Origin of the sequence: Enterobacter sp. K16B (genome assembly GCF_020216105.1) — a bacterium.
GTDB lineage: Bacteria > Pseudomonadota > Gammaproteobacteria > Enterobacterales > Enterobacteriaceae > Enterobacter > Enterobacter sichuanensis.
Genome location: NZ_JAIWJZ010000095.1, coordinates 1 through 41,465, shown reverse-complemented (window position 1 = coordinate 41,465; position 41,465 = coordinate 1). Strand labels below are relative to the sequence as shown.

40 protein-coding genes and 1 other RNA gene are annotated in these 41,465 nt (G+C 56.0%); 19 read left to right on the top strand and 22 right to left on the bottom strand.

Features of this window, described 5'->3' with window-relative positions; genetic code table 11:
• From tdcA to garL, 4 genes are all read right to left on the bottom strand, one after another.
• A partial coding sequence (gene tdcA, locus LDK53_RS17310; protein WP_225287663.1) for a transcriptional regulator TdcA occupies nucleotides 1–594 on the bottom strand: 594 nt, incomplete at its 3' end.
• A 686-nt stretch (nucleotides 595–1,280) separates the two neighbouring features.
• An RNA gene (gene rnpB / locus LDK53_RS17305) (RNase P RNA component class A) lies at nucleotides 1,281–1,657 on the bottom strand.
• Nucleotides 1,658–1,716: 59 nt separating this feature from the next.
• The gene (garR, locus tag LDK53_RS17300) at nucleotides 1,717–2,607 is read right to left on the bottom strand and encodes a 2-hydroxy-3-oxopropionate reductase (RefSeq protein WP_225287662.1); all 891 of its coding nucleotides are present in this window, start codon (nucleotides 2,605–2,607) and stop codon (nucleotides 1,717–1,719) included.
• A 20-nt stretch (nucleotides 2,608–2,627) separates the two neighbouring features.
• Nucleotides 2,628–3,398, bottom strand: a complete 771-nt coding sequence (gene garL, locus LDK53_RS17295) for a 2-dehydro-3-deoxyglucarate aldolase (protein ID WP_045284775.1) — start codon at nucleotides 3,396–3,398, stop codon at nucleotides 2,628–2,630.
• Between the two features lie 374 nt (nucleotides 3,399–3,772).
• Between garL and garD the strand changes: the two genes are divergently transcribed.
• Nucleotides 3,773–5,344: a galactarate dehydratase gene (garD, locus tag LDK53_RS17290; RefSeq protein WP_225287661.1), complete on the top strand. Its 1,572-nt coding sequence runs from the start codon at nucleotides 3,773–3,775 to the stop codon at nucleotides 5,342–5,344.
• 46 nt (nucleotides 5,345–5,390) lie between these two features.
• Here the strand turns inward: garD and LDK53_RS17285 are convergent, their stop codons facing one another.
• Nucleotides 5,391–6,194 carry a DeoR family transcriptional regulator gene (locus tag LDK53_RS17285; RefSeq protein WP_059385424.1) on the bottom strand — a complete coding sequence of 268 codons (804 nt, stop codon included), beginning with the start codon at nucleotides 6,192–6,194 and terminating at the stop codon, nucleotides 5,391–5,393.
• Between the two features lie 239 nt (nucleotides 6,195–6,433).
• On the opposite strand from LDK53_RS17285, the gene kbaZ reads away from it, so the two are divergent.
• From kbaZ to LDK53_RS17240, 9 genes are all read left to right on the top strand, one after another.
• The gene (gene kbaZ, locus LDK53_RS17280) at nucleotides 6,434–7,741 is read left to right on the top strand and encodes a tagatose-bisphosphate aldolase subunit KbaZ (RefSeq protein WP_225287665.1); all 1,308 of its coding nucleotides are present in this window, start codon (nucleotides 6,434–6,436) and stop codon (nucleotides 7,739–7,741) included.
• 18 nt (nucleotides 7,742–7,759) lie between these two features.
• Entirely contained in the window at nucleotides 7,760–8,233 is a 474-nt protein-coding gene (agaV, locus tag LDK53_RS17275; protein ID WP_094918730.1) for a PTS N-acetylgalactosamine transporter subunit IIB, read from the top strand.
• A 10-nt stretch (nucleotides 8,234–8,243) separates the two neighbouring features.
• Entirely contained in the window at nucleotides 8,244–9,023 is a 780-nt protein-coding gene (agaW, locus tag LDK53_RS17270) for a PTS N-acetylgalactosamine transporter subunit IIC (protein WP_059385422.1), read from the top strand.
• Nucleotides 9,013–9,891, top strand: a complete 879-nt coding sequence (gene agaE, locus LDK53_RS17265) for a PTS N-acetylgalactosamine transporter subunit IID (RefSeq protein ID WP_095452517.1) — start codon at nucleotides 9,013–9,015, stop codon at nucleotides 9,889–9,891. The genes agaW and agaE overlap by 11 nt, the downstream gene beginning before the upstream one ends.
• Nucleotides 9,892–9,907: 16 nt before the next feature.
• Nucleotides 9,908–10,342, top strand: a complete 435-nt coding sequence (gene agaF, locus LDK53_RS17260) for a PTS galactosamine/N-acetylgalactosamine transporter subunit IIA (protein WP_225287660.1) — start codon at nucleotides 9,908–9,910, stop codon at nucleotides 10,340–10,342.
• Nucleotides 10,339–11,472, top strand: coding sequence for an N-acetylglucosamine-6-phosphate deacetylase (gene nagA, locus LDK53_RS17255; RefSeq protein WP_225287659.1), 1,134 nt, complete (start codon nucleotides 10,339–10,341; stop codon nucleotides 11,470–11,472). Before agaF ends, nagA begins: the two co-directional genes overlap by 4 nt.
• A gap of 246 nt (nucleotides 11,473–11,718) precedes the next feature.
• Nucleotides 11,719–12,864, top strand: a complete 1,146-nt coding sequence (locus tag LDK53_RS17250; protein ID WP_225287658.1) for an SIS domain-containing protein — start codon at nucleotides 11,719–11,721, stop codon at nucleotides 12,862–12,864.
• 12 nt (nucleotides 12,865–12,876) lie between these two features.
• A complete protein-coding gene (gene kbaY, locus LDK53_RS17245; RefSeq protein ID WP_225287657.1) occupies nucleotides 12,877–13,749 on the top strand; it encodes a tagatose-bisphosphate aldolase subunit KbaY in 873 nt (290 codons plus the stop codon).
• Between the two features lie 20 nt (nucleotides 13,750–13,769).
• Nucleotides 13,770–15,659: an enterotoxin gene (locus LDK53_RS17240; protein ID WP_225287656.1), complete on the top strand. Its 1,890-nt coding sequence runs from the start codon at nucleotides 13,770–13,772 to the stop codon at nucleotides 15,657–15,659.
• A 52-nt stretch (nucleotides 15,660–15,711) separates the two neighbouring features.
• Here LDK53_RS17240 and rsmI read toward each other — a convergent pair whose 3' ends face one another.
• Nucleotides 15,712–16,575 (bottom strand): 16S rRNA (cytidine(1402)-2'-O)-methyltransferase, encoded by an 864-nt coding sequence (gene rsmI / locus LDK53_RS17235; RefSeq protein WP_045284768.1) that lies wholly within the window; start codon nucleotides 16,573–16,575, stop codon nucleotides 15,712–15,714.
• Nucleotides 16,576–16,635: 60 nt separating this feature from the next.
• Here rsmI and LDK53_RS17230 point away from each other — a divergent pair, with 60 nt between their 5' ends.
• Genes LDK53_RS17230 through dolP form a run of 4 tightly spaced genes read left to right on the top strand, consistent with a single transcriptional unit; the run spans nucleotide 16,636 to nucleotide 20,345 of the window.
• Nucleotides 16,636–18,795: a penicillin-binding protein activator gene (locus LDK53_RS17230; protein WP_225287655.1), complete on the top strand. Its 2,160-nt coding sequence runs from the start codon at nucleotides 16,636–16,638 to the stop codon at nucleotides 18,793–18,795.
• Complete coding sequence (locus tag LDK53_RS17225) at nucleotides 18,753–19,148, top strand: YraN family protein (RefSeq protein WP_025756731.1); 396 nt, start codon at nucleotides 18,753–18,755, stop codon at nucleotides 19,146–19,148. The genes LDK53_RS17230 and LDK53_RS17225 overlap by 43 nt, the downstream gene beginning before the upstream one ends.
• Before the next feature lie 21 nt (nucleotides 19,149–19,169).
• Nucleotides 19,170–19,760, top strand: a complete 591-nt coding sequence (gene diaA, locus LDK53_RS17220) for a DnaA initiator-associating protein DiaA (protein WP_003861754.1) — start codon at nucleotides 19,170–19,172, stop codon at nucleotides 19,758–19,760.
• Nucleotides 19,761–19,769: 9 nt separating this feature from the next.
• Nucleotides 19,770–20,345, top strand: a complete 576-nt coding sequence (gene dolP / locus LDK53_RS17215; RefSeq protein WP_025756730.1) for a division/outer membrane stress-associated lipid-binding lipoprotein — start codon at nucleotides 19,770–19,772, stop codon at nucleotides 20,343–20,345.
• A 48-nt stretch (nucleotides 20,346–20,393) separates the two neighbouring features.
• On the opposite strand, the gene LDK53_RS17210 is transcribed toward dolP, so the two are convergent.
• On the bottom strand, nucleotides 20,394–21,431 hold the full coding sequence (locus LDK53_RS17210) for a permease (RefSeq protein ID WP_225287654.1): 1,038 nt from the start codon (nucleotides 21,429–21,431) through the stop codon (nucleotides 20,394–20,396).
• A 40-nt stretch (nucleotides 21,432–21,471) separates the two neighbouring features.
• Nucleotides 21,472–22,116 carry an NAD(P)H-binding protein gene (locus tag LDK53_RS17205; protein ID WP_045284765.1) on the bottom strand — a complete coding sequence of 215 codons (645 nt, stop codon included), beginning with the start codon at nucleotides 22,114–22,116 and terminating at the stop codon, nucleotides 21,472–21,474.
• A 128-nt stretch (nucleotides 22,117–22,244) separates the two neighbouring features.
• On the opposite strand from LDK53_RS17205, the gene LDK53_RS17200 reads away from it, so the two are divergent.
• Nucleotides 22,245–22,763, top strand: a complete 519-nt coding sequence (locus tag LDK53_RS17200; protein ID WP_025756727.1) for a type 1 glutamine amidotransferase domain-containing protein — start codon at nucleotides 22,245–22,247, stop codon at nucleotides 22,761–22,763.
• On the opposite strand, the gene LDK53_RS17195 is transcribed toward LDK53_RS17200, so the two are convergent.
• Nucleotides 22,743–23,177, bottom strand: a complete 435-nt coding sequence (locus tag LDK53_RS17195; RefSeq protein WP_025756726.1) for a YhbP family protein — start codon at nucleotides 23,175–23,177, stop codon at nucleotides 22,743–22,745. The genes LDK53_RS17200 and LDK53_RS17195 overlap by 21 nt on opposite strands.
• A 14-nt stretch (nucleotides 23,178–23,191) precedes the next feature.
• Between LDK53_RS17195 and LDK53_RS17190 the strand changes: the two genes are divergently transcribed.
• Nucleotides 23,192–23,521, top strand: coding sequence for a GIY-YIG nuclease family protein (locus LDK53_RS17190; protein ID WP_225287664.1), 330 nt, complete (start codon nucleotides 23,192–23,194; stop codon nucleotides 23,519–23,521).
• Here the strand turns inward: LDK53_RS17190 and LDK53_RS17185 are convergent.
• Nucleotides 23,508–24,011: a GNAT family N-acetyltransferase gene (locus tag LDK53_RS17185; RefSeq protein WP_225287653.1), complete on the bottom strand. Its 504-nt coding sequence runs from the start codon at nucleotides 24,009–24,011 to the stop codon at nucleotides 23,508–23,510. The two genes, LDK53_RS17190 and LDK53_RS17185, sit on opposite strands and share 14 nt — an antisense overlap.
• The gene (ubiT, locus tag LDK53_RS17180) at nucleotides 24,005–24,529 is read right to left on the bottom strand and encodes a ubiquinone anaerobic biosynthesis accessory factor UbiT (RefSeq protein ID WP_025756723.1); all 525 of its coding nucleotides are present in this window, start codon (nucleotides 24,527–24,529) and stop codon (nucleotides 24,005–24,007) included. The genes LDK53_RS17185 and ubiT overlap by 7 nt, the downstream gene beginning before the upstream one ends.
• A 211-nt stretch (nucleotides 24,530–24,740) precedes the next feature.
• On the opposite strand from ubiT, the gene ubiU reads away from it, so the two are divergent.
• The 3 genes from ubiU (at nucleotide 24,741) to LDK53_RS17165 (ending at nucleotide 27,708) form a co-directional block, all read left to right on the top strand.
• Complete coding sequence (gene ubiU / locus LDK53_RS17175) at nucleotides 24,741–25,736, top strand: ubiquinone anaerobic biosynthesis protein UbiU (RefSeq protein WP_059385413.1); 996 nt, start codon at nucleotides 24,741–24,743, stop codon at nucleotides 25,734–25,736.
• A gap of 7 nt (nucleotides 25,737–25,743) precedes the next feature.
• Nucleotides 25,744–26,622, top strand: a complete 879-nt coding sequence (locus LDK53_RS17170; RefSeq protein ID WP_225287652.1) for a U32 family peptidase — start codon at nucleotides 25,744–25,746, stop codon at nucleotides 26,620–26,622.
• A 78-nt stretch (nucleotides 26,623–26,700) separates the two neighbouring features.
• On the top strand, nucleotides 26,701–27,708 hold the full coding sequence (locus tag LDK53_RS17165) for a luciferase-like monooxygenase (protein ID WP_095442078.1): 1,008 nt from the start codon (nucleotides 26,701–26,703) through the stop codon (nucleotides 27,706–27,708).
• A gap of 85 nt (nucleotides 27,709–27,793) precedes the next feature.
• Here LDK53_RS17165 and mtr read toward each other — a convergent pair whose 3' ends face one another.
• From mtr to rimP, 11 genes are all read right to left on the bottom strand, one after another.
• Nucleotides 27,794–29,038, bottom strand: coding sequence for a tryptophan permease (mtr, locus tag LDK53_RS17160; protein ID WP_095450612.1), 1,245 nt, complete (start codon nucleotides 29,036–29,038; stop codon nucleotides 27,794–27,796).
• Nucleotides 29,039–29,180: 142 nt separating this feature from the next.
• Nucleotides 29,181–31,076: a DEAD/DEAH family ATP-dependent RNA helicase gene (locus tag LDK53_RS17155; RefSeq protein ID WP_025756718.1), complete on the bottom strand. Its 1,896-nt coding sequence runs from the start codon at nucleotides 31,074–31,076 to the stop codon at nucleotides 29,181–29,183.
• A complete protein-coding gene (yrbN, locus tag LDK53_RS23070) occupies nucleotides 31,069–31,149 on the bottom strand; it encodes a protein YrbN (RefSeq protein WP_100122156.1) in 81 nt (26 codons plus the stop codon). The genes LDK53_RS17155 and yrbN overlap by 8 nt, the downstream gene beginning before the upstream one ends.
• Nucleotides 31,150–31,256: 107 nt before the next feature.
• A complete protein-coding gene (gene nlpI, locus LDK53_RS17145; protein ID WP_225287651.1) occupies nucleotides 31,257–32,141 on the bottom strand; it encodes a lipoprotein NlpI in 885 nt (294 codons plus the stop codon).
• Nucleotides 32,142–32,249: 108 nt separating this feature from the next.
• Nucleotides 32,250–34,388, bottom strand: coding sequence for a polyribonucleotide nucleotidyltransferase (pnp, locus tag LDK53_RS17140; RefSeq protein ID WP_025756716.1), 2,139 nt, complete (start codon nucleotides 34,386–34,388; stop codon nucleotides 32,250–32,252).
• Between the two features lie 242 nt (nucleotides 34,389–34,630).
• Nucleotides 34,631–34,900 carry a 30S ribosomal protein S15 gene (rpsO, locus tag LDK53_RS17135; protein WP_003861789.1) on the bottom strand — a complete coding sequence of 90 codons (270 nt, stop codon included), beginning with the start codon at nucleotides 34,898–34,900 and terminating at the stop codon, nucleotides 34,631–34,633.
• A gap of 154 nt (nucleotides 34,901–35,054) precedes the next feature.
• On the bottom strand, nucleotides 35,055–36,005 hold the full coding sequence (gene truB, locus LDK53_RS17130; RefSeq protein WP_025756715.1) for a tRNA pseudouridine(55) synthase TruB: 951 nt from the start codon (nucleotides 36,003–36,005) through the stop codon (nucleotides 35,055–35,057).
• Nucleotides 36,005–36,409 carry a 30S ribosome-binding factor RbfA gene (rbfA, locus tag LDK53_RS17125; protein WP_003024988.1) on the bottom strand — a complete coding sequence of 135 codons (405 nt, stop codon included), beginning with the start codon at nucleotides 36,407–36,409 and terminating at the stop codon, nucleotides 36,005–36,007. Before rbfA ends, truB begins: the two co-directional genes overlap by 1 nt.
• A 102-nt stretch (nucleotides 36,410–36,511) precedes the next feature.
• Nucleotides 36,512–39,202 (bottom strand): translation initiation factor IF-2, encoded by a 2,691-nt coding sequence (gene infB, locus LDK53_RS17120; RefSeq protein WP_025756714.1) that lies wholly within the window; start codon nucleotides 39,200–39,202, stop codon nucleotides 36,512–36,514.
• Nucleotides 39,203–39,226: 24 nt separating this feature from the next.
• Entirely contained in the window at nucleotides 39,227–40,729 is a 1,503-nt protein-coding gene (gene nusA / locus LDK53_RS17115) for a transcription termination factor NusA (protein ID WP_003861798.1), read from the bottom strand.
• Between the two features lie 28 nt (nucleotides 40,730–40,757).
• Complete coding sequence (rimP, locus tag LDK53_RS17110; protein WP_014833432.1) at nucleotides 40,758–41,210, bottom strand: ribosome maturation factor RimP; 453 nt, start codon at nucleotides 41,208–41,210, stop codon at nucleotides 40,758–40,760.
• Between the last annotated feature and the right edge of the window lie 255 nt (nucleotides 41,211–41,465).

Below are 41,465 nucleotides of genomic sequence, written 5' to 3'. Positions count from 1 at the left end.
CACCCACTGCTCGTGGGTGAGTGATGCCAGTGTCGTCGGGCCGGTGCACGTTCGTGATTTGCTGGCTACCAGCACAAACTCAGATTCAAACAGCGGCTCGACGTGCAGATCCTGCAGCAGCATTTCATCGCTCAGCGTACCGATGGCAAAATCCAACCGACCGTCGCGAATGGCCGGCAGGAAAGATGACAACTGCGCTTCATACATGGAGACACGCGCTTTCGGGAACACTTCCTTGAATTTTTTGATCATTTCAGACAGGAAGGTAAAACCAATCAGCGACGGATAGCCAAAGGAGACGTCCATGACGGTGCTGAAACTCAGGCTGTTGATTTCGCTCACCATGTTTTTCATCTCACGGGTGATCGACTCTGAGTACGAGAGCAGAACCTGGCCCGCGGCAGTGAGTTTTACGCCGGTGTTTTTACGCACCATCACTTCGACGCCAAAGTAGGACTCAATATCGCTGATAATTTTACTGACGGCGGGTTGTGTCAGCCCCAGCTGTCTTGCTGCAGAACCTATGGAGCCACTTTTAATGACTTCCTGAAATACCACGAGGTGCTGTGTTTTCGGTAGAATAATAGTGTTCATAATATTCTGCGCTTATTTCCCTATGACGGGGTGGATTCTACTCAATAATGTTTCAGGGGGTATGTGCTGTTACTCACAATTTGCCTTTTCGCACCCAATCCAGACAGGACAAAAACCCATTAAAAGCCTTTACTATCAATACCATAAACCCATCGCGACACGCCATTACGCTGATATTGATCAATAAAAACCGGGGTAATAAATTTATTTTATGGCAATAACACGGAAAAATTTCCTGCATTAAAAAAATCAATAAAGACGATCTTTCAGGCAATTAAAGGACAATAAATAACCACCACTCTTTTGAAACATTCTTTTAATTTCTAAAAATTTTCAGGCGTGATTGGGCAGACTGGCACTAAAGAGTGGAATACGTCACACATTCATGGAGTGAATGTTTTTAATTTCAATATATTTATATCAAACAAGAAAAAAATCGAGATCATTAAGGTAACAATCATAACAAACTATCAATACAAAAAAAATGACCACTTTTTAGCGTGAAATTTTGTGATGACGATCGTCTACAGAGGCGGGATGAACACTGGCGGGGCAAAAACAGTGAAATGTGCTTAATGTCGCAAATATGAGAATTGATGTCGTTTGTACGGTTGCCGGGTGGCGCTGCGCTTACCCGGCCTACACCCCCTGAAAGCAAAAACCCCGCCGAAGCGGGGTTTTCTAAGAAGTGAAACTGACCGATAAGCCGGGTTCTGTCGTGGACAGTCATTCATCTAGGCCAGCAATCGCTCACTGGCTCAAGCAGCCTACCCGGGTTCAGTACGGGCCGTACCATGTGAACCCCTATTTGGCCTTGCTCCGGGTGGAGTTTACCGTGCCACGGACTGTTACCAGCCGCGCGGTGCGCTCTTACCGCACCCTTTCACCCTTACCTGATCCCGCTTGCGCGGGCCATCGGCGGTTTGCTCTCTGTTGCACTGGTCGTGGGTTTCCCCCCCAGGCGTTACCTGGCACCCTGCCCTATGGAGCCCGGACTTTCCTCCCCTCCGCCCGTCTCCCCCGAAGGGGACGACGACGAAGCGGCGACTGTCTGGTCAGCTTCGGCGCGCAGTATAGAGGGTTTGCGCGCCGCTGTCACCCTCAGGTGTGGGCAAGACGCGATTAACGGGCGACTTCCACCTTCGCCAGCTTTTCGTAATAGCACGCGAGCGCGCTGTGATCGGCCGTGCCCAGGCCATCCGCGCGCAGTGCCTGCATCATCTCCATGACCGCCGCCGTTAACGGCAACTGGGCTCCCACGCCGTGAGAAGTATCCAGCGCGTTGGCCAGGTCTTTAATGTGCAGATCGATACGGAAGCCAGGTTTGAAATTTCGGTCCATCACCATCGGCGCTTTGGCATCCAGCACGGTACTGCCCGCCAGCCCACCGCGAATAGCCTGATAGACCAGGTCCGGGTTGACGCCCGCTTTGGTTGCCAGCGTCAGCGCTTCCGACATGGCGGCAATGTTCAGCGCCACAATTACCTGGTTCGCCAGCTTGGTCACATTACCCGCCCCGATGTCCCCCGTATGCACCACGGAGCCCGCCATCGCTTTCATCAGATCGTAGTATTTGTCGAAAACGGCTTTCTCACCGCCGACCATGACCGACAGCGTGCCGTCGATCGCTTTTGGTTCACCGCCGCTGACCGGCGCGTCCAGCATATCAACGCCCTTTGCTTTTAACGCCTCGCTGATTTCACGGCTTGCCAGCGGCGCGATAGAGCTCATATCGATCAGCACCAGGCCCGGCTTCGCACCGTCGATAATTCCGTTCTCTCCCAGCGCGACCTCTTTGACATGCGGTGAGTTTGGCAGCATGGTGATGATGACATCGCACTGCTCAGCAATGGCTCTGGCGGTGGTGGCCGTTTCTGAGCCAGCCGCCATAAGCTCAGCCACGGCCTGCGGATTGTGATCGGATACCACCAGTGAGTAACCTGCTTTGATGAGGTTCTTACTCATTGGTTTACCCATGATCCCCAGGCCAATAAAACCCACTTTCAGCGTCATAGTCTTTTCCTCAATGATGGTTATTTTTTAAAAGCGTCCGCTAATTTCTGCGTGGCCGAGCGGAATACGCCGAGGTCGCTGCCGACGGCAACAAACGTGGCTCCCCACTCCAGATAGCGGCGGGCATCCGCCTCAACCGGTGCCAGAATGCCGCTCGGTTTGCCGTGCGCGCTGGCGCGGGCAAAGATGTGCTGTATGGCACGCTGTACGTCCGGATGACCGGCATTGCCCAGGTGTCCGAGCGCGGCCGCCAGATCGCTTGGGCCGACGAAGATACCGTCCACGCCGTGGGTGGCGGCAATCGCATCGACGTTATCAACACCCTGCTGGCTCTCGATCTGGACCAGGATGGTGATATTGCTGTTGGACTGCACGAAGTAGTCCGGGACGGTGCCAAACATGTTGGCGCGGTGCGAAACGGAGACGCCGCGGATCCCTTCCGGCGGATAGCGTGTGGAGGCCACGGCCAGCGCTGCCTGCTCTGCCGTTTCCACAAACGGGATCAGGAAATTGTAGAAACCAATATCCAGCAGACGCTTAACGATCACCGGCTCATTGGTGGGTACGCGCACGACGGGGGCACTCGGGCTGCCTTTCAGCGCCATCAGTTGCGGAATAAAGGTGCTGATATCATTCGGCGCATGTTCGCCGTCCAGCACCAGCCAGTCGAACCCGGCCAGTCCCAGCACTTCCGTGCTGATGGGGTTTGCCAGCGCGGACCAGCAGCCAATCTGAATCTGGTGCGCCGCGAGGGCCGCTTTAAACTTATTCGGGAAGATATCGTTATTCATCGCGTTTACCTTTTTAATTCCGCAGCCTTGTTCAATATCATTTTATTTATTCAGACGCAGCGACAGGATGATATTTATTATTCGAACCTGGTTTGGCGTAATAAAATCGTCATTCAGTATAAGACGCTATTCATGACCACACATTGTTTTAATGCTCAAGCATTACGTTGCATTTTGATAATATTTTGAGCATATGCACAAAGAACTGGGCGCTGATGCACAGAATCAGGCATTACTGGTTCGGGAGCGATCGGGATCACATTTTCATATGTCATCTGCTGACATGCTTTATTTCTGAAAGCCGCGTATTAATTTCTACCATTAGAAAACTGGCTGAATTTATTATCAGACACTTTGCCGGAGAATAGTGAACAATGGCCGACATTGAAATTCGACACGCATCGCCGACGGCGTTCTATATAAAAGTGCACGACACCGATAATGTGGCGATTATTGTCAACGACAATGGCTTAAAAGCAGGAACCCGCTTCCCGGACGGACTGGAACTGATTGAGCATATTCCGCAGGGGCATAAAGTCGCCCTGGTGGATATTCCTGCTAACAGCGAAATCGTGCGTTACGGTGAAGTCATCGGTTATGCCGTGCGCTTCATTGCCAGGGGTAGCTGGGTTGAGGAGTCGCTGGTTGAGCTACCGGAAGCCCCGCCGCTGAATACGCTGCCCCTGGCAACCCGCGTGCCGGAGCCGCTTCCCCCGCTGGAAGGCTATACCTTCGAAGGCTATCGCAATACGGACGGCAGCGTCGGCACCAAAAACCTGCTCGGCATTACCACCAGCGTACACTGCGTGGCGGGCGTAGTGGATTACGTGGTGAAAATTATCGAACGCGATCTGCTGCCGAAATACCCGAACGTGGACGGCGTGGTCGGCCTGAACCACCTTTACGGCTGCGGCGTGGCGATTAACGCCCCGGCAGCCGTCGTGCCCATCCGGACCATCCACAATATCGCCCTCAACCCGAACTTTGGCGGCGAGGTGATGGTGATCGGCCTGGGATGTGAAAAGCTCCAGCCCGAGCGCCTTCTGCAGGGCACGGAAGATGTCAAAGCCATCCCGGCCGATGAGGCCAGCATTGTGCGCCTGCAGGACGAACACCACGTCGGTTTCCGTTCAATGGTCGACGACATTCTGCAGGTCGCAGAGCGCCATCTGGACAAACTCAACCAACGCCAGCGCGAAACATGCCCGGCATCGGAACTGGTGGTGGGCACCCAGTGCGGCGGCAGCGATGCATTCTCCGGCGTGACGGCCAACCCGGCGGTGGGCTATGCGTCCGATCTGCTTGTTCGCTGCGGTGCCACGGTGATGTTCTCCGAGGTGACCGAAGTCCGTGACGCCATCCATCTGCTTACGCCGCGCGCCGTCAATGAAGAGGTGGGCAAACGCCTGCTTGAGGAGATGGCCTGGTACGATAACTATCTCGATATGGGCAAAACTGACCGCAGCGCTAACCCCTCTCCCGGCAACAAAAAAGGCGGTCTGGCAAATGTGGTGGAAAAAGCCCTTGGCTCGATCGCCAAATCCGGCCAGAGCGCGATTGCGGAAGTGCTTTCTCCCGGCCAGCGCCCGACGAAGCGCGGCCTGATCTACGCGGCAACGCCCGCCAGTGATTTCGTCTGTGGTACCCAGCAGGTTGCTTCCGGCATTACGGTGCAGGTCTTCACCACCGGGCGCGGTACGCCGTACGGCCTGATGGCGGTGCCGGTAATAAAAATGGCGACGCGCACCGAGCTGGCAAACCGCTGGTATGACTTAATGGATATCAACGCGGGCACCATCGCCACCGGGGAAGAAAGCATTGAAGAGGTGGGCTGGAAACTGTTCCACTTCATTCTGGACGTGGCGAGCGGGCGGAAGAAAACCTTCTCTGACCAATGGGGGCTGCATAACCAGCTGGCGGTGTTTAACCCGGCGCCGGTGACGTGATTTCCCCTCACCCTACCCTCTCCACATAGGGGAGAGGGTAAAAACCTTAAACCAGCACCACCTCAATCCCGCTTTTCCGTAATCCTTCCAGACTCTCCGGCGGAATACCTTCATCGACAATAATCATATCAATCCTTTGCGTATCAATGATTTTATGCAGACTTGAGCGGTTAAACTTGCTGGAGTCAGTGACAACGATAATACGCTCCGCCACCTCACACATTTTACGGTTCAGACGGGCTTCGTCTTCGTTGTGCGTACTTACGCCGCGGTCGAGATCGATAGCGTCAACGCCCAGGAACAGCAGATCAAAATGGTAATTCTGTAGCGACTGTTCTGCCTGGTCACCGTAGAAGGATTGCGACTGACGACGCAAATGCCCGCCGGTCATCAGCAGTTCAACCCCTTCCGCTTCCAACAGCGCATTTGCCACGTTCATGCCGTTAGTCATCGCAATCACGTCCGAGTGCTGACGCAGCATACGGGCGATTTCAAACGTCGTGGTGCCGGAGTCCAGAATAATACGGTGCCCGGGTTTGACCAGCGCGGCAGCGGCCTGCGCGATACTGCGCTTTACCGCCGTATTCAGCGAGCTTTTATCCTCTACGGAAGGCTCAGCGCCCGGCATGTTGCCTTCGCAAATCAATGCCCCACCGTAGGCGCGAACGGCAATGCCCTGCTTCTCAAGAAAGGCGAGGTCATTGCGGATCGTCACCGTCGATACGCCGTACAGATGAGACAGATCGTTAACCTGCACGCTTCCCTGCGCCCGCAACCGCTGAATGATCTGCTCTCGCCTTTCACTGGTGCCGGTGATGCGCTTTTCTGCGGATGAATCGGTGCTGCTCATACGAGCTCCTTAATCAATATTCTTTCGTTTCATTTCGTTTTGTCTATTAAGGCCTTTCCTTTACGGGAATGCAAGCCCTGCATGGTGACGATACGCAAGCTGGCATCGCGCTGAAACCTTTCATTATGTTTCTTTTGTGAAACAGATCGGAAAACCATTATCTTTCGTTTTATTTTTATATCACCGTGATGCAGGATTAAATGAAACAAAACGAAAGACAGGTATCATTACCATCCGACATGGAGAGGAAAGTGAAACATCTGACAGAAATGGTGGCGCAGCATAAACGGGGGAAGACAAACGGAATTTATGCCGTCTGCTCCGCACATCCGCTGGTACTGGAAGCTGCAATTCGTTACGCCCATTCACAGCAGACGCCGCTGCTGATTGAGGCTACCTCTAACCAGGTCGATCAGTTTGGCGGCTACACCGGCATGACGCCCGCTGATTTTCACGAATTTGTCTGCCAGCTGGCCGAGTCGCTCGGTTTCCCAACGTCACAGCTGATCCTCGGCGGCGATCACCTTGGCCCTAACCGCTGGCAACACCTGCCAGCGGTTAGGGCAATGGCAAATGCCGACGATCTGATCAAAAGCTATGTCTCTGCCGGGTTCAAAAAGATCCACCTCGACTGCAGCATGTCCTGTGAGGACGATCCGGTTCCCCTGACCGACACGATCGTCGCCGAACGCGCAGCGCGTCTGGCAAAAATTGCCGAAGCGACCTGCCGGGAACAGTTTGGTGAATCCGATCTGGTCTACGTTATCGGCACGGAGGTTCCGGTGCCGGGTGGCGCACACGACACGCTCACCGAGCTTGAGGTCACCACACCAGACGCGGCGCGCGCGACGCTGGAAGCGCATCGTCACGCGTTCGAAAAGGAAGGGTTAGGTGACATCTGGCCGCGCATTATTGGCCTGGTGGTACAGCCCGGTGTGGAGTTCGACCACGCACACGTCTGCGACTACCGGCCGGAAAAAGCCATTGCCCTGAGCGAAATGGTGGAAGCCTACGATACGCTGATTTTTGAAGCGCACTCCACTGACTACCAGACGCCGCAGGCACTGCGCCAGCTAGTAAATGATCATTTCGCCATCTTAAAAGTCGGTCCGGCACTGACCTTTGCCCTGCGCGAAGCCCTCTTCTCGTTGGCCGCCATCGAAGAGGAACTTCTGCCAGCGAAAGCCAGTTCTGGCCTGCGCCATGTGCTGGAAAACGTGATGCTCGAACGACCGGAGTACTGGCAAAGCCATTACCGCGGTGACGCTAACGCGCGTCGCCTGGCGCGCGGTTACAGCTACTCTGACCGCGTACGTTATTACTGGCCGGACAGCCAGATTGACGAAGCCTTCGCGCGGCTGGTACGTAACCTGGCAAACGAACCCATTCCATTGCCACTCATCAGCCAGTACCTGCCGCTGCAGTACAGCAAAGTTCGCGAGGGCGCTCTCAAGTCGACGCCTCGGGAACTCATCCTCGACCACATTCAGGACATACTCCAGCAATACCACGCCGCCTGCGAAGGCGTAACGACGCAAAACGCATAATAAAAAGAGGAAAGCACTATGCCAAACATTGTCTTATGCCGCATTGATGAACGCCTGATCCACGGTCAGGTGGGCGTGCAGTGGGTAGGGTTTGCGGGGGCAAACCTGGTTCTGGTCGCCAACGATGAGGTGGCTGAGGATCCTGTTCAACAGAACCTGATGGAAATGGTGCTCGCGGAAGGGATTGCCGTGCGTTTCTGGTCATTACAAAAAGTGATCGACAACATTCATCGCGCCGCTGACCGTCAGAAAATCCTGCTGGTCTGTAAATCTCCCGCCGATTTTCTGCAACTGGTCGAGGGCGGCGTGCCCATCACCCGTATCAACGTAGGAAACATGCACTACGCCAGTGGCAAACAACAAATTGCCAAAACGGTCTCCGTCGACGCGAACGATATCGCCGCATTCAACGGCCTGAAAACGGCCGGGGTGGAATGCTTTGTTCAGGGCGTTCCGACAGAAACTGCTTTGGATCTCTTTAAACTACTCTGAGGGATTCACAATGGAAATCAGTCTGTTGCAGGCATTCGCGCTGGGGCTTCTCGCCTTTATCGCGGGTCTGGATATGTTTAACGGGTTAACGCACATGCACCGCCCGGTCGTTCTCGGGCCGCTGGTTGGCCTGATTCTTGGCGATCTGCACACCGGGATTTTGACCGGCGGGACGTTAGAGCTGGTCTGGATGGGCCTGGCGCCGCTCGCGGGCGCACAGCCGCCTAACGTGATTATCGGCACTATTGTGGGTACCGCATTCGCCATCAGCACAGGTGTGAAGCCGGAAGTTGCCGTTGGCGTCGCCGTGCCGTTTGCTGTCGCGGTACAGATGGGGATTACGTTCCTCTTCTCGGTGATGTCCGGCGTGATGTCCCGCTGCGATCGCATGGCGGCCAATGCTGATACCAACGGCATTGAACGGGTTAACTACCTGGCCCTGCTGGCGCTCGGCATCTTCTATTTCTTGTGCGCGTTTCTGCCCATCTATTTCGGTGCAGAGCACGCGAAAACAGCCATTGATGTTCTGCCGGCGCGTCTGATTGACGGCCTCGGCGTCGCGGGCGGCATCATGCCAGCTATCGGCTTCGCCGTGCTGCTGAAGATCATGATGAAAAACGTCTACATCCCCTACTTCATTATCGGCTTTGTCGCCGCGGCCTGGCTCAAGCTTCCGGTCCTGGCGATTGCGGCCGCCGCGCTGGCCATGGCGCTGATCGACCTGATGCGTAAATCACCTGAACCGACGGCTCAAACGGCCCAGAAAGAGGAATTCGAAGATGGCATCTAATCAAACAACGTTACCGGGCGTGTCTGAAATTGAAGAGACCCTGCTGACCGGCATCAACGAAAATGTCTACGAAGACCAAAGCATCGGTGCCGAACTGACGAAAAAGGATATTAACCGCGTCGCCTGGCGTTCAATGCTGCTGCAGGCCTCGTTCAACTATGAACGTATGCAGGCCTCCGGCTGGCTGTACGGATTGCTGCCAGCGCTGAAAAAGATCCACACCAACAAGCGGGACCTGGCGAGGGCAATGAAAGGCCATATGGGCTTCTTTAATACCCACCCATTCCTCGTGACCTTTGTAATCGGCATTATTCTGGCGATGGAGCGCTCCAAACAGGATGTGAATAGCATCCAGAGCACCAAGATTGCCGTCGGTGCACCGCTCGGCGGCATCGGTGACGCCATGTTCTGGCTTACCCTTCTGCCCATCTGCGGCGGTATTGGTGCCAGCCTGGCGCTGCAGGGATCAATTCTGGGTGCGGTGGTCTTTATCGTGCTGTTTAACGTTGTGCACCTCGGCCTGCGTTTTGGTCTGGCGCACTACGCTTACCGGATGGGCGTTGCGGCCATTCCGCTGATCAAGGCCAACACCAAAAAGGTCGGCCATGCGGCCTCCATCGTCGGGATGACGGTGATCGGCGCGCTGGTAGCAACCTATGTCCGCCTCAACACCACGCTCGAAATCAAAGCCGGGGATGCGGTTGTCAAGCTGCAGGCCGACGTTATCGACAAGCTGATGCCCGCGTTTCTGCCGCTGGTCTACACCCTGACCATGTTCTGGCTGGTACGCCGGGGCTGGAGCCCGCTGCGGCTGATTGGTATCACCGTGGTATTGGGCGTTGTCGGTAAATTCTGTCACTTCCTGTAAAAGCAAAGAGGTTGCGATGTTAGGCATTATTTTGACGGGTCACGGCGGTTTTGCCAGCGGGCTTGAGCAGGCGATGAAGCAGATCCTCGGCGAGCAGCCACAGTTTATCGCCATCGATTTTCCTGAAACATCCACTACGGCGCGGCTGACCGCTCAGCTTGAGCAGGCGGTGAGCGAACTCGACCCCCGGCACGATATTGTGTTTCTTACTGATTTGCTGGGCGGCACGCCGTTTCGCGTGGCCTCAACGCTCGCGATGAAAAGACCAGGCAGCGAAGTCATCACTGGCACCAACCTGCAGCTCCTGCTGGAGATGGTGCTGGAGCGCGACGGATTAACCAGCGAAGCGTTTCGTCTGCAGGCGCTGGAGTGTGGACACCGCGGCCTGACGAGCCTGGTGGATGAGCTTGGCCGCTGCCGCGAGGAAGCGCCCGCAGAGGAAGGGATATGAGCCAGCTGCTGCGTGCGCGACGGGTGCTGACCGAAAAGGGCTGGCTGGATGACCACCAGCTTCGTCTCGAGAACGGCGTTATCGCGGCGATTGAGCCCATCCCCGCGGGCGTTACGCCGCGCGATGCGGAGCTGCTCTGCCCGGCGTATATCGATACCCACGTCCACGGCGGTGCGGGCGTGGACGTCATGGATGATGCGCCTGACGTGCTGGACACTCTGGCGATGCATAAAGCACGCGAAGGTGTGGGTGCATTTCTGCCCACCACCGTCACCGCGCCACTGGAGGCCATCCACGCCGCGCTGATGCGTATCGCCCGGCGTAGTCAGTCCGGAGGACCCGGCGCTCAGATCCTGGGCAGTTATCTGGAAGGTCCGTACTTTACGCCTCAGAACAAAGGGGCGCATCCGCCTGAACTGTTCAGGGAGTTGGATATCGCCGAGCTGAACAGGCTGATTGACGTTTCACTGAGCACGCTACGGGTGGTGGCGCTCGCGCCGGAGAAGCCCGGCGCGCTGCAGGCGATCCATCACCTTAAACAGCGCGGTATACGCGTGATGCTGGGCCACAGCGCTGCCTCGTACCGGCAAACTCTCGCCGCGTTTGATGCGGGTGCCGACGGGCTGGTGCACTGCTATAACGGTATGACGGGGCTGCATCACAGGGGGCCCGGCATGGTTGGCGCCGGGCTGACGGATAAACGGGCGTGGCTGGAGCTTATCGCCGACGGGCACCATGTTCATCCAGGAGCCCTGCGCTTATGCAGCTGCTGTGCAAAAGAGAGGGTGGTACTGATTACCGATGCCATGCAGGCGGCAGGTATGCCGGATGGGCGGTATACACTCTGCGGCGAAGAGGTCACGATGCAAAACGGCGTGGTTCGAACCGCCTCTGGCGGACTGGCGGGCAGCACGCTGTCGCTGGATGCGGCAGTCAGGAATATGGTGGAACACGCGGGCGTCACCGCTGAAGACGCTATTCATATGGCCTCGCTGCACCCTGCCCGCCTGCTGGGCATCGATCGTCAGCTCGGATCCTTAACGCCGGGAAAAAGCGCCAATATTATTGCTCTGGACGGTGGTTTACACCTTCAACAGATCTGGATTCAGGGCCAGGCTCTCCCCCTTTAGCCCTTTCATTGTGTCTCCTTTTGGCTTTACGGCCTGAAACCGTAAGGCCTTTCTTTTCCTTTCTTTAAATTTGCCCTTTCCTTTCACGATCACACTTTTCGTTTTATTTCTTTTCTTTCATTGAACTTTCATTTTCTTTTCTATAGATTTTATTTAACTGCTGAAGTGAACAAGTGAAACGAAACGAAAGATGGCCACACGTTTGCCAGCGTCTGATGTGGAATTCACACGACTAAGGACTGAGTTATGCCACAAATCACCCCCACCACCACCGGCACCTGGACCGAAGAAGAGATCCGCCAGCAGCCTGCCAGCTGGATCCGCTCGCTCAACAACATCGATAATCTGCGTTCCTCAATTGACGGTTTCCTGACGCCGCTGCTGCGCAAGCGCGATCTGCGGATCGTGCTGACCGGCGCGGGCACGTCCGCGTTTATTGGCGATATCATTGCGCCATGGCTTGCGAGCCATACCGGGAAAAACATCTCCGCCGTACCGACCACCGATCTGGTCACGAATCCGATGGATTACTTCAGCCCGGCACATCCGCTGCTGCTGGTTTCGTTTGCCCGTTCCGGTAACAGCCCGGAAAGCGTGGCTGCGGTAGAGTTGGCCAATCAGTTCGTGCCGGAGTGCTACCACCTGTCGATCACCTGTAACGAGGCGGGCAGCCTGTATCAGAACGCCGTCAACAGCGATAACGCCTATGCCCTGCTGATGCCTGCTGAAACGCACGATCGCGGCTTCGCGATGACCAGCAGTATCACCACCATGATGGCGAGCTGCCTGGCGGTATTCGCGCCAGAGACGATCAGCAGCCGCACCTTCCGCGACGTGGCCGATCGCTGTCAGGCGATCCTTACCTCACTCGGCGATTTCCGCCACGGGGTCTTTGGCAACGAACCGTGGAAAAGGATCGTCTATCTGGGAAGCGGTGGTCTGCAGGGCGCGGCCCGTGAATCGGCGCTGAAGGTGCTGGAGCTGACGGCAGGCAAGCTGGCGGCGTTCTACGAGTCCCCAACGGGCTTCCGTCACGGGCCTAAATCATTGGTGGATAGCGAAACACTGGTGGTGCTGTTTGTCTCCAGCCATCCGTATACGCGTCAGTACGATCTCGATCTGCTGGCTGAACTGCGCCGCGAAGGTCAGGCTCTGCGCGTCGTCGCCATCGCCGCAGAAAATGATCCGGTTATCGAATCGGGTCCGCACATCCTGCTGCCGCCTTCCCGCCCGTTTATCGATATGGAACAGGCGTTCTGCTTCCTGATGTACGCCCAGGTCTTTGCGCTGTCCCAATCCCTCAGCGTGGGCAATACGCCCGATACGCCATCTGCCAGCGGCACGGTCAACCGTGTGGTACAGGGCGTTGTTATTCATCCGTGGCAGGCTTAAGAGGATCGCACTATGAGTATTATCTCAACGAAATATCTTCTGCAGGACGCACAGGTAAAAGGCTACGCGGTACCAGCGTTCAACATTCACAACGCAGAGACGATCCAGGCGATCCTCGAAGTGTGTAGCGAAATGCGATCGCCGGTGATCCTTGCGGGCACACCGGGCACGTTTAAACACATTGCGCTAGAAGAGATCTACGCCCTTTGCAGCGCCTACTCGCTAACCTACGACATGCCGCTGGCGCTGCATCTCGATCATCACGAATCTCTCGACGATATTCGTCACAAGGTCAACGCTGGGGTACGTAGCGCGATGATCGACGGCAGCCACTATCCGTTCGAACAAAACGTGAAGCTAGTGAAATCGGTGGTCGATTTTTGCCACCTCAACGACTGTAGCGTCGAGGCCGAACTGGGCCGACTGGGCGGCGTGGAAGATGACATGAGCGTCGACGCCGAAAGCGCGTTTCTCACCGACCCGCAGGAAGCAAAACGCTTTGTCGAACTGACCGGTGTCGATAGCCTCGCCGTCGCCATCGGCACCGCACACGGCCTGTATACCAAACGCCCGAAAATAGACTTCCAGCGGCTGGCCGAGATCCGCGACGTGGTCACCGTGCCGCTGGTGCTGCACGGCGCGAGCGATGTGCCGGATGAGGATGTTCGCCGCACCATCGCGCTGGGCGTGTGCAAAGTCAACGTGGCTACCGAGCTGAAAATTGCCTTCTCTGACGCGGTGAAAGCCTGGTTTGCCGAAAACCCGCAGGGCAACGATCCACGCTTCTATATGCGGGTCGGTATGGACGCCATGAAAGAGGTGGTCAGAAGCAAGATCGCCGTTTGCGGCTCGGCAAATCGATTGCTGCTTCCGGCAGAAGTCTGATTAAAAAAGAGATTACGCTGATGAAAAAAATCCTCGCACTCTCAGTGCTGGCCCTGTGCGTTTCCCATAGCGCAGTGGCCGCGAACTACACGCTCAGTAACGACAATATTGCTCTGTCATTTGATGATGCAAACTCAACGGTAGTGGTTAAAGACAGTAAAGCTAACCATCCGCTCACGCCGCAGGAGCTGTTCTTTCTGACGCTGCCGGACGAGACTAAAATCCACACCGCGGATTTTAAAATCAAGCATGTCGAAAAGCAGGACAGCGGGATTGTCGTTGATTTCACCCATCCGGAATTTAACGTGACGGTGAAGCTGAACCTGGTGAAGGGCAAATACGCCAGCATCGACTACACCATCGCCGCCGTTGGTCAGCCCCGGGACGTGGCGAAAATCACCTTCTTCCCGACCAAAAAGCAGGCTCAGGCCCCTTACGTAGACGGGGCAATTAACAGCTCGCCGATCGTCGCAGACTCGTTCTTTATTCTGCCGGATAAACCCATCGTTAATACTTACGCCTATGAAGCGACGACCAACCTCAACGTGGAGCTGAAAACACCTATTCAGCCCGCAACGCCGGTCAGCTACACCACGTACTTTGGTACCTTCCCGGAGACCAGCCAGCTACGCCGTAGCGTTAACCAGTTTATCGATGCCGTCCGTCCGCGTCCGTATAAGCCTTATTTACACTACAACAGCTGGATGGATATCGGCTTCTTTACACCGTACTCCGAACAGGACGTGCTGGGGCGGATGGATGAATGGAATAAGGAATTTATCACCGGGCGCGGCGTGGCGCTGGATGCATTCCTGCTTGACGATGGCTGGGATGACCTGACCGGACGCTGGCTGTTTGGCCCGGCTTTCAGCAAGGGTTTTGGCAAGGTAAGGGAGAAAGCTGACAGCCTGCACAGCTCCGTCGGCCTGTGGCTCTCGCCGTGGGGTGGATATAACAAACCGCGCGATACGCGCGTCTCGCATGCAAAAGAGTACGGTTTCGAAACGGTAGACGGGAAGCTGGCGCTGTCAGGCCCGAACTACTTTAAAAACTTTAATGAGCAGATCGTTAAGCTTATCAAAAACGAGCATATTACCTCGTTCAAACTCGACGGGATGGGCAATGCCAATTCGCATATTAAGGGCAGCCCGTTCGCCTCGGATTTTGACGCCTCTATCGCTCTGCTGCATAACATGCGCAGCGCCAATCCGAATCTGTTTATTAACCTGACGACCGGTACCAACGCCAGCCCATCCTGGTTGTTCTACGCCGATTCCATCTGGCGCCAGGGGGATGATATCAACCTGTACGGCCCCGGCACGCCGGTGCAGCAGTGGATGACCTACCGCGATGCGGAAACATATCGCTCCATTGTGCGTAAAGGTCCGCTGTTCCCGCTGAACTCCCTGATGTACCACGGGATCGTCAGCGCGGAGAACGCGTATTACGGTCTGGAGAAGGTGCAAACGGACAGCGATTTTGCCGACCAGGTCTGGAGCTACTTCGCCACCGGAACCCAGTTGCAGGAGCTGTATATCACCCCATCCATGCTCAACAAGGCGAAATGGGATGTCCTGGCGCAGGCCGCGAAGTGGTCCCGGGATAATGCCAGCGTGATGGTGGATACCCACTGGATTGGCGGTGACCCGACGGCATTGCAGGTTTACGGCTGGGCATCCTGGAGCAAGGACAAAGCGATTATCGGCTTGCGTAACCCGTCGGATAAGCCACAAAGCTACTATCTGGAGCTGGCAAGAGACTTTGAGATCCCGACAGACGGCACGACGCACTTCAATTTGAAAGCAGTGTACGGCAGTAACGATAGCGTACCGGAGGAGTATAAAAACGCGGTGGTGATTACCCTGAAGCCGCTGGAAACGCTGGTGTTTGAGGCGATGCCTGTTAACTAACCGTAGGCCGCGTAAGGCGCAGCCGTCACCCGGCAAAAAAATTCGCAGGGGCTTACTCCCCCTGCTGCTCCAGCGCATACTTATAGAGCGCATTCTTTTTCACGCCGTGGATCTCCGCCGCCAGTGCAGCCGCTTTCTTCAGCGGCAGTTCTGCCTGCAGCAGCGCCAGCGTGCGCAGCGCGTCGGCAGGGAGCGCATCCTCCTGCGCTTTATGCCCTTCGACAATCAGCACCATCTCACCCTTGCGGCGGTTCTCGTCTTCCTTCACCCACGCCAGCAGTTCGCCCACCGGCGCGCCGTGAATGGTCTCCCAGGTTTTGGTCAGCTCGCGCGCCAGCACCACGTAGCGACCTTCGCCCCAGACGGTCACCATGTCTTCCAGGCTCTCCAGCAGGCGATGCGTGGATTCGTAAAAAATCAGGGTACGCGGTTCCGCTTCCAGATCCTTCAGCACGTCACGACGGCCTTTGGATTTGGCAGGCAGGAAGCCCTCATAGCAGAAACGGTCGGATGGCAGACCCGCGGCGCTCAGCGCCGCAATGGCAGCGCACGGCCCCGGCAGCGGCACAACGCGAATACCGGCTTCACGACAGGTACGCACCAGGTGGTAGCCTGGGTCGTTAATCAGCGGCGTACCGGCGTCGGAGACGAGGGCAATGTTCTGCCCCTCCTTCAGCTTCGCCACCAGCGTTTCGGCTTTTTGTTGCTCATTGTGATCGTGCAGGGCAAACAGACGGGCGTTAATCGCGAAATGTTGAAGCAGTAAACCGGTGTGTCGGGTATCTTCAGCGGCAATTAAATCAACAGTTTGCAATACGGTCAGCGCACGTTGGGTAATATCAGATAAATTCCCGATAGGAGTAGGTACAATATAAAGCTGGCCTTGAGAATTATCTGCCGTTTCGTGTTGTTTCATTGTTTCGTCCGTATTGCCGTTTTAATATTGAGCATTGCGTAAAAAATCACTGGATACAGTATGGTACCGTTAACGTTTCTTCGAAAAAAAGCCACGCGCAGCGTGCCGCTTCTGCTGGCAGCCCTGATCTTTGCAGGCTGTGGCACCCAGGCACCTGACCAGAGCACAGCCCATCTTCAGGGGTCTGCTCAGGCTGATTCTGGCTTTTATCTGCAACAAATGTCGCAGAGTTCAAATGATACCAGGATCAACTGGCAATTACTCGCCATTCGTGCACTGCTGAAAGAGGGGAAAACCCAGCAGGCCGCCGAGCTGTTCAACCAGTTGCCGAACGATCTTAACGACACCCAGCGCCGTGAGCAGAGCCTGCTCTCCGCCGAGCTGAAAGTCGCACTGAAAGATTACGCCGCCGCGAAGAAGGTCCTCGGCGACATCGACGTGAGCGCGCTGGATAAAAATCAGCAGGCCCGTTTCTGGCAGACGGGCATTACCGCTGAACAGGGACGCCCTTCCCTGACGCTGCTGCGTGCGCTGATTGCCCAGGAGCCTCTGCTTGGCGGTGCGGATAAGCAGAAAAATATCGATGCCACCTGGCAGGCGCTTGCCTCGATGACCCAGGAACAGGCGCAGGCGCTGGTCATCAACGCGGATGAAAACGTGCTGCAGGGCTGGCTGGATCTGCAGCAGATGTGGTTTAACAACCGCAGCGATCCAAAAATGCTGAAAGCCGGTATTACCGACTGGCAGACCCGCTACCCGCAGAACCCGGGCGCGAAAATGCTGCCCACTCAGCTGGTTAACGTGCAGAACTTTAAGCCTGCCTCCACCAGCAAAATCGCCCTGCTTCTGCCGTTAAACGGCCAGGCAGCGGTATTTGGCCGTACCATTCAGCAGGGCTTTGAAGCGGCGAAGAACGGTACCACGCCCGTGACCGGCAGCGCGGTGCCCGCCCAGGCGGCACAGGCGGCGAACGTGAGCGACGTTGTCAGCCCTTCCGCCGCAGAGACCAGCGACCTGACCACAGCGCAAACCCCGGCGCAGGGCACGATGCAAAACCCGGTAACGGCCCCGACGACGCCTCCAGCCGCGACGCCAGAGCCAGCCACGCCGGATCAGGCGCCGGCAGAGACACAAGCCGCGCCGACCACGGCGCCCGCGACAGCGGAACAGCCGCAGGCGCAGACCACTCAGCCCACCGTTCAACCTGCCGCTCAGCCGCAGGCCGTGGCAACCGCCAGCGCTAACCCTGGCGCTGAGCTGAAAATCTATGACACCAGCTCGCAACCGCTTGATCAGGTTCTGGCGCAGGTTCAACAGGACGGTGCCAGCATCGTTGTCGGCCCGCTGCTGAAAAACAACGTGGAAGAGCTGATGAAGAGCAACACCACGCTGAACGTGCTGGCGCTCAACCAGCCTGAGCAGGTGCAGAACCGGGCCAATATTTGCTACTTCGCGCTCTCACCGGAAGATGAAGCCCGCGACGCGGCGCGTCATATTCACGAGCAGGGCAAACAGGCTCCACTGCTGCTCATCCCACGCAGCACGCTGGGCGATCGCGTGGCCAATGCCTTTGCCGATGAGTGGCAGAAGCTGGGTGGCGGCGTGGTGCTGCAGCAGAAATTCGGTTCCGTCTCTGAACTGCGCGCGGGCGTAAACGGCGGAGCAGGCATTGCGCTTAACGGTAGCCCGGTCACCGCGAGCCTGCCGCAGCAGCAGGGGGTGACCATTGGCGGTCTGACGATCCCTGCCCCACCAACTGACGCGCAGATTAGCGGCGGCGGTAAAGTGGATGCAGCCTATATCGTTGCCACGCCACAGGAGATCGCCTTTATCAAACCGATGATCGCGATGCGTAACGGCAGCCAGAGTGGCGCAACGCTCTATGCCAGCTCCCGCAGCGCGCAGGGCACCGCAGGTCCGGATTTCCGCCTGGAGATGGACGGTCTGCAGTACAGCGAAATCCCGATGCTGGCTGGCAGCAACCCGGCGCTGATGCAGCAGGCGCTGGGCGCGGTGCGTAACGACTACTCGCTGGCGCGTCTGTATGCGATGGGTGTCGATGCCTGGGCGCTGGCGAACCACTTTACCCAGATGCGTCAGGTACCGGGTTTTGAGCTTAACGGCAACACCGGCGATCTAACCGCGACTCAGGACTGCGTGATCAACAGGAAGTTATCATGGCTCAAATACCAGCAGGGGCAAATCGTCCCGGCCAGTTAAGCCGTAAAGAGACCGGCGACGCATGGGAATTAAAGGCGCGTCGCTGGCTTGAAGGCAAAGGACTGCGCTTTATCGCCGCTAACGTTCGCGGACGTGGCGGCGAAATCGATCTGATCATGAAAGAGGGTCAGGTGATTGTGTTTGTCGAAGTCCGCTTTCGACAGTCCTCCCGTTTTGGCGGTGCTGCCGCCAGCGTGACGCTCGCCAAACAACATAAATTATTACAGACTGCCCACTTGTGGCTTGCCCGCCATAATGGGAGTTTTGATACTGTGGATTGCCGGTTCGATGTGATAGCCTTCACCGGAAATGAGATCGAATGGCTTAAAAACGCTTTTGGCGAAGACGCATAATTAAGATTTAAAAGGGATAACGTGCTCGAAAGAATTAAAGTGTGCTTCACAGAAAGCATCCAGACTCAGATTGCCGCGGCGGAAGCCCTTCCGGATGCTATCTCTCGTGCCGCGATGACGCTGGTGCAATCCCTGCTTAACGGCAACAAAATCCTCTGTTGTGGCAATGGGACTTCCGCCGCCAACGCACAGCATTTTGCTGCCAGCATGATCAATCGTTTTGAAACAGAACGCCCCAGTTTACCTGCCATTGCACTTAATACCGATAATGTGGTCTTAACAGCGATTGCTAACGATCGTCTGCATGACGAAATTTACGCAAAGCAGGTGCGCGCTCTGGGTCATGCCGGAGATGTGCTGCTGGCCATTTCCACGCGCGGCAATAGCCGGGATATTGTTAAAGCCGTTGAAGCCGCCGTCACCCGCGACATGACCATTGTGGCCTTAACCGGCTATGACGGGGGTGAGCTGGCGGGTCTGCTGGGGCCGCAGGATGTGGAAATCCGCATTCCGTCTCACCGGAGCGCACGCATTCAGGAGATGCATATGCTCACGGTGAACTGCTTATGTGATTTGATCGATAACACGCTTTTCCCTCACCAGGATGATTAAGGAGTTCTTATGAAGGCTTTATCGACCCTCGCAGTCCTTATGTCTGCATTACTGCTTCAGGGATGTATCGCTGCGGCCGTTGTGGGTACCGCCGCAGTCGGCACCAAAGCGGCAACCGATCCACGTACGGTGGGTACGCAGGTGGATGACGGTACGCTGGAGCTGCGCGTTAACAGTGCGCTGTCGAAAGATGAACAAATCAAGAAAGAAGCGCGTATCAACGTGACGGCTTATCAGGGCAAAGTGCTGCTGGCAGGCCAGGCGCCGAATATGGAGCTCGCCTCTCGCGCCAAACAAATTGCGATGGGTGTTGAAGGAACCACTGAAGTCTTTAACGAAGTGCGCCAGGGCAAACCCATTGGTCTGGGTGAGGCCTCGTCCGATACCTGGATCACCACCAAAGTGCGTTCCCAGTTGTTGGGCTCGGATCAGGTCAAATCTTCCAACGTGAAAGTGACGACGGAAAACGGTGAAGTGTTCCTGCTGGGTCTGGTGACCGACCGTGAAGGGAAAGCGGCGGCCGATATCGCCAGCCGGGTGAGCGGCGTGAAACACGTCACCACCGCGTTTACTTACATTAAGTAATCCACACCCGACTCCACGCCCGGTAAGCGCTAGCGCCACCGGGCTTTTTTACATCAGCGCCAGACTCCCCACTATCACCCCACTCAACGCCACCAGCCCCGCAGTGAGCCACAGCGCTTTCGCCGGGAATGACTTACGCAGCATGATGAGCGACGGCAGGCTGATGGCAGGCAGGGTAATGAGCAGCGCCAGTGCTGGCGCGGTGCCCATGCCAGCCAGCATCATGGTCTGTACAATAGGAATTTCTGCGGCCGTCGGGATAACGAACAGGCAGCCTGCAACGGCCATCGCAATCACCCACATCAGCGTGTTGTCGATAGCGCCATCCGCGTGCGGGAACAGCCAGACGCGCGCCGCCCCGAGAACCAGTACCGCCAGGATATAGACCGGGATAGTGCTCCAGAAAAGCTGCCATAGCGCCTTGCCCCAGCGTGCGAAAAAACTACCCTGCGGCTCGCTGACGTCCAGCTCAACGGACGCAGGCTCGACGGCAGTATCCTTCACCCATTTTTGCACCAGCGTCGCCACCACCAGCACGGTCAGCAACCCGGCCACCAGACGGATGAACGCGAAATGCCAGCCCAGCACAAAGCCCATAAACACCAGCGTTGCCGGGTTGAGCAGCGGGTTGCCCATCCAGAACGCCAGCGCACCGCCCATCGACACGCGCTGGCGACGCATCCCTGCGGCCACCGGTGCGGCACAGCAGGAGCACATCATGCCCGGCAAGGAGAAAACCGTCCCCAGCAGCGTGCCCTGAAAGCGCGGCTGGCCCAGGGTTTTGATCAACCAGTGACGCGGGATCAGCACCTGTATCAGCGAGCCCAGAATGACGCCTAAAACGGCCGCTTTCCAGACGGCAAGGAAGTAGACCATGGCGTAATCCCACGCCGCCCGCAGCGGGCTGGCATCAGCCTGCGCGAGAATAGATTTTCCGATGCTGTGCGTTTCGGCGGCGGTGAAGGCTTTACCGTAGTACGGCTGCCATTTCACATACCAGAGGCCAACAAGGACCACGAGAAAGAAGAGTGCGGGCTTCCACCATTGAACAGGTGTTGCCGCCTGAGATGAAGACTGACCAGTCATAGCATTCCCCGGAGAGTATTAGGTAATTAGCCGGGGGAGTTTACGCCTCGCCCTGTGCGATTTCACGCAGTTTTGCCGACGGGATAATGTTCACCCCTTCTTTCGAAGGAGATAACGCCTCTTTCAGCATCGCGCGCGCCACATCCCGCGCTTCAATTGATTTCCAGTTTCCGGGAAGAATGCGGAACAGCGGTGCGAAGATTGACTCATTAAAACGCCGTTCGTCCCGGTGTCCCAGCAGCATGGAGGGACGAACAATCGTCAGGTACTCCCATTTCTGGGCAATCAGCGCCTCTTCCATTTTGCCCTTCACCTTGTTGTAGAAAAAGGGCGATCCGGCGCTGGCCCCCAGCGAGCTGACCACCAGGAAATGTTTGGCCCCCAGCCTTTTGGCGGTGAGCGCCGTATCAATCACCAGCGTATAGTCCGCATGCACAAACGCCTCCTTACTGCCCGCCTCGCGCCGGGTCGTGCCAAGACAACAAAAGGCGATCTCAATCGGATCCTGCACCTGCGCCAGCGCGTCAGTCAGCTGCGGGTCGTGGGGGTTAAAGACGCCGGAGACGTCGGCGAGCGGTCGTCGCGTCGGGGCGGCGATGTAATTCACGCGACGATCCTGAATCAGCAGGCGCAGCAAATGTCCGCCCACCAGCCCGGTTGCGCCTGTTATCAGTACCTGGCTCATCTTCTCCCCTTTACAGAATTGTCCGTTTGCGAACTCGGCGTGGTCGACCACACTTAGAAGTCTGTTACAGGTAAGTATTTACCACAAGCGGAGAAAAATCAGTCTGAAGCCAAAACAACGGAGGAAGCATGGGCAAGAAAATCGCAGTCTTGATTACCGACGAGTTTGAAGATTCAGAATTTACCTCTCCTGCAGAGGCGTTCCGCAAGGCGGGACATGAAGTGATCACCATTGAGAAAGAAGCGGGCAAAACGGTGAAAGGCCATAAGGGCGAGGCCAGCGTGACCATCGACGAGACTATCGATAACGTCAGCCCCTCTGATTTTGACGCCCTGCTGTTACCCGGCGGCCACTCGCCGGACACCCTGCGCGGGGACGAGCGCTTCGTGACCTTTACGCGGGACTTTGTCTCTACCGGCAAACCGGTCTTTGCCATCTGTCACGGCCCGCAGCTACTGATCAGCGCGGAGGTGGTACGCGGTCGTAAGCTCACGGCGGTGAAACCGATCGTTATCGATCTGAAAAACGCGGGGGCCGAGTTTTACGATCAGGAAGTGGTCAACGACAAAGACCAGCTGATCACCAGCCGGACCCCGGACGATCTCCCGGCGTTTAACCGCGAAGCACTACGCCTGCTCGGCGCGTAACCAGTGCAGCTTCTTGCCAAAGCCCAGGGTGTTGTCGGTAAATTTCAGCTCATCAAGGCGAATTTCCCACACCGGGGCTTTTAGCGCAGCGGCAACCGGAAAGCGGCGCGTGTAGTGTTTACGACGCGCGTCGCTCTCTTCTCCATCCAGACGACGGATTTCCCCTTTAAACTGCACCCCACGGATCAGCGCGACCGTTTTAGGCTGGCCATTCACCGTGCCCGCGACTTTTGCCTGCTGGCCGGTCATCTGCGCATGACGCGTTTTGTCTTCGCTCATGACGTAAAACGCGACGCGCTCAGGATCGTAGTAGTAAAACGCGTTTGCGCACCACATTTCTCCCTCGTGGTATACGCACCAGGTGACGACATGCTGCTTCGCCAGCCAGCGGTTAATGGCGGCCAGTGTTTCCATTTTCGCTCTCTCTCATGCTATGGTGCGTTCACCTTAACATACTGAATCTGTTTACCGTGTGCTGGTTTCTCTATCTTGTCCGAACCGCTGATAATGCCCTCTACACCGGGATCACCACCGATGTGGCGCGGCGTTTTTTACAACATCAAACGGGGAAAGGCGCAAAGGCGCTGCGGGGGAAAGGGGAATTGCAGCTGGCATTTTCAGCCGCCGTGGGCGAGCGTTCCCTGGCGCTGAGGCTGGAATACCGCATTAAACAGCTGACGAAGCGCCAGAAAGAGCGCCTCGTGACCGGAGACGGCTCTTTTGAGGCGCTACGCGAGAGCCTGCTTAAAAGCGATTAAAATGGTCGTGGTATTCTACCAGGCCATGCACGCCGTTGAGCGCGTCGTCCGCCAGACGATGAACCTGGAAGGCGGATTCGGTGCCCGGCCAGCGGCAGCGAAGATCGTAATGCGCGGCCTGTTCAAAGCCTAAACGGCCATAAAACGCGGGATCGCCCAGCGTGACAACGGCCGCGTAACCGAACTCATTCAGTGAATCCAGCCCTTCATAGACCAGCTGGCGCGCCAGACCCTGCCCACGATAGCGTTCATCCACCGCCAGCGGTGCCATTCCTACCCACTGGAGCTCTTCGCCCTGAACGCTGACCGGACTGAAGGCCACATAGCCCACCACCTGACCTTCGTCATCGGTGGCAACCAGCCCCAGCGTAATCAGGCCGTCTTCGCGGAGATCGTGGACCAGTTGGGCTTCGGCATCGCTCTCAAAAGAACGTCGCAGCAACGCATCAATCCCCGGCGCATCAATCCCAATTTCGACTCGAATCAGCATGGCTCACCTACTGAAGTGTGTTTACTGTCCGGCGGGGTTGTCAGCCCGGCCTCAACGAAATCTGCCATTTGCATTAACATCACGCGCAGCGCTTTCGGCATCTGCTCCAGCTCAATGGCATCCATTAAATTTTTCACATACAGGCCCAGCTCCGTATCGCCTTCAATCACCAGACGGCGCTGGAAGAAGAGCGTATCCGGATCCTGCTTACGCGCGGCAATCATCAGCAGATCGCTGGCGTTGGCGCTGAAGCTCACGTCCGCGTCAGCGGATTCGCGTACGATCAGCTGGTCATTCTCAACCGAGGTAAACCAGCGCAGCCCGATGTCACGCACGTCGATGCTTAACCAGCGTCCTTCCAGGAACTCCAGCTCGCCATCCTGCAACGCCTGACGGAACTGCCAGCTCAGGACCTGCTCCAGCACCTGACGTTTAAGCGCGAACGGCGCCAGTTTTACCGGCACGCTCAGCATTGATGGACCAAATTGTACGAGACGTGAACGCAGTTTATCCAGCACGAGCTTTACTCCCTGATAGCTATAGTCCCGCTATTTTGCCATATCCGGCACATAACATAGCGGCGTAAATCAACAAACCGTCGTCCGGTGACGCTCATTATTGGTGCCATCAATACGCCATTAGCTGCCTTAAATCAAAAATTGTCGCGTATGGGTTAATTAAAATCCCAGCTCGTTAACATTTTTGCGATCGACTACATCAGGATAAATTATGGAGCTGCTCTGCCCAGCCGGAAACCTTCCGGCGCTTAAGGCGGCCATCGAAAATGGGGCCGATGCGGTCTATATCGGGCTGAAAGATGATACTAACGCCCGCCATTTTGCTGGCCTCAACTTTACGGAGAAAAAGCTTCAGGAAGCCGTTAACTTCGTTCACCAGCACCGCCGCAAACTGCACATCGCCATTAATACCTTTGCCCATCCTGACGGCTACGCCCGCTGGCAGCGCGCGGTGGATATGGCCGCACAGCTGGGTGCCGATGCGCTGATTCTGGCCGACCTCGCCATGCTTGAGTATGCGGCAGAACGCTACCCCCATATTGAGCGCCACGTCTCTGTTCAGGCATCTGCCACCAACGAAGAGGCCGTACGTTTTTATCACCGAAACTTTGACGTAGCCCGCGTGGTGCTGCCACGCGTACTCTCTATTCATCAGGTTAAGCAACTCGCGCGCGTCACGCCAGTGCCGCTGGAAGTTTTTGCCTTTGGCAGCCTGTGCATCATGGCTGAAGGCCGTTGCTATCTCTCCTCCTATTTAACCGGTGAATCACCCAATACCGTCGGGGCCTGCTCCCCTGCCCGCTTTGTTCGCTGGCAGCAAACGCCGCAGGGGCTGGAGTCTCGTCTGAATGAGGTGCTAATCGACCGCTATCAGGACGGCGAAAACGCCGGTTATCCAACCCTCTGTAAAGGGCGCTATCTGGTCGACGGCCAGCGTTACCACGCGCTGGAAGAGCCCACCAGCCTCAACACGCTGGCGCTGCTGCCGGAACTGCTGGCGGCCAATATTGCCTCGGTGAAAATCGAAGGTCGCCAGCGCAGCCCGGCCTACGTGAGCCAGGTTGCGAAAGTCTGGCGTCAGGCCATCGATCGCTGCATGGCGGACCCGCAGCACTACGCCCCGCAGCCGGCATGGATGGAGACGCTGGGGTCGATGTCTGAAGGCACGCAAACAACGCTGGGCGCGTATCACCGTAAATGGCAGTGAGAAAATCATGAAATATTCATTAGGGCCCGTACTCTACTACTGGCCAAAAGAGACGCTGGAAGACTTTTATCAACAGGCCGCCAGCAGCAGCGCCGATGTGATTTACCTCGGCGAAGCGGTGTGCAGCAAGCGCCGGGCCACCAAAGTGGGCGACTGGCTGGAGATGGCGAAAACCCTCGCCGGAAGCGGCAAACAGGTTGTGCTTTCGACGCTCGCCCTGGTACAGGCCGCTTCTGAACTGGGCGAGCTAAAGCGCTACGTGGAGAACGGCGAGTTCCTGCTGGAAGCGAGCGATCTCGGCGTGGTGAACATGTGCGCCGAACGCAGGCTGCCGTTTGTCGCGGGTCATGCGCTGAACTGCTATAACGCAGTGACCCTGCGCCTGTTGCTGAAACAGGGAATGACGCGCTGGTGCATGCCGGTTGAGCTCTCCCGCGACTGGCTGGCAAACCTGCTCACGCAGTGCGAAGAGCTGGGCATTCGCAACAAGTTTGAAGTGGAAGTGCTGAGCTACGGGCATCTGCCGCTGGCCTATTCCGCCCGCTGCTTTACCGCGCGCTCGGAAGACCGTCCGAAAGACGAGTGCGAAACCTGCTGCATTAAGTACCCGAACGGGCGCAGCATGCTGTCGCAGGAGAATCAGCAGGTGTTTGTCCTGAACGGCATTCAGACCATGAGCGGCTATGTCTATAACCTGGGCAACGAGCTGACGTCGATGGATGGGCTGGTAGATATGGTGCGCCTGTCGCCGCTCGATAACGGCGTGTTCGCGATGCTGGACGCCTTCCGCGCCAATGAAAACGGTGCCGCGCCGCTGGCGCTGCAGGCTAATAGCGACTGCAACGGCTACTGGCGACGTCTCGCCGGGCTGGAGCTGCAGGCCTAAAAAAGGCTCACTTTGTTAACAACGGTTATCATTTTTTAATGCACTATTAATGATTGACCGTCGACAAAGTGAGCTGTTATGACTGACAAAACCCTTCCGTTTTCGGTGCTGGATCTGGCGCCGATCCCTCAAGGCTCCTCGGCACGAGAAGCCTTTTCGCACTCGCTCGATCTCGCTCGTCTGGCCGAAAAACGTGGCTATCACCGTTACTGGCTGGCCGAGCACCACAACATGGTCGGCATCGCCAGTGCGGCAACCTCGGTTCTGATTGGCTATCTGGCGGCAAATACGACCACCCTGCACCTGGGGTCCGGCGGCGTGATGCTGCCTAACCACGCCCCGCTGGTGATTGCCGAGCAGTTTGGCACGCTGAATACGCTCTATCCGGGCCGTATAGATTTAGGGCTTGGCCGTGCGCCGGGGAGTGACCAGCCTACCATGCGCGCCCTGCGCCGCCATATGAGCGGCGATATCGACAACTTCCCGCGCGACGTGGCGGAACTGGTGGACTGGTTCGATGCGCGAGACCCGAACCCGCACGTGCGCCCGGTACCCGGTTATGGTGAGAAGATCCCGGTCTGGCTGTTAGGCTCAAGTCTGTATAGCGCGCAGCTTGCCGCACAGCTGGGGCTGCCGTTTGCGTTTGCCTCGCACTTCGCGCCGGATATGCTGCATCAGGCGCTGCATCTCTACCGCACCCATTTCAAACCGTCTGAGCGTCTGGAGAAACCGTACGCGATGGTGTGTATCAACATCATTGCCGCCGACAGCAATCGCGACGCAGAATTCCTGTTTACCTCTATGCAGCAGGCGTTTGTGAAGCTGCGTCGTGGTGAGACGGGCCAGCTTCCGCCGCCAGTGGAAAATATGCATCAGCTCTGGTCAGCCTCCGAGCAGTATGGTGTTCAACAGGCGCTGAGCATGTCACTGGTGGGTGATAAAGCGAAGGTGCGTCACGGGCTGGAAGCGGTGCTGCGTGAGACGCAGGCCGATGAGATTATGGTTAACGGCCAGATCTTCGATCACCAGGCGCGTTTGCACTCCTTTGAGCTGGCGATGCAGGTGAAAGAGGAGTTGGTGGGGTAGCCCTTTTGCCCGGTGGCGCTTCGCTTACCGGGCCTACGGGATCGCGTAGGCCGGATAAGGCGTAGCCGCCATCCGGCACAAAAACTTACTGATACACAGGCAACAGGTTAAAACTCGACAGCACGTGAACCAGCGCGTTACCCACACCAAATACCAGAATCAGTACAATCATCGGTTTGCCGCCCCAGACGCGGAATTTAGGGCTGCCGAAGCGTTGACGTGATTTTCGGGCCAGCAGCGCCGGCACAATTGCCGCCCAGATGGTCGCCGCCAGACCGGCATAGCCGATGGCGTACAGGAAGCCGTTCGGCCACAGCAGGCCACCCGCGACTGGAGGCAGGAAGGTCAGCAGCGCAGTTTTGAAGCGTCCCATCGCGGAGTCATCGAAGCCAAACAGATCTGCCAGGTAGTCAAACAGGCCCAGCGTCACGCCGAGGAACGAGCTTGCCACCGCAAAGTTGGAGAACACCACCAGCAGCAGATCCAGACTGCGGCTGTTCAGAACGCCACTCAGCGCCTGCACCAGCACATCAATGTTACCGCCCTTCTGTGCAATGCCAATAAATTCCGGACGCGGGATGTTGCCCATGGTTCCCAGCAGCCAGATGACATACAGCCCCAGCGCCAGCAGCGTACCGTAGACCAGACATTTCACGATAGTGCGCGGATCTTTGCCGTAGTACTTCATCAGGCTCGGCACATTACCGTGGTAGCCAAACGAAGCCAGACAGAACGGCAGCGTCATCAGCAAATACGGCGTATACGAGGTGTTCACTTCGGCGACATTAAACAGCGTTGCCGGCGTGACGTGCCCCAGCAGGCTGCCGAACGTCAGGAAGAAGGTGATCACCTTTGCGCCCAGTACAATGGCCGTCATCCGGCTCACCGCTTTGGTACTCATCCAGACGATAAACGCCACGCCCAGTGCAAAGCACAATCCTGCCAGACGCGCCGGAACGTTCAGCGACATCTCCGAGAAGGTATGATGCAGAATCGAGCCGCTCGCCGAAATGTAGGCGTAGGTCAGGATGTACAGGACAAACGCGATGGAGAGTCCATTGACCAGGTTCCATCCTTTGCCTAACAGATCTTTGGTGATGGTGTCGAAGCTCGCGCCAATGCGGTAGTTCAGGTTGGCTTCGAGGATCATCAACCCGGAATGAAGCATACAGAACCAGGTAAAGACCAGTGCGGCCAGCGACCAGAAGAACCACGCACCGGACATGACCACGGGCAGGGAAAACATCCCGGCACCTATAATGGTTCCGCCGATGATCACCACGCCGCCAAGCAGCGAAGGTGACGTTTGGGTGGTGGTTAGTGTCGCCATACAGCCTTTTCTCCAGTCAATCATGCGGTTCTGCATTTTAATGTGACGCACTGTACCAGTACAAGAGTACAAAGGGAATAAAAAAAGCCCCGATAGCGTCTATCGGGGCTGTATATTTTACTTTACGTCAGAAGTGCAAGGCTTACGCGTCACCGAAACGACGACGGCTGGTGCCTTCTTCACGACGTGGGCCACGGTTTTCGCGACGCTCGCCGGAGAAACGACGACCTTCACCACCGCGACCTTCGCTGCGACCACCTTCACGACGCTCGCCACCGAAACCGCGACCACCGCCACGACGTTCGCCGCCACGGTCAGGACGTGGCTGTGCATCGCCCAGCAGCTGCATGTTCATCGGCTTGTTCAGGATGCGAGTACGCGTAAAGTGCTGCAGTACTTCACCCGGCATGCCTTTTGGCAGCTCAATGGTAGAGTGGGATGCGAACAGCTTGATGTTACCGATATAACGGCTGCTGATGTCGCCTTCGTTGGCGATCGCGCCAACGATGTGACGCACTTCAACGCCATCATCACGGCCCACTTCAATGCGGTACAGCTCCATATCACCCGCATCGCGACGTTCACGACGTGGACGGTCTTCACCACCACGCTCTGGACGGTCGCCACGTGGGCCACGATCGTTACGGTCGCCACGACGTTCGAAACGATCGTCACGGTCACGGAATTCACGCTTAGGACGCATCGGCGCATCTGGCGGCACGATCAGGCTACGTTCGCCCTGCGCCATTTTCAGCAGTGCTGCAGCCAGGGTTTCCATGTCCAGCTCTTCGCCTTCAGCAACAGGCTGGATCTGGGACAGCAGCGCACGGTACTGATCCAGATCGCTGCTTTCCAGCTGCTGCTGGACTTTCGCGGCGAACTTTTCCAGACGGCGTTTGCCCAGCAGCTCTGCGTTTGGCAGATCGGCTTCTGGGATGGTCAGCTTCATGGTGCGTTCGATATTACGCAGCAGACGACGCTCGCGGTTCTCAACGAACAGCAGCGCACGGCCCGCACGACCCGCACGACCGGTACGACCGATACGGTGAACGTAAGACTCGGAATCCATCGGGATGTCGTAGTTAACCACCAGGCTGATACGCTCAACGTCCAGGCCACGTGCTGCCACGTCAGTTGCAATCAGGATATCCAGACGACCGTCTTTCAGACGCTCCAGCGTCTGCTCACGCAGGGCCTGGTTCATGTCGCCGTTCAGCGCTGCGCTGTTGTAGCCGCTACGCTCCAGGGCTTCAGCCACTTCCAGGGTCGCGTTTTTGGTACGAACGAAGATGATTGCCGCATCAAAATCTTCCGCTTCCAGGAAGCGAACCAGCGCTTCGTTTTTACGCATGCCGTACACAGACCAGTAGCTCTGGCTGATGTCCGGGCGAGTCGTCACGCTGGACTGAATACGCACTTCCTGCGGCTCTTTCATGAAGCGGCGGGTAATGCGACGGATAGCTTCAGGCATGGTGGCAGAGAACAGCGCGGTCTGATGACCGTCCGGGATCTGCGCCATGATAGTTTCGACGTCTTCGATGAAGCCCATACGCAGCATTTCATCGGCTTCGTCCAGTACCAGACCGCTCAGTTTAGAGAGATCCAGCGTACCGCGCTTCAGGTGATCCAGCAGACGGCCCGGCGTACCGACAACAATCTGTGGGCCCTGGCGCAGGGCGCGTAACTGCACGTCATAACGCTGGCCGCCGTACAGGGCTACCACGTTTACGCCGCGCATATGTTTAGAGAATTCCGTCATGGCTTCAGCAACCTGAACAGCCAGTTCACGGGTTGGAGCCAGGACGAGGATCTGCGGTGCACGCAGGTCCGGATCAATGTTGTTCAGCAGCGGCAGCGAGAACGCTGCAGTTTTACCGCTACCAGTCTGGGCCATGCCCAGCACGTCACGACCAGAAAGCAGGTGTGGGATACACTCAGCCTGGATCGGAGATGGTTTTTCGTAACCCAGATCGTTAAGGGCTTCAAGGATAGGAGCCTTCAGGCCCAGATCTGCAAAAGTGGTTTCGAATTCAGCCATGTAGTACGAGTGCCTCAATGTCAATGGCGGCCAGTCTACTTAGCTCATCGTGAAAATGATTAGCAATTTTCATTGAAAAGTGTGAACCGGCTCAAAGTAGGTGTATTGACGAACAACAACGCCCTCACCAGTTAAGGTGATGGCAATCAAAAGATTACGGGCTGATGTTTATGTCGTCAGCTATTGCTGGTCCGATTCTGCCAGGTCGTCTTGCTCCTGGCCCAAGAGCGATAATTCCAACAATGCATAACGGTGCTCAACGAAGTTGTGTACGTTGTTAGCAACCGCTAATTTGAACAGTGCCGTAGCGCTGTCCTTATCCCCCAGACTTAGGTAGTACTTACCTAAATAGAAGTTGGTTTCACTGAGATGCTCAGCGGGCGAGGTGTTATCCGTTGCGTCCGCCTTGAGGCGTTCCATCAGCGTTGCTTCGCTAATGTTGCCCAGGTAGAACTCGACAATGTTCCATCCCCACTGTTCCTTGTCCGATTTATCGAAGCGCTGTTTCAGTGCCTCTTTTGCCTGCTTCTCATCGAGCTTCTGCTCAACGATGTAAAGCCACAGGCTACGGAAAGGATCATTAGGATCGTCTTGATAAAACGCCAGCAGATCATCTTGCGCTAACTTATCACGACCGCCGTAATACAATGCGATACCGCGATTCAAGTGCGCGTAGTTGTAAGTTGGATCAAGCTCAAGTACAGAATCAAACGCTTCATAGGCAGCATCAAAATTGCCTGCCTGCGTTAAATAAATGCCTAAGTAATTGAATACTTCAGGCATATCAGGTCGGATAGCCAGCGCTTGTGAAAAATCATTCCGCGCTAATGCCCTCAGACCAAGACTATCATACAACACTCCGCGCTCATATAAAAGCTGTGCGCGTTCGTCATCGGTTAAAGCCCGACTGGCAAGTATTTGTTCCATGCGTGCCAGAATCACTTCCTGCTGCAAAGTCGGTTGCAATGGCACTGCGAGGACTTCGCTCTTACCCCAGGCAGAGTTGCTGCATCCTGCCAGCGTTAAAGCTGTCGCAACGAAACACCAGCGCAAAAAAGGCTTCATTTCCCACTCCCGAAGACAACTATTGGATGAACGTCCTGTCCCCCGGCGGCTTAACAAGGCGTCCTGCCTGATACCAGGCCCTCCGCGAAGCGGAGGGCAAATCGCAACTTACTCGCCTTGCTGTTCTGCAGCCTGTGCTTCAGGCGCAGCAGCTGGCTGAGACTGCTCAGTTGCTTCTTTAATGCTCAGACGGATACGGCCCTGGCGATCAACTTCCAGAACTTTAACCGGTACTTCCTGACCCATCTGCAGGTAATCGGTCACTTTCTCAACGCGCTTGTCAGCGATCTGAGAGATGTGAACCAGACCTTCTTTACCGCCACCGATGGCAACAAATGCGCCAAAGTCAACGATACGGGTCACTTTACCACTGTAGATACGGCCCACTTCGATTTCTGCGGTGATCTCTTCGATACGACGGATCGCGAATTTCGCTTTCTCGCCGTCGGTTGCTGCAATTTTCACAGTACCGTCATCTTCGATTTCGATCGTGGTGCCTGTCTCTTCGGTCAGCGCACGGATAACGGAACCGCCCTTACCGATAACATCTTTGATCTTGTCTGGATTGATCTTGATGGTGTGAATGCGCGGAGCGAATTCAGAGATATCACCACGCGGCGCGTTAATCGCCTGTTCCATCACGCTCAGGATGTGCAGACGTGCACCTTTAGCCTGGTTCAGAGCAACCTGCATGATCTCTTTGGTGATACCTTCAATTTTGATATCCATCTGCAGCGCAGAGATACCGTCGCGGGAACCCGCCACTTTGAAGTCCATATCGCCCAGGTGGTCTTCGTCGCCCAGAATGTCAGACAGAACAACATAGTTGTCGCCTTCTTTCACCAGACCCATTGCGATACCCGCAACGGCGGCTTTGATTGGCACGCCTGCATCCATCAGCGCCAGAGAGGCACCACATACGGAAGCCATAGAAGAAGAACCGTTGGATTCGGTGATTTCAGAAACCACACGGACGGTGTACGGGAATTTGTCCGCATCTGGCATCACAGCCAGCACGCCGCGCTTCGCCAGACGACCGTGACCAATTTCACGACGCTTCGGCGAGCCAACCATACCGGTTTCACCAACGGAGTACGGAGGGAAGTTATAGTGGAACAGGAAGCTGTCAGTGCGCTCGCCCATCAGTTCGTCGATGATCTGTGCGTCACGTGCAGTACCCAGCGTCGCAGTTACCAGCGCCTGCGTTTCACCACGGGTGAACAGCGCAGAACCGTGAGTACGTGGCAGCACGCCAGTACGCACATCCAGACCACGGATCATGTCTTTTTCACGGCCATCGATGCGTGGCTCACCTGCCAGCACGCGGCTACGCACCACGTTTTTCTCGATGGCATGCAGAATTTCGCTCAGCTCGTTAGCATCCAGCGTTTCGTCTTCAGCAACCAGCGTGGCGATGGTTTCGTCTTTGATCACGTCAACCTGAGCATAACGCTCCTGTTTGTCAGTGATACGGTAAGCATCGCTCAGGCGAGATTCTGCCAGTGCAGCAACGCGTGCGTTCAGCGCGTCGTTTGCTGCTTCAGGCTGCCAGTCCCAACGTGGCTTACCGGCTTCTTTCACCAGTTCGTTGATGTTCTGGATAACAACCTGCTGCTGATCGTGGCCGAAGACCACAGCGCCCAGCATCTGGTCTTCGCTCAGCAGTTCAGCTTCGGATTCAACCATCAGCACAGCGGCTTCAGTACCGGCAACCACCAGGTCCAGCTTGCTCTCTTTCAGCTCTTCCTGAGTCGGGTTCAGTACGTACTGGTCGTTGATGTAACCCACGCGCGCCGCACCGATTGGGCCATTGAATGGAATACCAGACAGTGACAGGGCAGCAGATGCACCGATCATCGCAACGATGTCCGGGTTAACCTGTGGGTTAACGGACACAACGGTCGCGATAACCTGAACTTCGTTAACGAAGCCTTCCGGGAACAGCGGACGAACCGGGCGGTCAATCAGACGCGCGATCAGGGTTTCGCCTTCGCTTGGACGGCCTTCACGACGGAAGAAGCCACCCGGGATTTTACCGGCAGCGTAAGTACGCTCCTGGTAGTTAACGGTCAGTGGGAAGAAGTCCTGACCTGGTTTAGCTTTTTTCTGACCCACAACGGTAACGAATACCGCGGTGTCATCCATGCTTACCATAACGGCAGCAGTAGCCTGACGAGCCATCATACCGGTTTCCAGCGTGACGGTATGTTGACCATACTGGAATTTACGAACGATCGGATTCAGCAAAATTCTGTCCTTTCTTAAATGTTTGACAGCACACCACCGGTGTGCTGTCGATTTGACCCGACCTTCTTCGCATCCTCGCGACTAATGACAACCAACACCCCCATGGGTGAAGCCTCTCATTAGCCGCGCGAACCTCTGCAATGAAGATCATTTATAGCAACAATACAATAGTTTCCAGTGAATTGCTGCCGTCTGGTTGAAAAAAGGGGCCATCAGGCCCCCTTTTCTGAAACTCGCAAGACTTAGCGACGCAGACCCAGACGCTCGATCAGCGCGGTGTAGCGTGCAACATCTTTACGTTTCAGGTAGTCGAGCAGTTTACGACGCTGAGAAACCATACGCAGCAGACCACGACGGCTGTGGTGATCTTTTTTGTGCTCTGCAAAGTGACCCTGCAGGTGGTTAATCTGTGCAGTCAGCAGTGCAACCTGAACTTCGGTAGAACCGCTGTCGTTAGTACCACGACCAAACTCAGAAACGATTTTAGCTTTAGCTTCAACGCTTAGAGACATTTTCAAACTCCAAAGTATAAAGAATGTAAGGGTGCCGATCTCTAATTCAGCGACCCCATGTACGCCTCGCGGATTGTTAAACAATTCACCAGGCGTTAAGCGGCGATATTCTACTCGTCTCCCCTGCTTATCGCAAGGTGAGCCGTTATCGCCGTCACGCGTCGACCGGATATTCGACGACCAGACGACGCGGCGCAACGCGCCCTTCGCCATCCATTTCGCCCATTCCGATGAACTTACCGTCGTCACCTTCAGTCACGCGAACCAGCCCTTCCTGCGGCGCTTGCGCCGTACGAACCGGGTTGCCGTTCTTAAAGTAAACGGACGATGTTAAAGGAAGATTAACCACCGGGAAATCCGCTGCCGGGCTATCCATCGGCATCAGCAGAGGATCGAGCAAATCGGCCGGCGCTATCCCCTGCGCGTGTGCCTGTTCAACCAGCGCGTGCAGCTGTTCCAGGGTCACCATCCGCTCAACCGGGTATTTACTGACCGCCAGGCGACGCAGGTAGATCACATGCGCGCCACACCCCAGCTTCTCGCCCAGGTCATCGATGATGGTACGAATATAGGTGCCTTTCGAACAGTGTACTTCCAGTTCCAGCTCATCACCTTCGTGGCGAATAAAGAGCAGCTCATACACGGTGATCGGACGGGCTTCACGCGGGACGTCGATGCCCTGGCGCGCATATTCGTAGAGTTTTTTTCCCTGATATTTCAGCGCTGAATACATCGATGGCACCTGCATCGTGTCCCCGCGGAAGCTCTCCAGGGCAGCATCAAGCTGTTCCGCACTGAACGTCACCGGGCGCTCTTCGACCACCTGGCCATCGGCATCGGAGGTATCCGTGCGCTGGCCCAGTTTAGCGATAACGCGGTAACGTTTATCGGAGTCGAGCAGGTACTGGGAAAACTTTGTCGCCTCTCCCAGGCAGACCGGCAGCATGCCGGTTGCCAGCGGATCGAGCGCGCCAGTGTGGCCCGCACGGTTGGCGTTGTAAATGCGCTTCACTTTTTGCAGCACGTCGTTGCTGGAAGCGCCCTGGGGTTTATCCAGCAGCAGCACACCATGCACGTCGCGACCACGACGACGAGGACGACTCATCAGTCCTCCTTGCTGTCGTCCGCCGGGTTAACACGACGCTCGTCGTCATGTTTCACCACGCTGGTCACCAGGTTGGACATACGCATCCCTTCAACCAGCGAGTTGTCGTAGAAGAAGGTCAGTTCTGGAACGATACGCAGACGCATTGCTTTGCCGAGCAGAGAGCGGATGAAACCTGACGCTTCCTGCAGCGCTTTAATGCCGTTTTTCACTGCCGCTTCGTCCTGGTCGTTCAGGAAAGTGACAAACACCTTGGCATAGGCCAGGTCGCGGGACATTTCTACACCCGACACGGTGGTCATCATGCCGACGCGGGGGTCTTTAATTTCACGTTGCAGAATGAGGGCGATCTCTTTCTGCATTTCCTGCGCGACGCGCTGTGGGCGACCAAACTCTTTCGCCATAATAAATTCTCCAGACAAAAAAGGGGCATTCAAGCCCCTTTTGAAATAGTTGCCGGGTGGCGCTTCGCTTACCCGGCCTACAATCAGCAATCTTAACGAAGATTAAGCGATGGTACGCTGGATTTCGATGATCTCGAACACTTCGATCATATCGCCTACGCGAACGTCGTTGTAGTTCTTCACGCCGATACCACATTCCATGCCGTTACGGACTTCGTTAACGTCATCTTTGAAGCGGCGCAGGGATTCCAGCTCGCCTTCATAGATAACCACGTTATCGCGCAGAACGCGAATTGGGTTGTGACGTTTGATGGTCCCTTCGGTAACCATACAGCCCGCGATTGCACCGAATTTCGGTGATTTGAAGACGTCACGTACTTCAGCCAGACCGATGATCTGCTGTTTCAGCTCAGGCGACAGCATACCGCTCATCGCTGCTTTCACTTCGTCGATCAGGTTATAGATGACGGAGTAGTAACGCAGATCCAGGCTTTCTGCTTCGATCACGCGGCGAGCAGAAGCATCAGCACGCACGTTGAAGCCAACCAGGATGGCGTTGGATGCAGCAGCCAGGGTAGCGTCGGTTTCAGTGATACCACCGACACCAGAACCGATGATCTTCACTTTCACTTCGTCAGTCGACAGTTTCAGTAAGGAGTCGGAGATCGCTTCCACAGAGCCCTGAACGTCAGCTTTCAGTACGACGTTCACTTCGTGAACTTCGCCTTCAGCCATGTTCGCGAACATGTTCTCGAGTTTAGATTTCTGCTGACGAGCCAGTTTAACTTCACGGAATTTGCCCTGACGATACAGTGCAACTTCACGCGCTTTCTTCTCGTCACGCACAACGGTCACTTCGTCACCCGCAGCCGGCACACCGGACAGGCCAAGGATTTCCACTGGAATGGACGGACCGGCTTCCAGCACTTCCTGACCCAGTTCGTTACGCATCGCACGCACGCGACCGTATTCGAAACCACACAGAACGATATCGCCTTTATGCAGGGTACCTTCACGAACCAGAACGGTAGCAACCGGGCCACGGCCTTTGTCCAGGAAGGATTCGATAACCGCACCGCTCGCCATACCGTTACGGATGGCTTTCAGCTCCAGAACTTCAGCCTGCAGCAGGATCGCATCCAGCAGATCGTCGATACCGGTACCCGCTTTCGCAGACACGTGTACGAACTGGCTTTCGCCGCCCCACTCTTCCGGCAGGATGCCGTACTGGGACAGTTCGTTTTTAACACGATCCGGATCCGCTTCTGGTTTATCGATCTTGTTGACTGCAACCACAACCGGCACACCCGCCGCTTTCGCGTGCTGGATAGCTTCGATGGTCTGTGGCATCACGCCGTCGTCTGCAGCAACAACCAGAACAACGATATCCGTCGCCTGCGCACCACGAGCACGCATTGAGGTAAACGCGGCGTGGCCTGGGGTATCCAGGAAGGTGATCATGCCGTTGTCAGTTTCTACGTGGTATGCACCGATGTGCTGGGTAATACCACCCGCTTCACCGGAGGCCACTTTCGTCGAACGAATGTAGTCGAGCAGAGAGGTTTTACCGTGGTCAACGTGACCCATGATGGTCACAACCGGTGCGCGCGGTTCTGCCGCAGCCCCCGTATCACGGTCGCTCATTACTGCTTCTTCCAGTTCGTTTTCACGACGCAGGATAACTTTGTGGCCCATCTCTTCAGCAACCAGCTGTGCGGTTTCCTGGTCGATCACCTGGTTGATGGTCGCCATAGCGCCCAGTTTCATCATCGCTTTGATGACCTGAGAACCTTTTACCGCCATTTTGTTTGCCAGTTCGCCAACGGTGATGGTTTCGCCGATCACAACGTCACGGTTAACCGCCTGAGCTGGCTTCTGGAAGCCCTGCTGCAGAGAAGAACCTTTACGCTGTTTACCACCTTTACCGCCACGCACGGCTGCACGCGCTTCTTCACGGTCAGCTTTAGACTCAGCGTGTTTGTTGCCTTTCTTCGCCGGACGCGCCGCTTTCGCATTGCGACCACGGCCACGACCACCTTCTACTTCACGGTCGTTGTCATCTTCAGCCTGACGCGCATGCTGAGAAGTGGTCACGTGATAGTCGCTGGTATCTTCAGACTGCTCAGCGGTATCAACACCGTTCTTCTCGTTTTCTTCTGCCATACGGCGCGCTTCTTCAGCCACACGACGTGCTTCTTCTTCCAGCTTGCGGCGGGCTTCTTCTTCCGCTTTACGCTTCAGCTCGGCAGCTTCATTTTCACGGCGGGCTTTTTCAGCCTGGGCGGTTTTGGTCATTTCGTCTGTCTGTTGATTGCTCACTTTGTCTTTTTCCGCAGCGTCACGCTTCACTTTATCACTTGCGTCGCGTTTCGCTTTTTCTGCGGCCTCACGTTCAGCTTTTAATTCTGCCTCACGTTTGGCGGTTGCTTCCGCTTCACGCTGAGCTTGTTCTTCCGCTTCACGCTGTGCCTGCTCTTCCGCGGCAAGACGTTCTGCCTCTTGCGGATCACGTTTTACAAAGGTGCGCGTCTTGCGGACTTCAATTTGTACCGATTTACTTTTGCCACCGGTACCAGGGATATTCAACGTGCTACGCGTTTTGCGCTGCAGCGTCAGCTTGTCAGGCGTAGAGCCGTGTTCACGGTTCAGGTGCGTTAACAAGGTTTGTTTTTCTTGCGCGGTCACCGAGTCATCAGCGGACTTCGGGATCCCTGCATCAGCAAATTGCTGTACCAGGCGGTCCACGGAGGTCTGAATCTCGGCAGCCAGCGATTTTACAGTTACATCAGTCATGCTGTTCCTTCCTGCTACAGTTTATTACGCTTCGTCGCCGAACCAGCAAATATTACGTGCGGCCATGATGAGCTCGCCGGCTTTCTCGTCGGTTAAACCTTCGATATCAGCCAGGTCATCAACGCCTTGCTCGGCGAGATCTTCCAGCGTACAAACACCACGGGCAGCCAGCTTGAACGCAATCGCACGATCAAGACCTTCCAGATTCAGCAGGTCATCAGCCGGCTTTTTATCGCCAAGGCTTTCTTCCTGAGCCAGTGCCAGGGTGGTCAGTGCGTTTTTAGCGCGTTCACGCAGGGCTTCAACGGTTGGTTCATCCAGACCGTCGATTTCCAGCAGCTCTTTCATTGGCACATAGGCCAGTTCTTCCAGCGTAGAGAAACCTTCTTCAACCAGAACAGTGGCGAAATCTTCGTCAATATCCAGGTATTTAGTGAAGGTATCGATCGCCGCATGGGCTTCAGCCTGATGCTTAGCCTGCAGGTCATCAACGGTCATCACGTTGAGTTCCCAGCCGCTCAGCTGTGACGCCAGACGTACGTTCTGACCGTTACGGCCGATTGCCTGCGCCAGGTTGCCCGCTTCAACAGCGATATCCATAGTGTGTTTGTCTTCGTCAACAACGATAGACGCCACATCAGCTGGAGCCATTGCGTTGATCACGAACTGCGCCGGGTTGTCATCCCACAGAACGATATCAATACGTTCGCCGCCCAGCTCAGTAGAGACTGCCTGGACACGCGCACCACGCATACCGACGCAAGCACCGACCGGGTCGATACGCTTGTCGTTGGTTTTCACCGCAATTTTCGCGCGGGAGCCCGGATCGCGAGCCGCCGCTTTAATTTCGATAACTTCTTCACCGATTTCCGGTACTTCGATACGGAACAGTTCAACCAGCATTTCTGGTTTAGAACGGGTCACGAACAGTTGCGCACCGCGCGCTTCTGGACGGACAGCGTACAGAACACCACGGATACGGTCGCCTGGACGGAAGTTTTCACGCGGCAGCATATCTTCACGCAGGATCACGGCTTCAGCGTTACCCGGCAACCCTTCGGATTTGATCTCCAGGGAGATGTTGTCGCGGTTCACTTTTTTCACCACGCCGGTGATGATTTCGCCTTCCTGATCGCGGAACTGATCGACAACCAGCGCGCGCTCGGCTTCGCGCACTTTCTGCACAATAACCTGCTTGGCGGTCTGGGTGGTGATACGGTCGAAGGTCACAGATTCGATCTGATCTTCAACGTAGTCACCCACGTTCAGACTCTCGTCTTCAAAACGTGCTGCTTCCAGCGTGATCTCTTTGGTCGGCTGGGTCACTTCTTCAACGATTACCCAACGACGGAATGTATCGAAGTCACCGCTTTTACGATCGATTTCTACGCGAACATCGATCTCTTGCTCGTATTTTTTCTTGGTTGCTGTAGCCAGTGCACTTTCCAGCGCTTCGAAAATCTTCTCACGCGGCAGTGATTTCTCGTTGGAGACGGCTTCAACAACAGCCAAAATTTCTTTGTTCATCGCGGGCTTTTCACCTCAATCCAGACTGTTAAAAGTGGGGAACCAGGTTCGCCTTCTGGATATTACTCAGCGCGAACACTTCATCTTTGCCTTCGACTGTCACCGTGATCATCTCACCATCAACGGCTTTGATAATTCCCTGCCATTTACGGCGGTTCTGTACGGCCATACGCAGAACGAGAGCCACTTCTTCACCGGTAAAGCGCACATAGTGCTCGGCCGTGAACATCGGGCGATCGAGGCCAGGTGAGGAAACTTCCAGGTTGTACGCAACGGTAATCGGATCTTCAACATCAAGAACCGCACTCACCTGGTGGCTGACATCAGCACAATCATCAACATTGATGCCATCTTCACTATCAATATAGATGCGCAGCGTCGATGTACGGCCGCGAACGAATTCGATGCCGACCAGTTCGTAGCCCAGTGCTTCGACCGGTGCAGTAATCATCTCTGTTAATTTTTGCTCTAATGTGGACAAGCCCACCCCCAAGACATAAAAAAAGGGCGTAAAGCCCAGTTATTCTGTAGTCAGATAACAAAAAACCCCGATAAATCGGGGCTTTAGATAACTGAACCCTATAGCCACAACTGTGGCCTGGAGCACTCTCCGAAAGAAATTTTTCAAATCCAGCTACGAAGGCTCTAAGTCTTCACAGTATATTTGAAAAAGAACTTTATGGGAAAGTGGTTGCGGGGGCCGGATTTGAACCGACGACCTTCGGGTTATGAGCCC

Coding starts and splice junctions, on each gene's coding strand:
- LDK53_RS17230 (WP_225287655.1), top strand. CDS start 16,636: ATGGTACCGTTAACGTTTCTTCGAAAAAAAGCCACGCGCAGCGTGCCG.
- agaF (WP_225287660.1), top strand. CDS start 9,908: ATGTTAGGCATTATTTTGACGGGTCACGGCGGTTTTGCCAGCGGGCTT.
- LDK53_RS17190 (WP_225287664.1), top strand. CDS start 23,192: ATGCTATGGTGCGTTCACCTTAACATACTGAATCTGTTTACCGTGTGC.
- truB (WP_025756715.1), bottom strand. CDS start 36,005: ATGAGTCGTCCTCGTCGTCGTGGTCGCGACGTGCATGGTGTGCTGCTG.
- nusA (WP_003861798.1), bottom strand. CDS start 40,729: ATGAACAAAGAAATTTTGGCTGTTGTTGAAGCCGTCTCCAACGAGAAA.
- LDK53_RS17205 (WP_045284765.1), bottom strand. CDS start 22,116: ATGAGCCAGGTACTGATAACAGGCGCAACCGGGCTGGTGGGCGGACAT.
- nlpI (WP_225287651.1), bottom strand. CDS start 32,141: ATGAAGCCTTTTTTGCGCTGGTGTTTCGTTGCGACAGCTTTAACGCTG.
- LDK53_RS17185 (WP_225287653.1), bottom strand. CDS start 24,011: ATGCTGATTCGAGTCGAAATTGGGATTGATGCGCCGGGGATTGATGCG.
- LDK53_RS17170 (WP_225287652.1), top strand. CDS start 25,744: ATGAAATATTCATTAGGGCCCGTACTCTACTACTGGCCAAAAGAGACG.
- mtr (WP_095450612.1), bottom strand. CDS start 29,038: ATGGCGACACTAACCACCACCCAAACGTCACCTTCGCTGCTTGGCGGC.
- garD (WP_225287661.1), top strand. CDS start 3,773: ATGGCCGACATTGAAATTCGACACGCATCGCCGACGGCGTTCTATATA.
- ubiU (WP_059385413.1), top strand. CDS start 24,741: ATGGAGCTGCTCTGCCCAGCCGGAAACCTTCCGGCGCTTAAGGCGGCC.
- LDK53_RS17195 (WP_025756726.1), bottom strand. CDS start 23,177: ATGGAAACACTGGCCGCCATTAACCGCTGGCTGGCGAAGCAGCATGTC.
- agaW (WP_059385422.1), top strand. CDS start 8,244: ATGGAAATCAGTCTGTTGCAGGCATTCGCGCTGGGGCTTCTCGCCTTT.
- rsmI (WP_045284768.1), bottom strand. CDS start 16,575: ATGAAACAACACGAAACGGCAGATAATTCTCAAGGCCAGCTTTATATT.
- garR (WP_225287662.1), bottom strand. CDS start 2,607: ATGACGCTGAAAGTGGGTTTTATTGGCCTGGGGATCATGGGTAAACCA.
- infB (WP_025756714.1), bottom strand. CDS start 39,202: ATGACTGATGTAACTGTAAAATCGCTGGCTGCCGAGATTCAGACCTCC.
- rbfA (WP_003024988.1), bottom strand. CDS start 36,409: ATGGCGAAAGAGTTTGGTCGCCCACAGCGCGTCGCGCAGGAAATGCAG.
- dolP (WP_025756730.1), top strand. CDS start 19,770: ATGAAGGCTTTATCGACCCTCGCAGTCCTTATGTCTGCATTACTGCTT.
- kbaZ (WP_225287665.1), top strand. CDS start 6,434: ATGGAGAGGAAAGTGAAACATCTGACAGAAATGGTGGCGCAGCATAAA.
- LDK53_RS17155 (WP_025756718.1), bottom strand. CDS start 31,076: ATGGCTGAATTCGAAACCACTTTTGCAGATCTGGGCCTGAAGGCTCCT.
- LDK53_RS17240 (WP_225287656.1), top strand. CDS start 13,770: ATGAAAAAAATCCTCGCACTCTCAGTGCTGGCCCTGTGCGTTTCCCAT.
- LDK53_RS17210 (WP_225287654.1), bottom strand. CDS start 21,431: ATGACTGGTCAGTCTTCATCTCAGGCGGCAACACCTGTTCAATGGTGG.
- kbaY (WP_225287657.1), top strand. CDS start 12,877: ATGAGTATTATCTCAACGAAATATCTTCTGCAGGACGCACAGGTAAAA.
- yrbN (WP_100122156.1), bottom strand. CDS start 31,149: ATGAAAATTGCTAATCATTTTCACGATGAGCTAAGTAGACTGGCCGCC.
- LDK53_RS17200 (WP_025756727.1), top strand. CDS start 22,245: ATGGGCAAGAAAATCGCAGTCTTGATTACCGACGAGTTTGAAGATTCA.
- LDK53_RS17225 (WP_025756731.1), top strand. CDS start 18,753: ATGGCTCAAATACCAGCAGGGGCAAATCGTCCCGGCCAGTTAAGCCGT.
- rpsO (WP_003861789.1), bottom strand. CDS start 34,900: ATGTCTCTAAGCGTTGAAGCTAAAGCTAAAATCGTTTCTGAGTTTGGT.
- garL (WP_045284775.1), bottom strand. CDS start 3,398: ATGAATAACGATATCTTCCCGAATAAGTTTAAAGCGGCCCTCGCGGCG.
- LDK53_RS17250 (WP_225287658.1), top strand. CDS start 11,719: ATGCCACAAATCACCCCCACCACCACCGGCACCTGGACCGAAGAAGAG.
- LDK53_RS17285 (WP_059385424.1), bottom strand. CDS start 6,194: ATGAGCAGCACCGATTCATCCGCAGAAAAGCGCATCACCGGCACCAGT.
- agaV (WP_094918730.1), top strand. CDS start 7,760: ATGCCAAACATTGTCTTATGCCGCATTGATGAACGCCTGATCCACGGT.
- agaE (WP_095452517.1), top strand. CDS start 9,013: ATGGCATCTAATCAAACAACGTTACCGGGCGTGTCTGAAATTGAAGAG.
- LDK53_RS17165 (WP_095442078.1), top strand. CDS start 26,701: ATGACTGACAAAACCCTTCCGTTTTCGGTGCTGGATCTGGCGCCGATC.
- nagA (WP_225287659.1), top strand. CDS start 10,339: ATGAGCCAGCTGCTGCGTGCGCGACGGGTGCTGACCGAAAAGGGCTGG.